The 57,671-nt window shown below is 72.1% G+C and carries 48 protein-coding genes and 2 riboswitches (2 of these 50 running past the window's edge); of the genes, 11 read left to right on the top strand and 37 right to left on the bottom strand.

Annotation, left to right across the window (positions count from 1 at the left end; genetic code table 11):
- The 5 genes from ACZ45Z_RS13880 to gdhA form a co-directional block, all read right to left on the bottom strand.
- On the bottom strand, nt 1–1,621 hold the 5' portion of the coding sequence (locus ACZ45Z_RS13880; protein WP_468361229.1) for a putative bifunctional diguanylate cyclase/phosphodiesterase. 488 nt of this gene lie to the left of the window's left edge; 1,621 of the gene's 2,109 nt are visible here — the first part of the coding sequence; its start codon is at nt 1,619–1,621; its stop codon lies beyond the left edge, outside the window.
- Between the two features lie 156 nt (nt 1,622–1,777).
- Nucleotides 1,778–3,994: an NAD-dependent DNA ligase LigA gene (gene ligA / locus ACZ45Z_RS13875; RefSeq protein WP_468361226.1), complete on the bottom strand. Its 2,217-nt coding sequence runs from the start codon at nt 3,992–3,994 to the stop codon at nt 1,778–1,780.
- Between the two features lie 31 nt (nt 3,995–4,025).
- Nucleotides 4,026–5,039: a methionine synthase gene (locus ACZ45Z_RS13870; protein ID WP_468361223.1), complete on the bottom strand. Its 1,014-nt coding sequence runs from the start codon at nt 5,037–5,039 to the stop codon at nt 4,026–4,028.
- A gap of 249 nt (nt 5,040–5,288) precedes the next feature.
- Nucleotides 5,289–5,978 (bottom strand): SDR family oxidoreductase, encoded by a 690-nt coding sequence (locus tag ACZ45Z_RS13865; protein WP_468361220.1) that lies wholly within the window; start codon nt 5,976–5,978, stop codon nt 5,289–5,291.
- A 65-nt stretch (nt 5,979–6,043) separates the two neighbouring features.
- On the bottom strand, nt 6,044–7,423 hold the full coding sequence (gene gdhA / locus ACZ45Z_RS13860; protein WP_468361217.1) for an NADP-specific glutamate dehydrogenase: 1,380 nt from the start codon (nt 7,421–7,423) through the stop codon (nt 6,044–6,046).
- A 210-nt stretch (nt 7,424–7,633) separates the two neighbouring features.
- Between gdhA and ACZ45Z_RS13855 the strand changes: the two genes are divergently transcribed.
- The gene (locus tag ACZ45Z_RS13855; protein ID WP_468361214.1) at nt 7,634–8,398 is read left to right on the top strand and encodes a hypothetical protein; all 765 of its coding nucleotides are present in this window, start codon (nt 7,634–7,636) and stop codon (nt 8,396–8,398) included.
- Nucleotides 8,399–8,404: 6 nt separating this feature from the next.
- On the opposite strand, the gene ACZ45Z_RS13850 is transcribed toward ACZ45Z_RS13855, so the two are convergent.
- Both ACZ45Z_RS13850 and mnmA read right to left on the bottom strand, forming a co-directional pair.
- Nucleotides 8,405–9,112 (bottom strand): VC0807 family protein, encoded by a 708-nt coding sequence (locus tag ACZ45Z_RS13850; RefSeq protein WP_468361211.1) that lies wholly within the window; start codon nt 9,110–9,112, stop codon nt 8,405–8,407.
- 110 nt (nt 9,113–9,222) lie between these two features.
- On the bottom strand, nt 9,223–10,350 hold the full coding sequence (mnmA, locus tag ACZ45Z_RS13845) for a tRNA 2-thiouridine(34) synthase MnmA (protein ID WP_468361208.1): 1,128 nt from the start codon (nt 10,348–10,350) through the stop codon (nt 9,223–9,225).
- Nucleotides 10,351–10,395: 45 nt separating this feature from the next.
- Here mnmA and ACZ45Z_RS13840 point away from each other — a divergent pair, with 45 nt between their 5' ends.
- Entirely contained in the window at nt 10,396–11,163 is a 768-nt protein-coding gene (locus ACZ45Z_RS13840; RefSeq protein WP_468361205.1) for an N-acetylmuramoyl-L-alanine amidase, read from the top strand.
- Here the strand turns inward: ACZ45Z_RS13840 and ACZ45Z_RS13835 are convergent.
- From ACZ45Z_RS13835 to ACZ45Z_RS13810, 6 genes are all read right to left on the bottom strand, one after another.
- Nucleotides 11,117–12,286, bottom strand: coding sequence for a cysteine desulfurase family protein (locus tag ACZ45Z_RS13835; RefSeq protein WP_468361202.1), 1,170 nt, complete (start codon nt 12,284–12,286; stop codon nt 11,117–11,119). The genes ACZ45Z_RS13840 and ACZ45Z_RS13835 overlap by 47 nt on opposite strands.
- Before the next feature lie 287 nt (nt 12,287–12,573).
- Entirely contained in the window at nt 12,574–17,574 is a 5,001-nt protein-coding gene (locus ACZ45Z_RS13830) for an SAV_2336 N-terminal domain-related protein (protein WP_468361199.1), read from the bottom strand.
- On the bottom strand, nt 17,571–18,584 hold the full coding sequence (locus ACZ45Z_RS13825) for an AAA family ATPase (protein ID WP_468361632.1): 1,014 nt from the start codon (nt 18,582–18,584) through the stop codon (nt 17,571–17,573). The genes ACZ45Z_RS13830 and ACZ45Z_RS13825 overlap by 4 nt, the downstream gene beginning before the upstream one ends.
- Nucleotides 18,585–18,703: 119 nt before the next feature.
- Nucleotides 18,704–20,854: a VMAP-C domain-containing protein gene (locus ACZ45Z_RS13820; RefSeq protein ID WP_468361196.1), complete on the bottom strand. Its 2,151-nt coding sequence runs from the start codon at nt 20,852–20,854 to the stop codon at nt 18,704–18,706.
- Complete coding sequence (locus ACZ45Z_RS13815) at nt 20,851–21,318, bottom strand: CU044_2847 family protein (RefSeq protein WP_468361193.1); 468 nt, start codon at nt 21,316–21,318, stop codon at nt 20,851–20,853. The genes ACZ45Z_RS13820 and ACZ45Z_RS13815 overlap by 4 nt, the downstream gene beginning before the upstream one ends.
- A gap of 58 nt (nt 21,319–21,376) precedes the next feature.
- Nucleotides 21,377–22,225: a thioesterase family protein gene (locus ACZ45Z_RS13810; protein WP_468361190.1), complete on the bottom strand. Its 849-nt coding sequence runs from the start codon at nt 22,223–22,225 to the stop codon at nt 21,377–21,379.
- A 96-nt stretch (nt 22,226–22,321) separates the two neighbouring features.
- Here ACZ45Z_RS13810 and ACZ45Z_RS13805 point away from each other — a divergent pair, with 96 nt between their 5' ends.
- Nucleotides 22,322–22,954, top strand: a complete 633-nt coding sequence (locus ACZ45Z_RS13805) for a trimeric intracellular cation channel family protein (RefSeq protein WP_468361186.1) — start codon at nt 22,322–22,324, stop codon at nt 22,952–22,954.
- Nucleotides 22,955–22,979: 25 nt separating this feature from the next.
- Here the strand turns inward: ACZ45Z_RS13805 and ACZ45Z_RS13800 are convergent, their stop codons facing one another.
- From ACZ45Z_RS13800 to ACZ45Z_RS13760, 9 genes are all read right to left on the bottom strand, one after another.
- Nucleotides 22,980–24,389 carry a M1 family metallopeptidase gene (locus ACZ45Z_RS13800; protein WP_468361183.1) on the bottom strand — a complete coding sequence of 470 codons (1,410 nt, stop codon included), beginning with the start codon at nt 24,387–24,389 and terminating at the stop codon, nt 22,980–22,982.
- 98 nt (nt 24,390–24,487) lie between these two features.
- A complete protein-coding gene (locus ACZ45Z_RS13795) occupies nt 24,488–25,570 on the bottom strand; it encodes an ABC transporter ATP-binding protein (protein WP_468361180.1) in 1,083 nt (360 codons plus the stop codon).
- Nucleotides 25,567–26,652, bottom strand: a complete 1,086-nt coding sequence (locus ACZ45Z_RS13790) for an ABC transporter ATP-binding protein (protein ID WP_468361177.1) — start codon at nt 26,650–26,652, stop codon at nt 25,567–25,569. The genes ACZ45Z_RS13795 and ACZ45Z_RS13790 overlap by 4 nt, the downstream gene beginning before the upstream one ends.
- A complete protein-coding gene (locus ACZ45Z_RS13785; RefSeq protein WP_468361174.1) occupies nt 26,649–27,659 on the bottom strand; it encodes an ABC transporter permease in 1,011 nt (336 codons plus the stop codon). Before ACZ45Z_RS13785 ends, ACZ45Z_RS13790 begins: the two co-directional genes overlap by 4 nt.
- A gap of 78 nt (nt 27,660–27,737) precedes the next feature.
- Nucleotides 27,738–29,489 (bottom strand): ABC transporter substrate-binding protein, encoded by a 1,752-nt coding sequence (locus ACZ45Z_RS13780; RefSeq protein WP_468361171.1) that lies wholly within the window; start codon nt 29,487–29,489, stop codon nt 27,738–27,740.
- A 175-nt stretch (nt 29,490–29,664) separates the two neighbouring features.
- The gene (locus ACZ45Z_RS13775; protein ID WP_468361168.1) at nt 29,665–30,663 is read right to left on the bottom strand and encodes an ABC transporter permease; all 999 of its coding nucleotides are present in this window, start codon (nt 30,661–30,663) and stop codon (nt 29,665–29,667) included.
- Nucleotides 30,664–31,056: 393 nt separating this feature from the next.
- Nucleotides 31,057–31,848 (bottom strand): enhanced serine sensitivity protein SseB C-terminal domain-containing protein, encoded by a 792-nt coding sequence (locus ACZ45Z_RS13770; protein ID WP_468361165.1) that lies wholly within the window; start codon nt 31,846–31,848, stop codon nt 31,057–31,059.
- 60 nt (nt 31,849–31,908) lie between these two features.
- A complete protein-coding gene (locus ACZ45Z_RS13765; RefSeq protein WP_468361162.1) occupies nt 31,909–32,706 on the bottom strand; it encodes an enhanced serine sensitivity protein SseB in 798 nt (265 codons plus the stop codon).
- A 123-nt stretch (nt 32,707–32,829) separates the two neighbouring features.
- On the bottom strand, nt 32,830–33,534 hold the full coding sequence (locus ACZ45Z_RS13760) for an AAA family ATPase (protein WP_468361159.1): 705 nt from the start codon (nt 33,532–33,534) through the stop codon (nt 32,830–32,832).
- 243 nt (nt 33,535–33,777) lie between these two features.
- Nucleotides 33,778–33,873: riboswitch (glycine riboswitch) on the top strand.
- A riboswitch (glycine riboswitch) is annotated at nt 33,874–33,981 on the top strand.
- 35 nt (nt 33,982–34,016) lie between these two features.
- Between ACZ45Z_RS13760 and gcvT the strand changes: the two genes are divergently transcribed.
- The 4 genes from gcvT (at nt 34,017) to ACZ45Z_RS13740 (ending at nt 38,766) form a co-directional block, all read left to right on the top strand.
- Entirely contained in the window at nt 34,017–35,147 is a 1,131-nt protein-coding gene (gcvT, locus tag ACZ45Z_RS13755; protein WP_468361156.1) for a glycine cleavage system aminomethyltransferase GcvT, read from the top strand.
- A 109-nt stretch (nt 35,148–35,256) separates the two neighbouring features.
- A complete protein-coding gene (gcvH, locus tag ACZ45Z_RS13750) occupies nt 35,257–35,634 on the top strand; it encodes a glycine cleavage system protein GcvH (RefSeq protein WP_468361153.1) in 378 nt (125 codons plus the stop codon).
- Between the two features lie 74 nt (nt 35,635–35,708).
- Nucleotides 35,709–36,968: a serine hydroxymethyltransferase gene (gene glyA, locus ACZ45Z_RS13745; RefSeq protein ID WP_468361150.1), complete on the top strand. Its 1,260-nt coding sequence runs from the start codon at nt 35,709–35,711 to the stop codon at nt 36,966–36,968.
- A 415-nt stretch (nt 36,969–37,383) separates the two neighbouring features.
- A complete protein-coding gene (locus ACZ45Z_RS13740; RefSeq protein ID WP_468361147.1) occupies nt 37,384–38,766 on the top strand; it encodes an L-serine ammonia-lyase in 1,383 nt (460 codons plus the stop codon).
- A gap of 835 nt (nt 38,767–39,601) precedes the next feature.
- Here ACZ45Z_RS13740 and ACZ45Z_RS13735 read toward each other — a convergent pair.
- The 6 genes from ACZ45Z_RS13735 to ACZ45Z_RS13710 all read right to left on the bottom strand — a co-directional run bounded on the left by ACZ45Z_RS13735 (nt 39,602) and on the right by ACZ45Z_RS13710 (nt 44,050).
- Entirely contained in the window at nt 39,602–40,231 is a 630-nt protein-coding gene (locus ACZ45Z_RS13735; RefSeq protein ID WP_468361143.1) for a hypothetical protein, read from the bottom strand.
- A complete protein-coding gene (locus ACZ45Z_RS13730) occupies nt 40,228–40,524 on the bottom strand; it encodes a hypothetical protein (RefSeq protein WP_468361140.1) in 297 nt (98 codons plus the stop codon). Before ACZ45Z_RS13730 ends, ACZ45Z_RS13735 begins: the two co-directional genes overlap by 4 nt.
- 358 nt (nt 40,525–40,882) lie before the next feature.
- Nucleotides 40,883–40,945, bottom strand: a complete 63-nt coding sequence (locus ACZ45Z_RS13725) for a hypothetical protein (RefSeq protein WP_468361629.1) — start codon at nt 40,943–40,945, stop codon at nt 40,883–40,885.
- A gap of 293 nt (nt 40,946–41,238) precedes the next feature.
- Nucleotides 41,239–41,505 carry an acyl carrier protein gene (locus tag ACZ45Z_RS13720; protein WP_468361137.1) on the bottom strand — a complete coding sequence of 89 codons (267 nt, stop codon included), beginning with the start codon at nt 41,503–41,505 and terminating at the stop codon, nt 41,239–41,241.
- Between the two features lie 38 nt (nt 41,506–41,543).
- Nucleotides 41,544–42,761, bottom strand: coding sequence for a ketosynthase chain-length factor (locus ACZ45Z_RS13715; protein ID WP_468361134.1), 1,218 nt, complete (start codon nt 42,759–42,761; stop codon nt 41,544–41,546).
- Nucleotides 42,758–44,050, bottom strand: a complete 1,293-nt coding sequence (locus ACZ45Z_RS13710) for a beta-ketoacyl-[acyl-carrier-protein] synthase family protein (protein WP_468361131.1) — start codon at nt 44,048–44,050, stop codon at nt 42,758–42,760. Before ACZ45Z_RS13710 ends, ACZ45Z_RS13715 begins: the two co-directional genes overlap by 4 nt.
- Nucleotides 44,051–44,823: 773 nt before the next feature.
- Between ACZ45Z_RS13710 and ACZ45Z_RS13705 the strand changes: the two genes are divergently transcribed.
- The gene (locus ACZ45Z_RS13705; RefSeq protein ID WP_468361128.1) at nt 44,824–46,881 is read left to right on the top strand and encodes an AfsR/SARP family transcriptional regulator; all 2,058 of its coding nucleotides are present in this window, start codon (nt 44,824–44,826) and stop codon (nt 46,879–46,881) included.
- 109 nt (nt 46,882–46,990) lie between these two features.
- Nucleotides 46,991–47,377, top strand: coding sequence for an antibiotic biosynthesis monooxygenase family protein (locus ACZ45Z_RS13700; RefSeq protein WP_468361125.1), 387 nt, complete (start codon nt 46,991–46,993; stop codon nt 47,375–47,377).
- A gap of 29 nt (nt 47,378–47,406) precedes the next feature.
- On the opposite strand, the gene ACZ45Z_RS13695 is transcribed toward ACZ45Z_RS13700, so the two are convergent.
- Nucleotides 47,407–48,516: a DegT/DnrJ/EryC1/StrS family aminotransferase gene (locus ACZ45Z_RS13695; RefSeq protein WP_468361122.1), complete on the bottom strand. Its 1,110-nt coding sequence runs from the start codon at nt 48,514–48,516 to the stop codon at nt 47,407–47,409.
- Nucleotides 48,517–48,645: 129 nt separating this feature from the next.
- Here ACZ45Z_RS13695 and rfbA point away from each other — a divergent pair, with 129 nt between their 5' ends.
- Nucleotides 48,646–49,527, top strand: coding sequence for a glucose-1-phosphate thymidylyltransferase RfbA (gene rfbA / locus ACZ45Z_RS13690; RefSeq protein ID WP_468361120.1), 882 nt, complete (start codon nt 48,646–48,648; stop codon nt 49,525–49,527).
- Between the two features lie 16 nt (nt 49,528–49,543).
- Here the strand turns inward: rfbA and ACZ45Z_RS13685 are convergent, their stop codons facing one another.
- On the bottom strand, nt 49,544–50,254 hold the full coding sequence (locus ACZ45Z_RS13685; RefSeq protein WP_468361117.1) for a class I SAM-dependent methyltransferase: 711 nt from the start codon (nt 50,252–50,254) through the stop codon (nt 49,544–49,546).
- Nucleotides 50,255–50,357: 103 nt separating this feature from the next.
- Nucleotides 50,358–51,137 (bottom strand): cyclase family protein, encoded by a 780-nt coding sequence (locus ACZ45Z_RS13680; protein WP_468361114.1) that lies wholly within the window; start codon nt 51,135–51,137, stop codon nt 50,358–50,360.
- Nucleotides 51,138–51,314: 177 nt separating this feature from the next.
- Between ACZ45Z_RS13680 and ACZ45Z_RS13675 the strand changes: the two genes are divergently transcribed.
- Nucleotides 51,315–51,752, top strand: a complete 438-nt coding sequence (locus tag ACZ45Z_RS13675; protein ID WP_468361111.1) for a nuclear transport factor 2 family protein — start codon at nt 51,315–51,317, stop codon at nt 51,750–51,752.
- Nucleotides 51,753–51,828: 76 nt separating this feature from the next.
- Here the strand turns inward: ACZ45Z_RS13675 and ACZ45Z_RS13670 are convergent, their stop codons facing one another.
- The 6 genes in view from ACZ45Z_RS13670 to ACZ45Z_RS13645 are tightly spaced (at most 55 nt apart) and all read right to left on the bottom strand, a layout consistent with a single transcriptional unit that may run on beyond the window.
- Nucleotides 51,829–53,094 carry a methyltransferase domain-containing protein gene (locus ACZ45Z_RS13670; protein ID WP_468361108.1) on the bottom strand — a complete coding sequence of 422 codons (1,266 nt, stop codon included), beginning with the start codon at nt 53,092–53,094 and terminating at the stop codon, nt 51,829–51,831.
- On the bottom strand, nt 53,091–54,578 hold the full coding sequence (locus tag ACZ45Z_RS13665; protein ID WP_468361105.1) for an NDP-hexose 2,3-dehydratase family protein: 1,488 nt from the start codon (nt 54,576–54,578) through the stop codon (nt 53,091–53,093). The genes ACZ45Z_RS13670 and ACZ45Z_RS13665 overlap by 4 nt, the downstream gene beginning before the upstream one ends.
- Complete coding sequence (locus ACZ45Z_RS13660; protein WP_468361102.1) at nt 54,575–55,492, bottom strand: NAD-dependent epimerase/dehydratase family protein; 918 nt, start codon at nt 55,490–55,492, stop codon at nt 54,575–54,577. The genes ACZ45Z_RS13665 and ACZ45Z_RS13660 overlap by 4 nt, the downstream gene beginning before the upstream one ends.
- A gap of 26 nt (nt 55,493–55,518) precedes the next feature.
- Entirely contained in the window at nt 55,519–56,133 is a 615-nt protein-coding gene (locus ACZ45Z_RS13655) for a dTDP-4-dehydrorhamnose 3,5-epimerase family protein (protein ID WP_468361099.1), read from the bottom strand.
- 55 nt (nt 56,134–56,188) lie between these two features.
- Nucleotides 56,189–57,400, bottom strand: coding sequence for a methyltransferase domain-containing protein (locus ACZ45Z_RS13650; protein ID WP_468361096.1), 1,212 nt, complete (start codon nt 57,398–57,400; stop codon nt 56,189–56,191).
- Between the two features lie 36 nt (nt 57,401–57,436).
- On the bottom strand, nt 57,437–57,671 hold the end of the coding sequence (locus tag ACZ45Z_RS13645; RefSeq protein ID WP_468361093.1) for a cytochrome P450 family protein. The gene runs 1,268 nt beyond the window's last position; only the last 235 of its 1,503 coding nucleotides appear in the window; its start codon lies beyond the right edge, outside the window — the gene reads right to left on this strand; its stop codon occupies nt 57,437–57,439.

Here is a 57,671-nt window from a genome sequence, read left to right as displayed (position 1 = left end):
CCGGGGGGACGCGGTGCCGGGCCAGCCGCGCGGCGACGGCGCCGGCGAAGCCCGGGGAGTGCACGTCGCGCGGGGAGACGTTGACGGCGACGGGGACCTCCAGGCCCATCGCCCGCCAGCGGGCGACCTGGGCCAGGGCGGTCTCCAGGACGTACTCCGTCAGGCGCGGCATCAGGCCCGAGGACTCGGCGATGGCGATGAACTCGTCCGGTGGCACTCTGCCGCGGTCGGGATGCACCCAGCGGACCAGCGCCTCCAGCCCGGCGACATGTCCGTCGAATCCCACCTTGGGCTGGTAGTGCAACTCCACGTCGCCGGCGTCCAGGGCGCGGCGCAGGTCGCCCAGCAGGCCGAGCCGGTCGGGGGTGTTGCCGTCGCGCTTGGCTTCGTAGAGCTCGACGCCGCTGCGGTCCCGCTTGGCCTGGTACATCGCCACATCGGCGCGGCGCAGCAGCCCTTCGGCGTCGAGGGCGTGGTCGGGGAAGACGGCGACCCCCGCGCTGGCTTCCAGGACGAGGGTCAGGCCGTCGAGGTCCAGGGGGGAGCCCAGGGCGGCGACGAGGTGGCGGGCCACCCGCTGGGAGCTGGTGAGGGAGTCGGTGGTGGGCAGCAGGACGGCGAATTCGTCGCCGCCGAGCCGGGCGGCCTCGGCGCCGCGCGGCAGGGCGTGCCGCAGCCGGTCGGCGATCTGGAGCAGCAGCCGGTCGCCGGCGAGGTGGCCGAGGGTGTCGTTGACGGAACGGAAGCGGTCGAGGTCGATCAGGACGAGCGCGGAGCGGGCGCCGACCCGCTCGGCCTCGTCCAGCGCGGTCCAGGTGCGCTCCAGCAGCCACTGGCGGTTGGGCAGGCCGGTGAGCGGGTCGCGCAGTTGCTCCTCGGCGCGGGCGCGGGCTATCCACAAGGTGGAGTCCAGCGCGATGAGGGGGACGGCGAACAGCGGCAGCAGCAGCGGCGCGTGGACGGCGCAGACGGCGATCAGGGGCGAGATGCCGAGCAGGGCGACGCCGACAAGGGCCTGCCGGGCCAGGGCCGTTCGGGCGATGGTGGGCAGGCCGCCGGTGCGCGGCGCGAGGGAGACCCACAGCAGGGCGCGGCTGACGAGGAGGTAGCCGGCGGCGGCGGTGACGACCTCGGGGAGGACGGAGAGGTCCCAGGTGTCCGGTGCCCACGGGTGGCGGACGCTGGAGTCGACGCCGAACGCGGCGAGGCCGAGGGCGGCGGCGCCGAGGCCGAGGATGTCGACGGCGCCATGCACCACGGCCTGCCGCCAGCGGTGCCGGCGGGCCGCGCCGACCAGGACGACGACGGCGAGGCTGACCAGGACGGCCGGCATCCAGCCGTACAGGAGCAGGACGGCCAGGGCGAGGGCGGCGCCGGAGCCGGTGCCGCCCCACCAGCGGTCGCGGCCGAGGGCGACGAGGTGGCCGACGATGACACCGGTGAGGACCGCCAGCGACCAGCCGACGGTCCGTCCCGGGAACAGCGCCTCACCTTCGCCGAGTGTCCGGAGCACACCGGTGGCGAGCGCGAGGCCCGCCGCGATGATGATGGCCGCGGGCAACGCGGGCATGACGTGCCGGCGGAGCCGCGACGCCGGAGCGGCGCTGTCGGTCGGTTTCATTCCGATCCCTCTCACAGCCGGCTGTGCCCGCGCCACGGCAGGCGCACACCTCAACAGTAGGCCGCGGAACGCCGCCACGGGCAGCGATCGGCAGCGGTTGCCCGAATGCGACCCGACCTCGCGGATCCATCTGGTATGCGCCGATGGGCTGACTCCTCACTCCTCCTCAGGCGGAGTGACAGCTACCGCTCGTGCCGCGTCGGGACCCTCTTCCAGCAGCACCGCGAAGCCGTCATCATCCAGCACGGGGACCTTCAACTGCATGGCTTTGTCGTACTTGGAACCCGGGTTGTCTCCCACCACCACGAAACCGGTCTTCTTCGAAACGGATCCGGTCACCTTCGCTCCGAGCCGCTGGAGGGCCTCTTTCGCGCCATCTCTCGTGTGTGATTGAAGTGTGCCCGTTACGACGACGGTGACGCCTTCGAGAGGGCGCGGGCCTTCCTCGCCCTCTTGTTCCTCCTCCATCCGGACGCCGGCGGCCCGCCAGCGTTCGATGATCTGCTGGTGCCAGTCGACGGCGAACCACTGCTTGAGGGAGGCCGCGATGGTCGGTCCGACGCCGTCGACGGCGGCGAGTTCCTCCTCGCCGGCCTCGCGGATGCGGTCCAGCGAGCGGAACTCCCGGGCCAGCGCCTGCGCCGCGACCGGGCCGACGTGACGGATCGACAGACCGGTGATGATCCTGGCCAGCGGACGCTCCTTGGCGGCCTGGATGTTCTCCAGCATGGCGAGGGCGTTCTTCTTCGGCTCGCCCTTCTGGTTGGCGAAGAAGGTGACGACCTTCTCCTCGCCGGTCTTCGGATCGCGCTTGGGCAGACCGGAGTCGGGGTCCAGGACGTAGGACTTGATGGGCAGGAGCTGCTCGATGGAGAGGCTGAACAGGTCGCCCTCGTCCTTCAGGGGCGGCTCGGCCGGCTCCAGCGGCTGGCTGAGCGCCGTGGCCGCGACATAGCCGAAGTTCTCGATGTCCAGGCACTTGCGGCCGGCGAGGTAGAACAGCCGCTCGCGGATCTGGGCGGGGCAGGACCGGGCGTTGGGACAGCGCAGGTCGATGTCGCCCTCCTTGGCGGGCTGGAGCGCCGCGCCGCACTCGGGGCACTCGGCCGGCATCGCGAACTCCCGTTCGCCGCCGTCCCGCAGGTCGACGACCGGGCCGAGGATCTCGGGGATGACGTCGCCCGCCTTGCGCAGCACGACGGTGTCCCCGATCAACACGCCCTTGGCCTTGACCACGTCCTGGTTGTGCAGGGTGGCGAACTCCACCTCGGACCCGGCGACCGTGACCGGCTCGACCACGGCGTACGGCGTGACCCGGCCCGTGCGGCCGACGCCGACGCGGATGTCCAGCAGCTTGGTGTTGACCTCCTCGGGCGGGTACTTCCAGGCGATGGCCCAGCGCGGTGCGCGGGAGGTGGAGCCCAGACGCCCCTGGAGGGGGATTTCGTCCAGTTTGACGACCACACCGTCGATCTCGTGCTCGACGGCGGTGCGGCGGGTCTCGGCGTCGCCGTAGTGGGCGATGAACTCGCGCACTTCCTTCAGGGAGCCGACGACCTTGTTGTGGGTGGCCGTCGGCAGGCCCCATTCGCGCAGCAGGTCGTACGCCTGGGACTGGCGGTCGATGGCGAAGCCCTCGCGGGCGCCGGTGCCGTGGACGACCATGTGGAGCGGGCGGGAGGCCGTGACCTTGGGGTCCTTCTGGCGCAGCGAACCGGCCGCGGCGTTCCGCGGGTTGGCGAACGGCGGCTTGCCCTCGGCCACCAGGCGGGCGTTGAGTTCGAGGAACTTCTCCATGGGGAAGTAGACCTCCCCGCGGACCTCGACCAGCTCCGGGATCCGCTCGCCCTTCAGGCGGTGCGGGATCTCGGTGATGGTGCGGACGTTGGGGGTGATGTCCTCGCCGGTGCGGCCGTCGCCGCGGGTGGCGGCGCGGGTCAGCCGGCCCCGTTCGTAGGTGAGGTTGACGGCGAGGCCGTCGACCTTCAGCTCGCACAGGAAGTGGTAGCCGGCGCTCTCGGGGTCGCCGCCCAGCTCGGCGGCCAGCCGCTCGGCCCAGGCGGAGAGTTCCTCGTCGTCGAAGGCGTTGTCCAGGGAGAGCATCCGCTCGCGGTGCGCGACCTCGCCGAATTCGGTGGCGTACGCCCCGGCGACCTTCTGGGTCGGGGAGTCGGGCGTACGCAGCTCCGGGTACTCCTCCTCCACGGCCTCAAGGGAGCGCAGCAGCGTGTCGAACTCCGCGTCGCTGATGACCGGGGCGTCCTTCACGTAATAGCGGAAGCGGTGCTCCTCGATCTGCTCAGCGAGCTGCGCGTGCTTCTCCCGCGCCGCTGTGGGCACCTCGGGTACCGCTGCGTGCTGTTCGCCAGCCACTGTGTTGTCCTCCCGTGATCCTTGAGTGCCGTCACTCAGGGTTGTCTGCGAGCGATCTCGCGGCCCGGACGCAGTGGGCGAGGGCAGTGCGGGCATATGCGGGCGAAGCGCCCGCGAGTCCGCACGAGGGCGTGACGACCACGGACTCGGCGAGAGTCCCCGGTGACAGCCCCAGCCTGCGCCACAGCGTCCTGACACCCATGACGCTACCGGCAGGGTCTGACAATGGGCCGTCCACGCCCGGCACCACGCCCGCGAACAGGGCCGTACCGCCCTCGACGGCCTCGCCGATCGCCTCCTCCTCACGCTCGGTGAGCAGAGCGAAATCGAACGAGACGCCCGTGGCACCGGCCCGGCGCAGCAGCGCGAACGGCACCTCGGGCGCGCACGAGTGGACGACGACGGGCCCGCCGTCGGCGACCGCGACGAGATCGCGCAGGGTGCCCTCGACGACGGCCCGGTCCACGGCCCGGTGGGTGCGGTAGCCGCTCGCGGCCTTCACCCGGCCCTGGAGCACCGCGGTCAGCGACGGCTCGTCCAACTGGAGGACGATCTTGGCGCCGGGAACGCGCCGCCGTACGTCGGCGAGATGGCCGCGCAGGCCCTCCGCCAGGGACGCCGCGAGGTCCCGGCAGGCCCCGGGGTCGCTGAGGGCGGCCTCGCCGTTGCGCAGCTCCAGGGAGGCGGCCAGCGTCCACGGGCCGACGGCCGAGATCTTCAGCGGCCCTTCGTAGCCCTGGGTGAACTCCTCCAGGGCGTCGAGGTCCTCGCCCAGCCAGGAGCGGGCGCGCCGGGTGTCGCGCCCGGGCCGGTCGCTGATCCGCCAGCCGCTGGGCTCGACGTGGGCGTAGACCTCGACGAGCATTCCGATGGTCCGGCCGATCATGTCGGCGCCCGGGCCCCGGGCCGGCAGTTCCGGCAGATACGGGAAGGTCTCCAGCGTCCCGGTGACGGTCTTCGCCGCTTCCCGCGCGTCGCCGCCCGGCATCGACCCGATCCCGGTCGCCGCGCCCGCGGCCCACTCCTGCGTGCTGTTCTCGCTCACGTGGGAAGGGTATGCGGCGGGGAAGGGGACAGGGCGCGGTGGGTGGCGGGGGCGGGGTGGGATCGGGGTGGGGTCAGGGCGGGCCGTCCTCGGGCGGGCGACCACCCCGCGGGCCGTCGCCGGTCGGGCCGATTCGGCCCGGATGCCCCGGGTCCCGCCGCCGTCCGGATCAGCCCCGGGTTCCGCCCGGTATCAGCCCTCCGTCGACCACTGAGCCCGGTCCCGGGGCGACCCGGCACGCTCGCGGCGTCAGCGCCCCGGCCGCACCGACACGTCGTTGATCTCGGCGTCCCGCGGCAGGTCGAGGGCGGCCAGGATGGTGGTCGCCACCGACTCCGGGTCGATCCAGCGGGAGGGGTCGTACTCCTTGCCCTCCTGCTGGTGCGTGCTCTCCTGCATGGGGGTGGCCGTACGTCCCGGGTAGACCGAGGTCACCCGGACCCCGTTGGCGTGCTCCTCGGCCCGCAGCGAGTCGGCCAGCGCCTTCAGGCCGTGCTTGCTCGCGGCGTACGCGCTCCACCGGGCGTGCGCGTTGAGGCCCGCACCGGAGTTGACGAAGACGACGTGGCCCCGGGACATCCGCACCAGCGGCAGCAGCAGGCGCGTGATCTCGGCGGGTGCGACCAGGTTGGCGGCGAGCTGCCGCTGCCACGCCTTGGCGGGCAGGTCACCGACCGCGCCCAGTTCGATGACGCCCGCGATGTGCTGGAGCGAGTCCAGGCGGTCCGGCAGCGGCTGCTGGCTGAACGCCCAGGAAAGCCGCTCCGGGTTCGCGAGGTCACCCACGAGGGTGCGGGCGCCGGGGAACGCGGCGGCCAGCTCCTTGGCGCGCCCCGCGTCCCGGGCCAGCAGCCACAGGTCCTCCCCGCGCTCGGCGAGCCGCCGCGCGACCGCCGCCCCGATGCCCGACCCTGCGCCCGTGATCAAGTGCGTACCCATGGCCCCGATCCTAACGAGACGGCGCGGCGCGCCACGGCCCGGTGACCGGACCTGGGTGACAGGGCCTAGATGAGCCCCTGGTCCAGCATCGCGTCCGCGACCCGCTCGAAGCCGGCGATGTTCGCGCCCGCCACGTAGTCGCCGGGCAGGCCGTACCGCTCGGCGGTCTCGAAACAGGTGTCGTGGATGGCGCGCATGATCGTCGCGAGTTCGCCCTGGGTCCGCTCGGCGGCCCAGGATTCGCGCGAGGAGTTCTGCCGCATCTCCAGGGCGCTGGTCGCCACCCCGCCGGCGTTGGCGGCCTTGCCGGGGCCGAACGCCACGCCCGCCTCCTTCAGCAGGGCCACCGCCTCCCGCGTCGTGGGCATGTTCGCGCCCTCACCGACCGCCTTGACGCCGTTGCGGACCAGGATCCGGGCGGCGTCCGCGTCCAGCTCGTTCTGGGTCGCCGACGGCAGCGCCACGTCGCACGCGACATCCCACACCCGCCCACCGGGCACGTACGTGGCGGACCCCCCGCGCCGCTCGGCGTACGTGCCGATCCGGCCGCGTTCGACTTCCTTGACCTGCTTGAGCAGCGGCAGGTCGATGCCCTTCTCGTCGACGACGTAGCCGCCGGAGTCCGAGCAGGTCAGCACGTTGGCGCCGAGTGCCTGTGCCTTCTCGATGGTGTAGATCGCGACGTTGCCGGAGCCGGAGACCACGACCTGCTGGCCGTCCAGCTCCTCGCCGCGCCGCTTGAGCATCTCCTCGGTGAAGAGCACGTTGCCGTAACCGGTCGCTTCCGTACGGCCCTTGGAGCCGCCCCACGCCACGCCCTTGCCGGTCAGCACGCCGGCCTCCCAGCGGTTGGTGATCCGCCGGTACTGCCCGAAGAGGTAGCCGATCTCGCGGCCTCCGACGCCGATGTCCCCGGCGGGCACATCGGTGTGCTCCCCGAGGTGCCGGTGCAGTTCGGTCATGAACGACTGGCAGAACCGCATCACTTCGGAGTCCGACCGGCCGCGCGGGTCGAAGTCGCTGCCGCCCTTGCCGCCGCCGATGTTCAGGCCGGTGAGGGAGTTCTTGAAGATCTGCTCGAAACCGAGGAACTTCACGATGCCGAGGTTCACGGACGGGTGGAAGCGCAGGCCACCCTTGTACGGGCCGAGGGCGCTGTTGAATTCCACCCGGAAACCCCGGTTGAGGTGGATCGCCCCGGAATCGTCCTGCCAGGGCACCCGGAACATGATCTGCCGCTCGGGTTCGCAGAGCCGCTCGAGAACCTTCGCCTCCCGGTATTCGGGTCGGGCGGCCAGGACGGGCGCCAGCGTCTCCAGGACTTCCAGCGCGGCCTGGTGGAATTCCGGTTCCCCGGGATTGCGGCGGACCAGCTCGGCGTGCAGGGATGCCGGCCCGGCCGGCAGAGCCCGGGGCGGCCTGACCTCAGATTGAACAGTCGACATGGCTTCCGTTCCTTTCGTGGCCCAGAAAAAAGCCGCCGACGGCCCGGACAGGTGAAATCGATTAGGCCCAGCGGCTTCTGATGTCCCGTCGTTCATCGACCCTACTTGCCGCCCGCGGACGCCTCGACCACGTACCACCCCCCTGGGTGGCATGTTCATGAAATGGCAGGATGGACGCTCCCGCAATCGATCAGGCAAAGGCCGACCACCGTGAACCACCAGCCACCGCAGCCACCCCCGCCCGGCCGGACGGCGCCGCCCCCGGGCCAGCCTCACTACCCGAGCGCCGGGGTCGCCCCCCATTCCCCGGCCCCCGCTCCGCCCCGGCGCCGCACCGGGCTCCTCGCGGCCCTCGGGGTGCTCCTCGTCGCGCTGCTCGCCGGCGGCGGTTTCCTGGCCTGGTCGATGCTCGGCGGCGACGACGCCGGGAACAAGGGCCGGGACAGGGACGCGAACGCGCCCGGCGCCGGCCCGGGGACCGGTCTGACGACACCTCGGACCGTCGCCTCCTCCCCGGCCGATCTCCACTTCGACGCGGACGCCACCACGCGGATCTACCCGCGGGCGAAGCAGGACCCGTCCAAGTACCCGGAGTTCAAGGGCCTGACGCAGGTCGACTCCGTCTACGCCCCGAAGGGCGATCCCGGCGCCCGGCTCGGCGTGCACACCGGGGCGGGTGCGGTCACCGACCCCGCCCGGCGGATCGCGGCGGCGTTCGCCCCCAACCGGATGGCCGTCGCGCCCAAGGACTTCGGCCTCGGCTCCTCCGGTGGGCGCGGCGGCCTGCTGCGCTGCGGCGTGGTCGCCGGCGACGGCGTGTACCTGGCGATGTGCGTGTGGGCCGACAGCGCCTCGGTCGGCGAGGTGCTGCCGCTGGGCGACGTCCCCGCCTCCGCGAGCGAGGTCGACCTCACGGCGTTCGCGCGGCAGTCCAGGGATCTGTACAAGGCCATGCGCGACGGCTCGGCGGGCTGAGGGGCCTCAGGGCTGCGCGAGCGGCTCGGCCGCCGGCGCGGCGGCCGCCGCCTCCCCTTCTCCGGCGGCGGCCTCGCGTGCCACCTCGGCCCGGACCATCTTCTCCATCGGGTCGGCCGAACTGCCCCCGGCGACGACCATGGCCAGCGTGATCGCCGCCACCAGCAGCACCGTGCCGAGCCAGACCATCGTGTCCACGGGCACGGTGTAGGCGCCGATCACCCGCGCCACGCACTCCGCCAGCAGCGCGCCGCCCCAGATCAGCGAGAACCTCCGCTCGGCCCGGCGAAACCGCTCCGATCCGGCCCTCAGCCGGTCCCAGGCCGCGTCACCGGCCGCGGTCCCCTTCGTCACCCACGGCTTGAGCCCGGCGCTCATCAGCGGCCGCGCCGTGAACGCCGAGACGATCACCGCGATACCGATCACGCTGCTCACCCCGCTGTCCTTGGCCAGCATCAGGCGCGCGTCACCGGTCGTCGTGCTCGCGATCAGCCCCGCCACATTGGCGACGAGGATCAGCACCGCGAGCCCGTTGACCCCGCTCCCCCGGACCAGTCCCCACACCGTCCGCACCGCCGGCAGCACGCTGCTCCACCCCAGGGCCGCTACCGTGCCCATGCCGAACCCGGCGCTGAGCACGTAATACGACGCCACCGGAATCCCGGCGTCCACGATCAGCGGCATCAGACTCCGCACCAGCGGATTGCGCGACATCCCCGACTCCCCCATTTACCACCCGCGGCATGACGTGTGTCAGCCCTCGCCGATGATCATCGCAGCGGCGTGCGGGCGCGGCCGACCGGGGGTGCCGGGCACCGCCCCGGTCACGCCCCCGCCCGCACCCGGCGTTCGGTGGTGGCGATGGTGGCGGAGCCGACGACGCGGGTGCCGTCGTAGAGGACGATCGCCTGCCCGGGGGCCACGCCGCGGACCGGGGTGGTGAAGGAGACGCGGAGTTCGGTGCCGTCGACCAGGTCGGCGGTGACGTCCGTCTCGCCGCCGTGGGCGCGGAGCTGGGCGGTGTAGGGGGCCGGGCCGGCCGCCGGGGGGCGGCCGCACCAGCGGGGGCGGATGGCGGTCAGGCCCGTGACGTCGAGGGATTCGGCGGGGCCGACGGTGACGGTGTTGTCGACCGGGGAGATGTCCAGGACGTAGCGCGGCTTGCCGTCGGGGGCCGGGTGGCCGATCCGCAGGCCCTTGCGCTGGCCGATGGTGAAGCCGTACGCGCCCTCGTGGCTGCCCAGGCGGTTGCCGGACTCGTCGACGATGTCGCCCTCGGCCGTGCCCAGGCGCTTGGCGAGGAAGCCCTGGGTGTCGCCGTCGGCGATGAAGCAGATGTCGTGGCTGTCGGGCTTCTTGGCGACGAAGAGGCCGCGCCGGGCGGCCTCTTCGCGGATCTCGGCCTTGGTGGTGAGGGTGTCGCCCAGCGGGAACATGGCGTGCGCGAGCTGGCGGTCGTCCAGCACGCCGAGGACGTAGGACTGGTCCTTGGCCATGTCGGAGGCGCGGTGCAGCTCGCGGGTGCCGTCCTCGCGCAGGACGACGGTGGCGTAGTGGCCGGTGCAGACGGCGTCGAAGCCCAGGGCGAGGGCCTTGTCGAGCAGCGCGGCGAACTTGATCTTCTCGTTGCAGCGCAGGCAGGGGTTGGGGGTGCGCCCGGCTTCGTACTCCGCGACGAAGTCGTCGACGACGTCTTCCCGGAACCGCTCGGCGAGGTCCCAGACGTAGAAGGGGATGCCGATGACGTCGGCGGCGCGGCGGGCGTCGTGGGAGTCCTCGATCGTGCAGCAGCCGCGGGCGCCGGTCCGGAACGACTTGGGGTTCTCTGAGAGGGCGAGGTGCACGCCGGTCACGTCGTGGCCGGCCTCGGCGGCGCGGGCGGCGGCGACGGCGGAGTCGACACCGCCGGACATGGCGGCGAGCACGCGGAGGCGGCGGGGAGCGTCAGTCATAACTCCACCAGGGTAGACGGAACCACCGGCAGCCCCGAAAGCGTTATGCAGCGCATGGGGAAAAGCGAGGGTTCCGAGGCCCGGCCGGGCGTGAGCCGCAGGCGGGCGCTGTGGCTCGCGGGCGGTGGCGTGGTGGCCGCCGGGGGCGCGGCGGTGGCCGGGCGGGCGGAGCTGGCGCGCTGGTGGTGGCGGCTTCCGGGGCAGGAGAAACCCCGCGAGGAGGGCGTCGTCGACTACCGCGGCGCCCGGTGGGTGGCGGCGTCCCCGGCGAACTTCCGGCGCGCGGACCGGCCCGCCGACTACGCCATAGACCGGGTGGTCGTCCACGTCGTCCAGGGCAGCTACGCGACGGCGCTGGACGTCTTCCAGGACCCCTGGCACGAGGCCGCCGCGCACTACGTCATCCGCCGGGACGGGCGGGTCGCGCAGGCGGTGCGGGAGCTGGACGTGGCCTTCCACGCGGGCGCCCGCGGCTACAACGAGCGCAGCGTCGGGATAGAGCACGAGGGGTACGTCGACCGGCCGGAGTCGTTCACCGACGCCCTGTACGCCTCGTCGGCGCGGCTGACGGCGCGCGTCTGCCACCGGTACGGCTTCCCCGCCGACCGCGAGCACATCGTCGGCCACGTGGAGGTGCCGGGCACGGACCACACCGACCCCGGGCCGCACTGGGACTGGCAGCGGTACATCGGCCTGGTGCGCAAGGAGCTGCGGCTCCTTCCGGCGGGTGCCGCCCAGGCCCTGTCGTCAGGGCCGACGGCGGGGCCTAGCTCAGGCCCGCGCCGCGGGCCCGCTCCACGACCGGGCCGATGACGTCCGCCACCGCCGCCACGTCCGCGGCGGTGGAGGTGTGGCCGAAGGAGAAGCGCAGGGTGCCGCGGGCGAGGTCGTGGGCCATGCCGGTGGCCAGCAGGACGTGGCTGGGCTGGGCGACGCCGGCGGTGCAGGCGGAGCCCGTCGAGCACTCGATGCCCTGGGCGTCCAGGAGCAGGAGCAGGGAGTCGCCCTCGCAGCCGGGGAAGGAGAAGTGGGCGTTGGCGGGGAGCCGGCCGGCCGGGTCCGGGTCGCCGCCGAGGACGGCGTCGGGCGCGGCCGCCCGCACGGCCTTGACCAGGTCGTCGCGCAGCGCGCCGATGTCGCGGGCGAAGTCCTCGCGGTGCAGGGCGGCGTGCCGGCCGGCGGCGGCGAAGGCGACGATGGCGGGGGTGTCGAGGGTGCCGGAGCGGACCTGTCGTTCCTGGCCGCCGCCGTGCAGCACCGGCACCGGGGCGTACTCGCGGCCCAGCAGCAGCGCGCCGATGCCGTACGGGCCGCCGATCTTGTGGCCGGAGACGGTCATCGCGGCCAGTTGGGAGGCGGCGAAGTCGACTTCGAGCTGGCCGAACGCCTGCACCGCGTCGGCGTGCAGAGGAACGTCGAACTCCTTTGCCACGCGGGCGAGTTCGTGGATCGGCTGGATCGTGCCGATCTCGTTGTTGGCCCACATGACGGTGGCGAGCGCGACATCGGCGGGGTCGCGGGCGATGGCCTCGCGCAGCGCCTCGGCGTGCACCCGGCCGTAGCTGTCCACCTCCAGCCATTCGACGCGCGCGCCTTCGTGTTCGGCGAGCCATTCCACGGCGTCGAGGACGGCGTGGTGCTCGACGGGGCTGGCGAGCACGCGGGTCCGGGCCGGGTCGGCGGCGCGGCGGGACCAGTAAAGGCCCTTGACGGCGAGGTTGTCGGCCTCGGTGCCGCCCGCGGTGAAGACGACTTCGCTGGGGCGCGCGCCGAGGGAGGCGGCGAGGGATTCGCGTGCCTCCTCGACGGCGCGCCGGGCTCGCCGGCCGGCGGCGTGCAGGGAGGACGCGTTGCCGGTAACGGCGAGCTGGGCGGTCATCGCCCGCACCGCTTCCGGAAGCATCGGAGTGGTGGCGGCGTGGTCGAGGTAAACCATGGTGGAAACGATTCTACGAGCAGCCGCCGGATGCCCCGGGGGCGCATGTCCGGCGCGCGGGGGCGCCGGACGCCGACGGCACCGGCCGGGCCCCGCCGCCGCCCCTTCCCCGGCACCTCCACGGGGAAGCGCCGGCGGGATGGGTAAGGAGCCACTGGCCTGACACTCGTGACACAGTGGCGTCTGGACCGTGCGTTCCGCGGCCCGCCAGGGCGCACTGCCCTCGGTGCCCGGCTGCGCCCTCACCGAGGGCGCCGGGGCGGTCCTGGCGTGCCGCGGACGCCGGCCTACGTGTCCAGGAGGCGGCGCACCTCCCGTACCGCGTCGGCCGTGGACTCCGGCAGCGTGCCGGCCGACATGACGGTCTCCAGGGCGGTCCGCAGCCGTTCGAGTTCGGCCCGTGGCGCCCGGCCGGGCGGCTGTGCCCGCTCGAAGTCGGCCACCAGCGCGTCGAGTTCGGTTTCGGCCGCCTCCAAGGTGCCCAGGTGGGTGTCCAGGTCGGCGGCCCGCCCCTCGGCGGCGCCCAGCCGGAGGCGGTCGCGCAGGGCGCGGACGGCCGCCGCCAGATCGCGCAGCGTCGTGCCGGCGCTCGCGGTGTCCGCACCCCGCGAGGCGGCCGGTGACGCGGCGGCCCGCTCGCGCAGCAGCGCCCGCGTCGCGCGGGCCTGCGGGGCGCCGAACGCCTCGTAGACGGCGAGCGCCTCCTTCCAGTGCGCCTCGGCGGTCCGCTTGTGGCCCAGCGCCGCCTCGGCGTGCCCCCAGGCGGTCAGCGCGTCGGCGCGCCACCGCTCCCCGCCCGGCACCAGCAGCCGCGTCGCCGCGTCCTGGGCGGCCGCCGCCGCGTCGGCCGGGCGGATCAGGGCGACCATCGCCTCGGCCATCCGGCAGCGGGTACGGCCCGCCCACAGGCGCCGGCGGTCCTCCTCGAACAGGGGCAGCGCCTGGGACAGTTCGCGCAGCGCGTCGGCGGGACGTCCGCTCGCCGCCAGGGCCTCGGCCAGGGCGTACAGCCCGTGTGCCAGGCGCGGGGCGGCGCCACCGGACCGCCGGTACATGCCGACGCTCCGCTCGGCGAAGAGCACCGCCTCGTCGCCGCTGCCGGTCGCCGCCCAGACCCGGGCGAGCGCGGCCAGGACGGCCGCCTCCCCCAGGGTGTCGTCGCGGTCGCGGCAGTGCTCCCAGGCCGCGGTCAGGTGCCGCTCCGCCGCGTCGTACGCGCCTTGGTGGAGGGCGATGATCCCGGACACCAGGGGGGCGCGGAAGGCGGTCAGCGGGTCGTGGCAGGAGGCGGCGAGGGCGGTCGCCCGCCGGGCCTCCGGCTCGGCCTCGGCGAACTTGCCCAGCGCGGCGTACGCCTCGGCGAGCGCGACATGGGCCCGGCCCTCGGCCCGCTCGTCCCGCTCCCGCGCCGCGCGCGTCGCCACCACCCGCGCGGCCGGCTCGAACGCGGCGGCGTGCGCCCCGGATTCGGCCGTCACCTGGACGAGCAGCAGCAGGTCCGCGGCGCGCCGGACGGTCCCCGGCGTACCGATCATGACCTGGCGGACGAGCGCCAGCACGGCCGGCGTCTCCTCGGCCCACTCCGCCAGCGTCCGGCCGCCCTCCTGTGCGGCGGGCGGGGCGGCCGCGGACGGGACGCGGACCAGGTGCCGCAGCATCCGGTCCCCCGGGCAGCGGCTCTCGTGCACCCGCCGCCCGAGGGCGACGAAGAAGGTCAGCAGCCGGGACAGCGCCTCGTCGCGCCGCGCGGCCGGCAGCTCGCGGTCGGCGCTCTCGCGCGCGAGGTGGCGCAGGCCGCCGGCGAAGCGGTAGCGGCCTGGGGACGACTCCCGCAGGACACCGGCCGCCATCAACTCGCCCAGTTGCGCCCGGGCCCGCTCCGCCGTCACCTCCAACAGCGCGGCCGCCGCGCCGGCCGAGATCTCCTTGACGTCCGGCACGCCGAGCAGCCGGAAGGCCCGTCGCGCGGGCGGTTCCAGATGCGCGTCGACCCACTCGGCGGCGGAGCCGGACGTGCCGTGCGCGGGGAAGAGGGAATCCGGGCGGTCCCGGAGCCAGGCGTCGAGCGGGCGCCCGGAGAGGGCGATGTGGGCCGCCGCGGCGCACAGCGCCGACGGCAGTCCGGCCGCCGCGGCCACCACCTCGCGCGCGGCGGCGGGTTCGGCCGCCACCCGCTCGGCGCCGACCAGTCGGGAGAGCAGTTCCAGCCCCTCGGCCGGCTCCAGCCCCGGCAGCAGCAGGGCGCGGGTGATCAGATGGACCGGCGGCCGGCGGCGGCCGGTGATCAGGACGGCGCTGCCGGCGGACACCGGGAACAGCGCGCGCAGCGCCCGCTGGTCGTGCGGTGCGGCGTCCAGCACGACGAGGACCCGGCGCTCGGCCAGCAGCGCGCGGTAGCGGACGGCACGCTCGACGGCCCCGGCGGGCAGCTCCTCGCGCGGGACGCCGAGCTGCCGCAGGAGAACCGCCAGGGCTTCCTCCGCGCCCAGCCACTCCTCGGGCCCGCCGGGCCCGTCGGCCCGCAGGTCCACGAACAGCCGGCCGTCCGGGAAGCGGGGCGCCACCTCGTGCGCGACCCGCAGGGCGAGCGCCGTCTTGCCGACGCCGGCCGGGCCGTGCACGACCCAGCAGGGCGGCAGGTGGTCGCCGCCGCCGGTCAGCCCGGCGACCAGCCGGTCGATCTCCCGGGACCGCCCGACGAAGTGCTCGGGGCCGGCGGGCAGGGCGGACGGGACCGCGACGGCCGGGGCCGTCGGGTCGGGCGCGGGCCCGGACGCCGCCCGCGGGGTGGGCTCCGGTTCGAGGGTGAAGGGGCCGTACACCTCGGCGAGGAGGTCCGCGCGCCACCGCGCCAGCCGCTTGCGCTGCGCCCGGGCGAACGGGCCGGGAAGCCCGGCCAGCGCCTCGCCGTCCCACAACGCCAGTGCGGCGTCGCACTGTTGGCGGGCCGCCACCGGGTCGTCACTGTCGCGCGCCCGCGCGACGAGCCGCTCGGCCTCGTCCAGATCGAGGGCGGGGGCGGCGCCGTCGCGGGCCCGGAGCGCGTATCCCGCCTCGTCGGCGAGGAGTTCGACGTCGGGGGGGTCGATGGCGTCGGTGGCGTGTGGGGGGGCGTGGGCGTGCGTGGGACCGGTGGCGTGCGTGGGGCCGGTGGCGTCCGGTGCCTGGGATGCGGGTGCGCCGGTCAGCCGGCGCAGTCCCGTCAGGTAGGTGTCCAGCTCCGCCCGCGCGGTGGGGGGCGGCGCGGTGCCCCACAGGCCGGCGATCAGTTCGGACGCGGTGGCGGGGCGGCCCCGGCGCATCAGGAGGGCCGCGAGCAGGGCGCGTTGGCGCGGCGGGCCGGTTTCCACCGGGGTCTGTCCGCGCCAGGCCCGTACGGGGCCGAGCACCGCGAAACGCGTCGGCCCGGGCGGCGCGGGGCGGGGGTCCTGGCCCGGTGCGCGGGGGGTGTCCGCGGCCACCGGTGGCAGCGTCGGGGGCCCCGCGGTCGTCGGCACGGACGCGACGGAGGAGGCGGACGCGACGGACGCCATCGGCGCCGCCGCGCCGCCCATCCGCTCCAGCACCGGACTCGCCAGCACCGCGAACGCCCGGGCCGACGCGTGCAGCCTCAGCTCCCCGGCCGCGTCGCCCATCAGGACGGGGAAGTCGGGCAGCCGGCCCATGTACGGCTCCAGCGACCGGCCGACGGCCTCGACGACCTCCACGGCCGCTTCGGCGCCGAGCCCGGCGAACAGCAACTCCCTTACTCCCGGCCGGAAGTCGTAGACGGGCTGGGCCGCCGCCGCGCCCGCCACCGGCGGGCTCAGGGCGCGGTCCAGGGCCCGGGCGGCGGCCGCGTGCGGATCGGTCTCGGCGCGTTCCAGCAGCCCACCCAGCAGGATCTCGGCGACATGGGTGGGCCCGGTGTCGCGCATCGTCGCGGCGCGTACCAACTGCATCAGCGGCGTGGTCAGCGGCTTGATGGCGGAGAGGCGTACTGCGAGCCGGTACGCCTCGGGCGAGAAGGCGCCCCGGAAGTGCGTCACCAGTTCCTGCGCGCTGCCGTGCGGACGGGGTGGTTCCGCCTCGGGGGCGGCCTCGTCCAGCAGGGCCGTCTCGACCAGGCGCGGGGTACCGGGACGGGTGACCAGCGCGGCCCACTGCTCGACGGCGGAGGCCGTCGGGTGCAGGACGGGCAGCGCGAGCCGGCCGTCCGCCTCCGCGTCCGGCTCACCGCTCAGCGCGTCGCGGACGAGCAGCCGTCCGACCGGTTCGAACTCGCCGGGCGCGGCCAGCAGGCGGGGGCGCGCGTCGAGGGCGGTACCGCGCCACAGGCGGCGCGGCAGCGGGTTGAGCACGGCCACCGGGCCGCCGCGGCCCCACTGGGACACCGTCCGCACGGTGCACGGCCGGCGCCACCCGGGGCTGGTGCCGTCGGTGAGCACGAGGGTCACCGCGGCGGCGGTCGGCCGGCGCCGCGCCGGACCGTCCGGGTCCCGGGGGTCGAACGCGCGGACCTCGACCGCCCGGAAGACGGCGCTGCGCTCCAGGACGGCCCGCAGCTCGGCGGCGAGCGAACCCCACACCTGCATGGACGGCGAGGAGTCCACCAGCAGCAGCGCCGACCAGCGCCGTTCCTGGTCCGGGCGGCAGACCACGTCGAGGAAGCCGGTCTCGGCCGCGTGCCGGACGGTGGCCTCGATGTCGGTGACGGTGCGGTGCGGGTGGTCGCGGGAGCGGCGCAACGGGCGCAGCGCACGGCCCAGTTGCTGGGCGTCGGGCAGGGCGCGCCTGCCGGGGACCCGGGCGGTACGGGCGCGTTCGCCGCCCGGTCCGGCGTGCTGGCTGCCCATGGCGTACAGCGCGCGGCGCGGCGGCCGGTGGTCGCCCGTGCCGCCCGTCTCCGCCTCGCGACCGGCGCCGTCCCCGCCTTCGGCGGGTGTCCGGGCCGCAGGGGGTGCGCAGCCGTCGGCGCCCTCGTCCGGCCGCTCCGGCCGCCCGGACGCATGGCCACCGTCGAGCGCGGCCCCGGGCCGGGTCGCCTCGGACTCGCCCCCGCCGGACTGGCTCTCGCCGGATTGCTCCCCGCCGGACGCGTCCGCACCAGACTCCCCCGGCCCGTCACCGGCGAGCGCGTCCCCGACCGCCTCCTCCCCGACCGCCTCCTCCCCCACAGGCTTCTCGCCCGCCGGCGCGTCCTGCGCCCGCCCTTCGATCACCCGGGTCAGCCACAGCACATCGAGCAGTTCCGTGGCCCCGAGGTCGTAGCCCGCGTCCGCCATCGCCTCCCGCAGCCGGTCGATCATGGCGCCATGGGCTCGTCGAGGCGGTGCAGGACGGCGGCGAGCAGTTCCTCGCGGGACAGGTCCGCGCCGCTGATCCGCAGGTGGACGGCGGCCAGGAGCTGGTCCGTGGCCAGCGTCTGGGTCTTCGCCCGCTGGTGGAAGACCTCGATGAGGTCCTCGGCGGCCGCGAGCGCCTCCGGGCCGAGGTTGTGTTCGATGATCTTCCGCAGCCGGTCGCCGGTGGGTTCGGGCAGGTCCAGGCGTACGCAGCGGCGCATGAAGGCGGGTGGGAAGTCCCGTTCGCCGTTACTGGTCATGATCACGATGGGGAAGTGCGTGCAGCGCACCACGCCCCGGTGGACGCCGACGCGTTCCCTGCTCCCGCTCAGCAGGACCTGCACGTCCTGCTGGTGCTCGGGCAGCCGGGCCAGTTCCGGGATCTCGAACTCGCCCTCCTCCAGGACCACCAGCAGGTCGTTGGGCAGGTCGATGTCGGCCTTGTCGAGCTCGTCGACGAGCAGGACCCGGGGCCGGTCGGCCGCCAGCGCGCTGCCCAGCGGTCCCAGGCGCAGGTACTGGCCGATGTCGCTGCCCGGTGCGGCCCGCCGGCCGCCGGGCCGGCGCCGCGTGCCGCGCAGTTCCTCGCGCTCGCGGCGCAGGGAGTTCTCCCGCAGCCTGCCCACCGCGTCATAGCGGTAGAGCGCGTCCTGAAGGGTGGAGCGGCTGTTGACCGACCAACGCAGGACCTCGCCCAGCCCCAGTTCGCCGGCGACGGCCCGGGCCAGCGAGCTCTTGCCGGCGCCGGGGCGGCCGGTGACCAGCAGCGGCCGGTGCAGGTGGAGGGCGGCGTTGACGACCGAGATCTCGTTGCGTTCCAGGAGATAGGGCGTGGGGGCCACCGCGCCGCCCCGGGTGGCGGGAAAGCGTCGCCAGGGCGGCGGGGGCGGCAGCGGCGCCGGGCCGCGGAAGACCCACCAGTCCTCCGGTGCCGGCCCGGGGCCTCCCTGAGGGCCTGCCGCGTGGGTGTCCACTGCGTGGCTGTCCGCTGCCTGGATATCTGCTGCGCTCTGTCCGGTCACCGCGCGTTCTCCTCCTGCTTTCCGTGTGCCTCCCCCGCCTCCCGCTTCCCGCCCGGCCCGGGCGATGTCCGTCACGGTTGCGTCAACACCCATGCGTCCGGGGCGAGTTGGGGCGGGCGGTGGTCGGGCGCGTCGTACAGCAGGGACAGCCGGCGGCCGCGGTGCGTGGTGCGCTCGGGCTCGGCCATGGCCTTGGCCCGCTCCAGGCGCACCACCTCGGGCACCTGTGCGGGGTCGGTGCCGTCCACGAGGGCCAGCAGGTCCCGGGCGAGGTCCTCGCCGTGTTCGGCGCGGTGCCACAGGACGGTGTGGACGCCCGCCTGGACACACTGGCGCAGCAGCGTGCCGTGGTGCTGGGGTTCGCACGCCACGACGACCGTCCCCGCCTCCGGATGGACCTCCAGCCGGGCGCGGGCGACCTTGCGGTCGGTGTGCCGGTGGTCGAGGAGCAGATGGTCGGCGTACGGCAGGGCGGCGGTGCGCTGTTTCCAGCCGGCGTAGCTCTCCCGGGACCGCTCGGTGGTGCGGACCACCACCCGCCGGGTGATGCCCGGCGCGAACGGTCCGTCCTCGTCGCTGTCGCACGACTCCCAGGCGTCCACGTCCAGGCCGAGCCAGGCGGCCGGCAGGAAGAACTCCACGAGGGCGGTCTCGGGGTCCTCGCGCACTTTGGTGCGCAGCACCCGCCGGATGTCGTCGACCACCTGCTCGCTGCCCGCCTCGGTGTCCCTGACCAGGGCGAGACGGTGCGGCTGGCGGTCCGACCGGGCCCAGATCTGGTAGGTGAAGCGCCGCCCGGTGGGCGCGGGCAGCAGTTCCACCTGGACGCGGGGGGCGCACGCCGAGGCGTTCGGGGCGTCGGCGGCGGCCGGCCCGGCGGGGCGGGCGGCGGGCTCGGTGGCGGCCAGGTCCGCGCGGAACTGCCGGATCGCCGCCCCGTCCACGCCCGAGCGGGCGGCGACCCGCTCGACCCACGCGTCGAGGTCCTCGGCCGGGTAGCTGCCGGCGGCCCGTTCGTCGGCGCTGATGCGCACCACCCCTTGCAGCAGGGGCGGCACCAGCGCTCCGGCGGCGCAGTCGAAGCCCTCCAGGACGTCGACGGCGTCGGCCAGGCCGGTGACGGCGGGGAGTTCGGGCGCGTGCGGCAGGACGCATTCGATCAGGGCGCGCGGGTCGGTGCGGGTGCAGTGGGCCAGCAGGCCGGAGAGGTCACGGCGCTGGCGGGTGGTCAGGTACTCGCCGGGGCGTACCGTGCGCGCGGCCCGTCGCAGGCGCCCGGCGGCGGCGTCGTACGGATCGTCGGGGCCGCCGGCCGATTCGTATTCGCCTACCAGGTCCAGGAGTTCGGGGATGCCGCGGCGGACGCTGACCGCGAGGGCGACGAGGCGTTCGAGGTCGGCCGCCGGGCCCGCGGAGGGCCGGCCGAGCCGCGCGGCGAGCCTCTCCTCGCATCCCAGGACGGCGTCCCGGCCCCTCAGGACGCCCTCCAGCGCGACGAGTAACTGCTGGACCCCGCGCCGCGCGGTGGGCACGGCCGAGGGCGGGAGGCCGGGGAGTTCGGATTCGATGGCGGGCACGCTGATGGCGTACATCGTCGCCGGGCCGGCGCCGCCGGTGGCCGCCTCCGCGGGCCGGTGCACGGCCGCGACCAGGCCGACCACCGCCTGGCGTTCGCGGTCCCACAGCGGCCCGCCGCTGAAGCCCTCGGTGACCTGGGCGCCGCCCAGGACGTCCAGCGCGATCCAGGGCGGCGCGGAGACCCGGGGCACGGCGCGCAGCGTGGGCAGCGGATTGCCGCTCGCCCATAACGCGATGACCTCGTCGGCGTAGCCGTGCTGGAGGAACGGCGCCGGTTCGGCTCCTTCGGGCGGCCCGTCCGTCAGCTCCAGGACGGCGAGGTCGCCGTGGTAGGGCAGCCGTCCGGGCACCGCCGGTTCGCGCCCGGCCGCCGTGGCCCGCGGCGGTACCCACATCTCGCGGACGACCCGCGCGGTCAGGTCCCGGCCGGGGGCGACGTGGGGCATCCGGAGGGTGACGGTCTCGCCGCCGCCGGGGGTCTCCTGGGAGAAACGGTCCGCGCCCAGGGCGCTGTTGACGACATGCGCGCAGGTCAGGACGAGGCGTTCGGCGACCAGTACGCCCGCGCCCACCGGCTGCCGGTCGTCGCGTACGCAGACGAAGGAGTGGTGCAGCGGGGTGTCGGGGCCGGCGCCGGGGATCACGTCGGTGTCCCGCCGGCCTCACCCGCGCCACGGCCGAGGTTCCAGGTCGCGGAGACGGTGAAGCTCGCCTCGCCGTTGCCGGAGAAGACCCCGAGGCTCAGGTCGGAGCCGAGCGTGACGCCGAACTGGACGGTGACCTCGTCCGGGCGGTGGCTGCCGCTCGCCAGGGAGCGGTGGATCTGGCCGAGGACGCCGCCGAGCGGGCGCAGCGCCTCTTCGAGGACCTCGCCGCCGCGGGTCAGCGCGCGGGCCGCGCGGCTGTCCACGCTGACCGGCTGGGCGGAGCCGAAGCCCCCGGGGAGTTCCAGTTCCCCGTCGTCGTCGGGGTGTTGGCGGCTGTCCGGCTCCGGATCACGCCGCTTGGCGGGCCCGGTGCCGACGGGCTCGGCCCGCAGCCATACGACCGTCTCGTCATCGATTCTCAGCGCCACGTCCCCCATGGCGATCAGTCTGACACGCGGCACCCGGTCACCGCCCGCGCTTTCGCGTCACTCCTTGCCCGGGCGCCGCACCCGGCGGCCCTCAGCGTCCGAGCGGGGAGCGCGCCAGTTGCCGGGACTGGGCGACGAGGCGGTCCTGGGAGTCCCAGACCTCGGCGTCCTCCTCCAGGAAGCCGCCGGCCATGTTGCGGGTGGCGATGGCGACGCGGAGCGGGCCGGGGGCCGGCCGGCAGCGGATGTGGGTGGTCAGTTCGACGGTGGGCACCCAGCCGGACAGGCCCAGATCGAAGGCGGTGGGCGGCAGCCCGTCGACGGCCAGCAGCAGGGAGAGCGGGTCGTGCTCCCGGCCGTCGGCGAGACCGAACCAGGCGCGCATCTCGCCCTTGCCGGACGGTGCGCCGACGGCCCAGCCGGCGGTCGCCGGGTCCAGCCGGAGGTCGAGCCGGGCCGCGATGGCCGTGCTGCCGGGGATGGCGGGCCGCCCGCCGGGGGCGCTGTCGGCGCCCAGGCAGTGTTCGTAGGGCGGGATGGCGGGCGGTTTGGCGGTCGTGCGGACGTCGTCGGGCAGGGCGCCGAGGTCGCCGTACGCGGCGAGCACCCGCAGCCGCTCGACCTCGTTGCCGTCCTCGTCGAACTGCACGAGGCTCGCGGTGCCGGTGGACATCGTGCGGCCGGTGCGGACCGTCTCGGTGCGGATGACGGCGGGGCCGGGCACGGAGGCGGTCAGGTAGTGCGCGGTGACCGAGAAGGGGTCGGGGTGCGGGAGGGCGTCGCCCAGCGCGCGGCCCATCAGGGCGAGGAGGTAGCCGCCGTTGACGGCCTGAATGATCGTCCAGCCCGCGGAGAGGTGCGCGTCGTAGACGCCGGGGGCGCGACGCGTGACCGCCGTGTCGCGGTCGAACTCACTGTTACCTATGGTCACCAATGCCATGGCATGCACGCTACACCGAATAGTTACCGACCGGTAGTGTCAGTTTTGACGACCGCCGGGGAAAGTCGGCGCCGGCGGGCCTGAGACCATGGCGCCATGCTTCACGTGCTCTACCTGGTCGGCATCGCGGCCTTCGCCGCGAGCGGCGTCCTGGCCGCCTACCGCGCCAACATGGATCCGTTCGGCGGGCTGGTCCTCGCCTTCGCCGCCTCCATCTCCGGCGGGACGCTGCGCGACCTCGTCCTCGACCGGCAGCCGCTGTACTGGACGCACGACTGGGTGCTGCTGACGGTGATCATCTGCGTCGGCGTCGGCACCATCATCTACCTGCGGTTCTGGTCGCTGCCGCATAAATCGCTGCTGGTCGTCGACGCGGTCGGACTGGCCGTGGTCACCGTGATCGGGGCGCGCGCCGCCATCGCGGCGGGCGCCACCCCGCTCGCCGTGATCATCCTCGCCGTGCTGACGGGAGTGGCCGGCGAGGTCATCCGCGACGTGCTGTGCGGGGAGTTCCCGCCGCTGCTGCTGCGCGAGGACGTGTACGCCATCGCCGCCCTGGCCGGCGGCTGCTGCTACCTGGGCCTGCACCACCTGGGCACCGGCGCCACCCCCGCCGCCGCGATCTCGGCGGGGGTGGTCTTCGCCCTGCGGATGGCGGCGGTCTACCTCGGGCTGCACCTGCCCCGGCCGCAGCAGCTCGGCGGCCGGGGCCCGCGCGACGCCGCCTGACGCCCGGCCGCCGGCGGGGTCGGCGCTACTTCGCCGGCAGCGCCGGCTTGGTGTCGGTGTTCAGCCAGGTGTCGAAGAGATCGTCCAACTGCTGCCCGGAGATCTTCTCGGCGAGCGCGACGAACTGCGCGGTCTCCGCGGTGCCGTAGCGGTGCTGCGAGGTCCAGGCCGGCAGCAGTTGGAAGAACGCCTTGTCGCCGATCCGCTCGCGCAGCACCTGGAGAGTCATCGCACCCCGCTGGTAGACGGCGGAGGAGAACATCGTGTCGCGCTGCGGGTCGCCGATCCTGACCTTCCAGAAGTCGGAGACGCCCGGGCGGGCGATGTAGCTCGCGAGGAAGGAGTCGTGCGCGCTGCGCTCGCCCTTGTGCTCGCTCCACAGCCACTGCGCGTAGGTGGCGAAGCCCTCGTTGAGCCAGATGTTCTTCCACCGCTTGACCGAGACCGAGTCACCGAACCACTGGTGGGCCAGCTCGTGGACGATGGTGCTCTCGTTGCGGACCGCGGAGTAGACCGGCTTGGACTGCACCTCCAGCGAGAAGCCCGCCTGCGGCATGTCGTCGACGATGGCGCCGGTCTCTTCGAACGGGTAGGGGCCGAAGACCTTCGACCAGTAGTCGGTGGCCTCGGCGGTGATGCCGTAGACGTCGACCTGGCCGGTGGGCAGGGTCGGGTCGGTGGCGACGTAGATGGGCGTGCCGCCGGGCGTGGTGCCGGTACGGACGTCGAACTTGCCGATGGTGGCGGTGGCCAGGTACGTCGCCATCGGGCGCCGCTCGCGCCAGTGGGCGTAGGAGCGGCCGTGCGCCTCGCCGGAGGCCACCAGCCGGCCGTTGGAGACGCCGGTCAGGCCCTTGGGGGCGTCGATGCGGATGTCGTAGGTCGCCTTGTCGCTGGGGTGGTCGCTGGAGGGGAACCACGTCGAGGCGGCGTTCGGCTCGCAGGCGACGAAGACGCCGTCCTTGGTCTTCATCCAGCCGTAGTCGGAGCCGAAGACGATCGGGCCGCTCAGCGCCTTGGGGACGCCGCCGTAGACGACGGTGGCGGTGAACTTGTGGCCGCGGCGCAGGCGGGAGCCGGGCGTGACGGTGATCTCGTCGCCGTCCCTGGTGAACCGCGCGGGCCGGCCGTTCACGCGTATCGAGTCGACCTTGAGCTGCTGGAGGTCGAGGTCGAAGGAGGAGAGGTTCTCGGTGGCCCTCGCGGTCAGCGTCGTCCGGCCGTCCAGGCGGCCGGAGCCGGGGTGGTAGCTGACGCCGAGGTCGTAGTGCAGGGCGTCGAAGCCGCCGTTGCCGAGCCGGGGGAAATACGTGTCGCCGACCCCGGGGGCGCCGGCGGAGGACCCGGGCCCGGCGGCGATGGTGGCGGCCGAGGCCACCGCCGTGGCCAGGGCGAGCCAGCGGGTGGTACGACGCCCGGAACGGGAGAGTGCCATGAGCCGTCCTTTCGAACACACGGATAAAATCGAACAACCGCGCTGACTCTGCACTCTCCCGCCCCGTCTCACCCGGGACTTTGCCAACTCGTCATGTGCTACGCGCCCGTTGGCTCCTCGCTCCCGCCGCCGGTCTCCCCGGGCGCGTTCTCCGGGTGGTGGCAGGCCACCTGATGGCCGGTCCTGAGCGCGACCAGCGGCGGCTCGGTGGTGGCGCACACGTCGGTCGCCTTCCAGCAGCGGGTGCGGAACCGGCAGCCGGAGGGCGGGTTGATCGGCGACGGCACATCGCCCGTGAGCAGGATCCTGTCGCGGTCGGTGCGCCGCTTGGGGTCGGGCACCGGCACCGCGGACAGCAGCGCCTTGGTGTACGGGTGCATCGGCGAGTCGTAGAGCGACCTGCGGTCGGCGAGCTCCACGATCTTGCCGAGGTACATGACGGCGATACGGTCCGACACATGCCGGATGACCGAGAGGTCGTGGGCGATGATGACGTACGTCAGGCCCAGCTCCTCCTGGAGGTCGTCCATGAGGTTGACGACCTGCGCCTGGATGGAGACGTCCAGCGCGGAGACCGGCTCGTCGGCGACCACCAGCTTCGGCTTGAGCGCCAGCGCCCGTGCGATGCCGATGCGCTGGCGCTGGCCGCCGGAGAACTCGTGCGGATAGCGGTTGTAGTGCTCCGGGCTCAGGCCCACCAGATCCAGCAGCCGCTGCACCTCCTTCTTCACCCCGCCCTCGGGCTCGACGCCCTGGAGGCGGAAGGGGGTGGAGACGATCCCGCCGATGGTGTGCCGCGGGTTCAGCGAACCGTACGGGTCCTGGAAGATCATCTGGACGTCGCGGCGCATCGGCCGCAGTCGGCCCGCCGACAGGTGGGTGATGTCCTTGCCCTCGAACTCGATGGAACCGCCGGTGGGTTCGTCGAGCCGGGTGATCAGCCGGCCCATCGTCGACTTGCCGCAGCCGGACTCGCCGACCACGCCGAGGGTCTCCCCCGGCAGGACGTCGAAGTCGATGCCGTCGACCGCCTGCACCGCCCCGACCTGCCGCTTGAGCAGGCCCTTGGTGATCGGGAAGTGCCGGACCAGACCGCGGACCCTCAGCAGCGGTTCCGCGTCTGGGGAGCTCTCCGCCTTCTGGAGCGGGATCTTCTTCTGGGCGTCAGTCGTCTCGGTCACAGCTTCGGCGCAATCTCTTGGGTCCAGATACGCTCGCGCTCCTCCGGCGACATGTGGCAGGCGGAGGAGTGCCCGCCCGCCACCTGGCGCAGCTCGGGGCGCACCGTGCGGGTGACGTCGTCCTTGGGCACGTCCGCGTACGGGCAGCGGGGGTTGAAGGCACAGCCGGACGGCACGTTGATCAGGCTGGGCGGCGAGCCCTTGACGGGGATCAGCCGGTCGGTCTGGTCGCGGTCGATGCGCGGCATGGAGCCGAGCAGGCCCCAGGTGTAGGGGTGCTGGGGGGCGGAGAAGACCTTCTCCGCCGGGCCGCGCTCCACACACCGGCCGCCGTACATCACCAGCAGGTCGTCGGCCAGTTCGGCGACCACGCCCAGGTCGTGGGTGATGATGACGACCGCCGAGCCGAACTCCTTCTGCAGATCGCGGATCAGGTCCAGGATCTGCGCCTGGACGGTGACGTCCAGCGCGGTGGTCGGCTCGTCCGCGATCAGCAGTTCGGGGTTGTTGACCAGCGCCATCGCGATCATCGCGCGCTGGCGCATGCCGCCGGAGAACTGGTGCGGATGGTCGTCGACCCGCTTGTCGGGCTGCGGGATGCCGACCCGGTCGAGCATCTCGATCGCCCGCTTGCGCGCGGTCTTCTTGTCGACGTCGTTGTGGACGCGGTACGCCTCCACGATCTGCTGGCCGACGGTGTAGAAGGGGTGCAGGGCGGAGAGCGGGTCCTGGAAGATCATCGCCATCTCGCGGCCGCGCAGCTTGCGGACCTCGTCCGGATCGGCGGACACCAGCTCCCTGCCGTCCAGCCAGATCTCGCCGGACATGCGGACGTTCGCGCGCTGGCGGCGCGAGGCGCGGTGCAGGCCCATGACGGCGAGCGAGGTCACGGACTTGCCGGAGCCGGATTCGCCGACGATGCCGAGCGTCTTGCCCTTCTCCAGGGTGAAGGAGAGGCCGTCGACGGACTTCACCAGGCCGTCGTCGGTGGGGAAGTGCACTTTGAGGTCGCGCACGTCGAGGAAGGCGGCGGGGCCGGCGTCGGCGGCCGGCTCGGTCTTGTCCTCGGAGGAGTCGGTCACGAGAGCCTCACCCGCGGGTCGACGGCGGCGTACAGAACGTCCACCACCAGGTTGCATATGACGATGAAGAACGCGGCGAGCAGGGTGACGCCGAGAATGTTCGGAAGGTCGTTGGCGTTGATCGCCTCGACGGCGAAGGCGCCGACTCCCTTGAGCGAGAAGACCTGTTCGGTGATCAGCGCACCGCCCAGCAGCAGGCCCAGGTCCATGCCGAAGACGGTGATGATCGGGGTGAGCGCGGCCCGCAGGCCGTGCCGTACGACGACCTCGCGCTCGCGCAGTCCCTTGGCGCGGGCGGTGCGGATGTAGTCCTCGCTCAGCGTCTCCAGCATGCCGGCCCGGGTGAGCCGGGCGTAGAGCGCGGAGTAGAGGAAGGCCAGCGTCACCCAGGGCAGGACCAGGGTCCGGGCCCAGAGGAAGGGATCCTCCAGCAGCGGCACGTAGTCGCTGCGTTCGAAGATCGGCCACTGGTAGGTGAACAGGGCCAGCGCCAGGGCGCCGGTGAAGAACATCGGGAGGGAGACACCGGCCAGGGCGACGCCCATGGCCAGCCGGTCGAAGAGGGAGCCGGGGCGCAGCGCGGAGAGCACACCGGTGGCGACACCGGAGACGACCCACAACACGGCGGCACCGGCGGCCAGCGACAGCGTCACCGGGAGCCGGGACTGGATCTCCGGCCACACCTCGATGTGCGTCTTGAAGGAGTAACCGAAGCACGGCACATGGCACTTGGCCGCTTCCGGACCGAATGAGTAGTCGACGCCGACGAAAATGCCCTTGAGGAAATCCCAGTACTGCTCGTACACGGGCTTGTCCAGGCCGAGGTTCTTCTTGACCGCGGCGATGTCCGCGGGCGTGGGGGCCTTTCCGATGTACTGCTGGGCAAGCTGGTCGGTGGTCTGCCCGGCGAGCTTCGGCAGCAGGAAGAAGATGCCGAAGGTGACCGCGCTGACGATCAGCAGCAGGAGCACTGCGCTGATCAACCTGCGGATGATGTACGAGAACACGGGGATGCGGCCTCGGCGCCGCGGGCCGGTGGCTACCGGCCCGCGGACACCAATGCCTTCACCTGCCTTCCAGGGCTGCTACTTCTTGACGCCGATGTTGAGGTAGTCGTACTGACCGCTGAAGGCCGAGGTGGACACCAGGTTGGTGGCCTTGGGCGAGCGGTACATCAGGACCTTGAAGTAGGTGAGCGGGACGATCACGGCCTGCTCCATCGTCTTCTTGTCGATCTCGGCGTACGCCTTCTCGCGCGCGGCCTTGTCGGTGTTGGCGATGGCGGTGTCGAGCAGTTGGTTGATCTCCGGGTCGTCCAGCTCCGACAGGTTGGTGTTACCGGACTGGCTGATCGCCTTGCCGTTGAGGATCTGCTGGAGGTAGCCGTAGCCGGTGGGGAAGTCCGAGCCCCACTGCATCATCATCAGGCCGACGTTGTTCTTCTTGTTGAACTTCGGGACGCCCGCGTAGTCCGAGAAGTACTTGCTCGACGGGTAGCTCTGGATCTTGGCGTTGACGCCGATCTTCTTCAGCGAGTCGACGACCGTGGTGGCGGCGTCCACCTCGTCCTGGCGGTCGTTGCGCGCCAGGATGGTGGTGTCGGTCTTGCCCGCGCCGCACTTGTCCCAGTGCTTCTTGGCCTCGCTCAGGTCCAGCTTGTCGCCCTGGTACTTCTGCGGGTACAGGTCGTACTTCTGGTAGCCGTCGATGTCGGTGGGCAGGACCGTGGAGGCCACGTCACCGCGTATCGGGCCGCCGAGCGAGGTCTGCACGGCCTTCTTGTCGATGGCGTACTGGACGGCCTTGCGGCACTCGGGGTTGTCGAACGGCTTGATCTTGGTGTTGATCGCCGTGTAGATCAGGCGCTGACCGAGGGTGTTGTCGGTGTTGGCCTTCGCCTTGGAGTCGGTCAGCAACTGGGCCTGCGTCTGGCCGTCCACACCGCGCCCGGCCAGGTCCACCATGGTGTTGCCGGACTGGAGGTCCTTGTCGATGGTGGACTGGGCCACCTTCAGCTTCAGGACGATCTTGTCGGGCAGTTGCTTGCGCAGCGGGTCGTTCTTGGCCGACCAGTTCTCGTTGCGCACGAGGGTGAGCTGCTTGCCCTCCTCGTAGCTCTCGAACTTGTAGGAACCGGAGGAGACGACGGACTTGGTGTAGTCCGCGCCCTTGTCCTTCGCCTGCGGTACGGGCGCGGTCTGCGGGGCGCTCACCAGGTAGTCGAACTCGGCGAACGGCTTCTTGAGGTGGAAGACGACCGTCCGCTCGTCCGGGGTCTCGATGGACTTCAGGCCGTCCTTGCTCTTGTCCTTGTAGGGACCCTTGTAGCCGCCGTCGTTGTCCTTGAGGAACTGCTGGAAGTAGTTCGGGCCCAGCGAGAGGGTGTCGCGCGCGAAGTTGCTGCGCTCGACGGCGTACTTCACGTCCTGGGACGTGATGGCCGAGCCGTCCTCGTACTTCAGGCCCTCGCGCAGCTTGTACGTCCAGGTCTTGCCGCCGTCGCTGGGCTTGCCCATCGACTCGGCGAGGTCGGGGACCAGCTCGTTGCCCTTCGGGCCGGGGCCCGGCTTGAAGGTGGTGAGCGGGCGCGCGTAGAGCCGGCTGAAGTTGTAGACGAAGGCGTAGTACGTGTTGCCCGGGTCGAACGATTCGGGGGCGTCGCTCAGCGCGTAGCTGAGGGTGCCGCCCTTCTCGTCCGAGGCGTTCACGACACCCTTCGTCGCCGCGTTCGCCCCGGCCGATTCGCCACCGGAATCCTTACCTCCGCTACAGCCGGACAGCACGAGTCCCGCGCTGGTGAGGGCCGCGATTGCCGCGACCGGAACTGACCTTCGCATGGTGGTGGGGTCCCCTTCGGTTGGTCGGGAAAGCTCTGGAATCTGACGAGAGACGGAGCCCTTGATCGAGGCTGTGAGGCTGCGGGGTGTCGAGACGGTGGGGGCTGTCGAGACGGTGAGCTGGTGGGAACTCTTGGGACGGTGCGGAGTTCTGAGGTCGGCGGGCCCGGCGGCGTCAGCGGCTGCGCGGGTCCAGGGCGTCCCTCAGGCCGTCGCCGAGCAGGTTGAACGCCAGCACGGTGACGAAGATCGCGAGGCCGGGGACGACCATGTACTGGGGGTCGACCTCGTAGTACTTGACCGCCTGGTTGAGCATGCCGCCCCAGGACGCCTGGGGTGGCTGGATGCCGACGCCCAGGAAGCTCAGCGCCGCCTCGAAGAGGATGTTGGAGGGGATCAGCAGCGTCGAGTAGACGATGATCGGACCCACCAGGTTGGGCAGCAGCTCGCGGAAGAGGATGAACGGCCCGCGCGCACCCATGCCGCGGGCGGCGTCCACGAACTCCCGCTCGCGCAGCGACAGGGTCTGCGCCCGCACGATCCGGCCCATGTACGGCCAGTTGAAGAACCCGATCACGAAGATCAGGACGGAGATGTGCAGCGGCAGCCCCTCCAGCCCGAACGCGCCGCCCTGGAGGGAGGCGGAGATCGCGATGGCGAACAGCAGCAGCGGGAAGGCCAGGAAGACGTCCATCATCCGGCTGATGACCGCGTCCACCCGCCCGCGGTAGAAGCCGGCGACGACACCGAACACGGTGCCGATGGCCACCGACAGCAGGGTCGCGCCGAAGGCCACGATCAGCGACACCCAGGACCCCTCCAGGATCCGGGCGAGCAGGTCGCGGCCGAACTTGGGGTCGACGCCCAGCGGGTGGTCCGCGCTCATGCCGCCCAGGTCGCCCTTGGGCAGCGTCGTGTTGGGATCGATCAGCGACTGGTTGGGGCTGTTGGGGTCCAGGCCGAGCAGGGACTGGATCGGGCGGGAGAGCGCGGCGAGGGCGATCAGCAGGACGACGACGAGGGCGCCGGCCACCGCGACCTTGTCGCGCCGAAAACGCAACAGGGCGATCTGGCCGAGCGAGCGTCCCTCGATCCGCTTGCTCTCCACGCCTTTCAGCACCGCTTCCGGCTGCGCCTCGGCAGCCGCCCCGGTGGTCTCGATCGGTGCGGTCACGGTGCCCTTGACCCCTCTCGGCCGACGGTGGCCGGCCCATGCCCGCCGCTGTAGCGGCCTGATTCACATCACTGGTGCACGCATCGGCGGGGCCTCACGCTCGTTCCCGTTGGGGAGAGTTCGGAGGTTCGCGCGGACGCCGGTCTGAACGACGCTCGTACAAAGAGCCGGAGCTCTCTGCAGCCGGAGTCTTCATCCGATTCGCGATCACTCACCAGCCCCAGAGGTGAATGGATGCGTAACTGTGATGTGGTCAGCGGGCTTCCGTTATACGGACAGCGGTGGCGCCTGAGCGGAGCGCGCCAGGGTGCAAAAGGGACTCAACCGGCGGCCACAAGAGGCGAATTCAGGCCAAGAACGGCGCGTTAGGGTCTCGTCCGGTGGCGGCCGTGGTCAGTACGGACGCGGGTATCCGTAACCGTAGGAGGGCGCGGCGGCGGGCGCCTGGCCGTAGCCGTCGCGGTCGAAGAAGGGGCGGGCCGAGGCGCGCATCCACATCCCGACGGGGTCGTACTCGTCGTTCATCGCGACGGTCGAGACCGGCAGCCCGTCCGGCACCGCGCCGATCGACTGCTGGATCATCAACCGGGCGGATTCCACCGCGAGTTGGCCGGTGTCGTACAGATCCAGGCCGATCGCCAGATAAGGGGCGCCCAGGGCGGGCTGCACCCAGGCCCGGCGCAGCGAGCGGACCGCGGGCGTGCGGTGGGCGTTCTGCGCCAGGAGGGCGTAGAACTGCGGGATCTCGATGACCGGTTCGCTGATCCGCAGCGGCCCGGCGGGCAGGCGGTCCAGGCCGCCCGCGATACGGCGCAGGTCCAGCCACGGGATGCCGACACCGCCGCCGGGAGCGTGCGGATTCAGCCACAGGCCCCAGCGGTCGGGGAAGAGGGCGGCGGCGATCTCGGGGCCGGTGACGAGTTCGTGGTCGCGGTTCCAGCCGGAGGCGGCGAGTTCGGGGGCCGAGGTCACACACGGGGCGTAGCCGAGGCCGTCGACCTCCATGTTTCCGTACTGCGCGTCGGGCATACCGGCCCGGCCGTGCCAGAGCAGCATCCAGACCTGACCCGCGGCGAGCGCGTGCAGCAGTGCCTCATAGGTGTCGTAGCGACCGGGCGAGACCTGCCGCAGCATCTGCTCGACCTGTCCGGCCGCCGCCGCTCCCTGATGCGCACCCGCGCTCACGTGGTCCGTCCCTTCTGTCAGCAGGGCACGTGGGGTGCGCCCGCCCGTCATCCAACCAGCTTACGAGGGGTCGCGAGAGTAGAAGGGCCGCACGCGCTCCAGCAGCCAGTCGGCGACCGGGTCGCCCTGGGCGAGGTCCAGCATGACCAGTTGTACGGGCCAGGGCACCGGAACGGCGCCGAGCGCACGTCCCAGGGCCGTCAGGGCCGCCTCGCGGGCGGTGCCGTCCTGGAGCGCGGCGGGCGTCGTGGCGACCTGAACTCCGACGAACAGCGCGGGCGTGTCGCCCTCGACACTGGCCAGGGCACGCCGGGCAGTCAGGACAAATCCGGCACCGGAGAACTCCAGTCCGGCCGCGGCCAGGAAGTCCACCGGCTCGTCCTGCCAGTCGGGCTCGAACAACCGCACCCGGCCGCCGCTCGCCGGGCCGTCCGCCTCGCCGCGCCCCACCCGGCACAGTTCCGCCACCGCCGCCGGGGGCAGCGGGACACCGATCGTGCCCTCGGGATTGACCGCGATGCCGATCCGCGGCGGCAGGCCGCGGGCGAACTCCCGAGCGGGTGCGACCGTGAAGGACAGGTGCGAGCCGACGACCCGCGCGAACTCCTGCTCGGAGCTGAAGACCGGGACGTAGACCTCCCCGCCGATCTCGACGGTGGGCAGGTCCAGGCCGCCGGCGCCCGGCCCCGCGCTCTGGGGGCCGCCGCCGTTGGGCAGGGGCACCCACACCAGGCTGCGGCCCAGGACCTCGACGATCCGGCCACCGGCGCCGGGGTGGCCGACGGCGGCGGCCAGCACCTCTTCGAGCTCGTTCGCAGGCCACGCCAACTGCGGTATCCCCATGTCAGGAATGCTCATGTCCACCCACCCGTTCCGAACCGCGCTATCTGGCCAAAGACCCTAGCGGCACCGGAGGCGGCGGTCGAAGGCGGCGGCGGGTGGCGGTCGGGAGCGGCCGGCCGGCGGGCCCGGCCCGGCCCGTCAGCCGAAGGCGACCGCCTCCAGCGCGCTCGCCGCCGGCCGGTCCAGCAGCGTCACGGACGCGAACCCGGCCGGCAGCCCGGCGCTCTCCGCGCCGCCGACCAGCCGGCCCACCGCCCGGCGGTGCCGCGCGAAGGCGTACCCCGACACCCCGCGTCCTCGGGACGCCTGCCCCGACAGCGCCACCGCGGGCGGCACGTCGAGCAGCACCAGATGCAGGCCGCGGCCGCCGCGCCGGGCCGACCGGGCGAGCCAGCGGCGCACCCACGCGAGCGTCCCGCAGTCGTGCACCACCACGCTCTCCCCCGACCGCAGGGCGCGGCGCAGGCCGAGGTAGTGGGCGGCGCGGACCAGCGGGCGGTAGAGGCCGTAGGGCAGGCGGCGCAGGCGGCCGCTCTCGAAGCGGGCGCGGACGTCCTGCGAATCGATGCGGTGCACCGCCGCGCCCCGCCCGTCCAGCGGCGGCACGACGCGGTGCATCAGGGTGCTCTTGCCGCTGCCCGGCAGGCCGGAGACGACCACCAGGTCGCCGGCCGGAAAGCACATGGTGGCCGCGGGGCGGCCGGTGCCCGCTCCCCTGAGGTCCAGGACCTCGGCGCCGCGTCCCGGGCGGACTACGGCCGGTGACGGGCGGCGGCGCCCGGGCACCGCGGCGGTGTGCCCCGCCCGGGCGGTGTGCGGGGGCGTGGCTCCCGCGGTGGTCACGCCTGCGGCTTCGCTGTGCACCGTGATCGACCTCCCGGTCCTGTGCTGGGTCCGGCTCGCGACCGTCCCCTCCCCGCAGAGTGTCAAGGAAAGGTAATGGCCATCAAGGCGATTGCCCGATCCGTCCGGCCCGTGAACGGGTGGGCGCCCGGGACTGCTGCATCCGGCGACGTCGTGCAATGATGTCGGCGCCACGTGCACACTCGCGCTCAGCCGTGCACAGCCAACTCCATACCGGCCGCTTGAATCCGCGCGGGAGAGTCCCCGGCCGCCACGGCGGGGCGCCGAAGGAGCAAGTCCTCCCTTGAATCTCTCAGGCCCCTATACCGCGCGGGCGAGGCAGATCTGAAAAGCGAGCCGCAGCGGTGCGGTTCCACCCAAGGTGCAAACCGGCCCGTTCGCGGGATCCCGGTGAACCTCTCAGGTTCCGATGACAGATGGGGAGACTTCGTCTTGTCACCCATGTCTGGGAGCCCGGAACCATGACTGATGCCCCCCGCCGTACCGCACTGGATGCCACGCACCGTGCGCTCGGCGCGACCATGACCGACTTCGCCGGCTGGGACATGCCGCTGCGCTACGCCAGCGAGCGCGACGAACATGTCGCCGTCCGCACCCGCGCCGGCCTGTTCGACCTCTCCCACATGGGCGAGATCACCGTCACCGGCCCGCAGGCCGGCGACCTCCTCGACCACGCCCTGGTGGGCAACATCGGCGGCGTCAAGACCGGCCGCGCCCGCTACACCATGATCTGCGACGCCGCCGGCGGCATCCTGGACGACCTGATCGTCTACCGCCTCGAAGAGGCCGAGTACATGGTCGTCGCCAACGCCTCCAACGCCCAGGTGGTGCTGGACGCGCTGACCGAGCGGGCGGCCGGCTTCGACGCCGAGGTCCGCGACGACCGGGACGCCTACGCGCTGATCGCGGTCCAGGGGCCGCAGTCGCCGGGCATCCTCAAGGCGGTGACCGACGCCGACCTGGACGGCCTGAAGTACTACGCGGGCCTGCCCGGCACCGTCGCCGGCGTGCCCGCGCTGATCGCCCGTACGGGATACACCGGCGAGGACGGCTTCGAGCTGTTCGTCCGGCCCGCGGACGCGGTCGCCCTGTGGGAGGCGCTGACCGAGGCCGGCCGGGACGCCGGGCTCGTGCCCTGTGGCCTGTCCTGCCGCGACACGCTGCGCCTGGAGGCGGGCATGCCGCTGTACGGGCACGAGCTGACGACGGCGACCACGCCGTTCGACGCGGGCCTGGGCCGGGTCGTGAAGTTCGACAAGACCTCCAACGGCGGTGACTTCGTGGGCCGCGCCGCGCTGGAGGCGGCCGCCGCGCGCGCCGAGGCCAGCCCGCCGCGCAAGCTCGTCGGCCTGATCGCCCAGGGCCGCCGCGTCCCGCGCGCCGGCTACCCGGTCGTCGCGGCCGCCGACGGCACGGTCATCGGCGAGGTCACCTCCGGCGCGCCCTCCCCCACCCTGGGCAAGCCGCTCGCCATCGCCTATGTCGACGCGGCGTACGCCACCCCGGGCACCGAGGGTGTCGCGGTGGACATCCGTGGAAGCCATGAGCCGTACGAGGTCGTCGCGCTGCCCTTCTACAAGCGGCAGAAGTAGCACCCGTACCGCACCGCGCACCGCGGTCGTGCCACCGGCGCGCCCGGCGCGTCTCACTGTGCAAGACCCCGTTTCACGATCACACCCTCGCGTACAGGAGAATCGAGCCATGAGCAACCCCCAGCAGCTCCGCTACAGCAAGGAGCACGAGTGGCTGTCGGACGCCGAGAACGGCGTCTCGACGGTCGGCATCACCGAGCACGCGGCCAACGCGCTCGGCGACGTCGTCTACGTGCAGCTTCCTGAGGTCGGCACCACGGTCACGGCGGGCGAGACCTGCGGTGAACTGGAGTCGACCAAGTCGGTCAGCGATCTCTACTCACCGGTCGACGGCGAGATCACGGAGATCAACGAAGACGTCGTCAGCGACCCCTCGCTGGTGAACTCCGCCCCGTTCGAGGGTGGTTGGCTGTTCAAGGTGAAGAGCTCCGGCGAGCCGGGCGACCTGCTCTCGGCCGACGAGTACACCGCCTTCTCCGGCGGCTGAGCCTCCCGGCCCTCCTCACCGCCACCGCCCACGCGGAAGCGCTTCGCGCCGCCTGACCCCTCCAGGAAGACCTCATGTCGCTCCTCAACAGCTCCCTCCATGAGCTCGACCCCGACGTCGCCGCCGCCGTCGACGCCGAACTCCACCGCCAGCAGTCCACCCTCGAAATGATCGCGTCGGAGAACTTCGCTCCCGTCGCCGTCATGGAGGCCCAGGGCTCGGTCCTCACCAACAAGTACGCCGAGGGCTACCCCGGCCGCCGCTACTACGGCGGCTGCGAGCACGTCGACGTCGTCGAGCAGATCGCCATCGACCGGATCAAGGCGCTCTTCGGTGCCGAGGCCGCCAACGTGCAGCCGCACTCCGGCGCGCAGGCCAACGCCGCCGCCATGTTCGCCCTCATCAAGCCGGGCGACACCATCCTGGGCCTGAACCTCGCCCACGGCGGGCACCTCACGCACGGCATGAAGATCAACTTCTCCGGCAAGCTCTACAACGTCGTGCCTTACCACGTCGACGACAAGACCAACCTGGTCGACATGGAAGAGGTCGAGCGCCTCGCCAAGGAGCACCGCCCCAAGCTGATCGTCGCCGGCTGGTCCGCCTACCCGCGCCAGCTCGACTTCGCCGCGTTCCGCCGCATCGCCGACGAGGTCGGCGCGTACCTCATGGTCGACATGGCGCACTTCGCCGGCCTGGTCGCCGCCGGACTGCACCCCAACCCGGTGCCGCACGCCCACGTCGTCACCACCACCACCCACAAGACCCTCGGTGGCCCGCGCGGCGGCGTGATCCTGTCCACGCAGGAGCTCGCCAAGAAGATCAACTCCGCGGTCTTCCCCGGTCAGCAGGGCGGTCCGCTGGAGCACGTCATCGCCGCGAAGGCCGTCTCCTTCAAGGTCGCCGCGTCCGAGGAGTTCAAGGAGCGCCAGCAGCGCACCCTGGACGGCGCCCGCATCCTCGCCGAGCGCCTCGTCCAGCCGGACGTCACCGAGGTCGGCGTCTCGGTCCTGTCCGGCGGCACCGACGTCCACCTCGTACTGGTCGACCTGCGCGACTCCGAGCTGGACGGCCAGCAGGCCGAGGACCGCCTCCACGAGGTGGGCATCACGGTCAACCGCAACGCCATCCCCAACGACCCCCGTCCCCCGATGGTCACCTCCGGCCTGCGCATCGGCACGCCGGCGCTGGCCACCCGCGGTTTCCAGGCCGACGACTTCCGTGAGGTCGCCGACATCATCGCCGAGGCCCTCAAGCCGTCGTACGACACCGAGGCCCTCAAGGCCCGCGTCACCGCGCTCGCCGACAAGCACCCCCTCTACCCGTCGCTGTGACGCCTCCGCGTCACCGTGGTGGCGCCCACGTCGCCGAGGCGGTGCGGGCGTCGCCGTGACGCCTCGCGTCCGGTGCGGCGCGGCCGGTGACACCCGGCCGCCTGTGACGCGATTCACCAGGTGCGGACGGTCCGGTCCCCGGCACACGACCGGCGGACCGGGCCGCGCGGGAACGCACCGGTGGCCCGGGGCCTTGTCCCGGGCCACCGGCCCCCGTCAGCGCCTCCCCTCCCCCACCGCTGTCTTCCGCCGTTCCGCCCGGCGCCGCCCGCCCGACGCTTCCCGTCCGGCGGCACCGCGCCGCGTCCGCGTTACGCTCGACAGCCGGTGCGGAAACGTACCTCCTGCCCCATTGCCGCACCTCCTGCCCCATTGCTCCACCGTCCACCACGAGCAGACAAGGGAGTCCGCCACCGTGGCCATCTCCGTCTTCGACCTCTTCTCCATCGGCATCGGCCCCTCCAGTTCCCACACCGTGGGCCCGATGCGCGCCGCCCGGATGTTCGCCGGACGCCTCAAGAAGGACGGACTCCTGGCCCAGACGGTCTCCGTACGCGCCGAACTCTTCGGCTCCCTGGGCGCCACCGGCCACGGCCACGGCACCCCCAAGGCCGTCCTGCTCGGCCTTGAGGGCCACTCCCCCCGGACCGTCGACGTCGAGACCGCGGACGCGGAGGTCGAGCGGATCCGCGCCACCAAGCGGCTGCGGCTGATGGGGGCCGAGATAGGCGACGCCCACGAGATCGACTTCGACGAGTCGACCGAGCTGATCCTGCACCGGCGGCGCTCCCTGCCGTACCACGCCAACGGCATGACTCTCTTCGCCTACGACAGCACCGGCGCGCCGCTGCTGGAGAAGACGTACTACTCGGTCGGCGGCGGTTTCGTCGTCGACGAGGACGCCGTCGGCGAGGACCGCATCAAGCTGGACGACACCCCCCTGACCCACCCCTTCCGCACCGGCGACGAGCTCCTGCGCCTCTCCCAGGAGACCGGCCTGTCCATCGCCGGCCTGATGCTGGAGAACGAGAAGGCGTGGCGCACCGAGGACGAGATCCGCGCCGGCCTCCTGGAGATCTGGCGGGTCATGCAGGCGTGCGTCACCCGCGGCATGTCCCGCGAGGGCATCCTGCCCGGCGGCCTGAAGGTCCGCCGCCGCGCCGCCAACTCCGCGCGCCAGCTCCGCTCGGACGGCGACCCGCTGGCCCACGCCATGGAGTGGGTCACCCTCTACGCGATGGCCGTCAACGAGGAGAACGCCGCCGGCGGCCGGGTCGTGACCGCCCCCACCAACGGCGCGGCCGGCATCATCCCCGCGGTCCTGCACTACTACATCAACTTCGTGCCCGGCGCCGACGAGGAGGGCGTCGTCCGCTTCCTCCTGGCCGCCGGCGCGATCGGCATGCTCTTCAAGGAGAACGCCTCGATCTCCGGCGCCGAGGTCGGCTGCCAGGGCGAGGTCGGCTCCGCCTGCTCGATGGCCGCCGGCGGCCTCGCCGAGGTCCTGGGCGGCAGCCCCGAACAGGTCGAGAACGCCGCCGAGATCGGCATGGAGCACAACCTCGGCCTCACCTGCGACCCCGTCGGCGGCCTCGTGCAGATCCCCTGCATCGAGCGCAACGGCATGGCCGCCGTCAAGGCCATCACCGCCGCCCGCATGGCCCTGCGCGGCGACGGCCGCCACCACGTCTCCCTCGACAAGGTCATCAAGACCATGAAGGAAACCGGCGCCGACATGAGCGTCAAGTACAAGGAGACGGCGCGGGGCGGGCTCGCGGTGAACATCATCGAGTGCTGAGGTGGTAGGCCCTGACCAGCGCGTTCGCTTCTTTCAGCGCTGTCAGGGCCTTCCCTGCTTACCCGGCGGAAAGTCCCCGAAAAGCCCCGGGACATCCCACGGGATGGGCGCCTGGCCTGGGGGCTCGTGGCACCCTCGGTCACTGTTCCGATCCGCCCTGACCGTCAGCCGCTGCCAGGATGTATCAAATCGATCCTCCAAGATCGCTGGAGGACTGTCATTCGATACCTGAGTGCTGCGGAAAACTCGCGCTTGGAGCAGCGGCTGGCCGACCTCTCCCCCACGTTCGCGACGGCGCAGGCGCGTCAAGCCCTGCTCCCCCCCCCCGCGGATCTGGCGTACTCGGCCACGGAAGGGGAGACAGACGAACTGTCCCGTGGGGTGTACCGGCGGGGCAGACGCCCCAGAGACGGCGCACGCAGATCTGCTGGCCGTATGCGCACAGGCCCCTCGCGCCGTCGTGTGCGGTGAGTCCGCCCCTCACCACGGCACTGACCACCACCGCCACACACCGCGGCATCACCCCTGAAACCTCTCAGCGCCACCATCACCGACCTCGGCCCGCGTCGCCAGACCTCCTACGCCGCCGGGCGCCGCCGACAAGGCCCCGCCCCAACCAGCTACCCCGAACGCTTCACCGACGTCGTCCGGTAGGTCACCGCCTTCGCAGACGCGCTTCTCAACGGCGACGCCGTCACCCTCACATGGAATGCAGCGGCCCTCACATACTCATGAACCAGACCTGGTCGACCGACCAAGTCTTCGGGATTCGCACCCGAGACCTACGCATTACGAGACCGTGAGCGTTCGTGCTGCTGAGTGACGTTCTGCCTGATCAGAACATTTGCGGCTGGTTGGCCGGTGCTGCCTTGTAATTGCGTCGTCCAAACGCGTCCGGCCACCGGCTGGCCGCCGGGCTAGGAGTAACTGGTGAAAGACGACCGGGATGCCGAGGGTTGAGGTGGTGGCCTTGGTGTGGAAGGACGAGGCCAGGGCGCCCCGCGGCCCGCAGCAGGTTGTGGACTGTCGCCCACAGGATCAGCCACGCGGCATTCGCGTTGAACTTTCCGGAAGGCAGGTGGGCCAGGGGCCCGGCTCTGCCGTCGGCGATGACCTGCTCGATGACCGCGTGGTGGCGGTGCTGCCGCTCGGCCTGGAGGGTCTCGAAAGGGCTGTTGGTGAAGAACGGGTGGTGGCGCCAGGCCGGGAACAACTCGCCCTGTTCGCTGACTGTGGCGGGTTTGGCCAGGCCCCGGACCCGCCGCACGATCAGGAGGGCGGTGACCTGCTCGGCCTTCTTGCGGCCGGTGAAGGCGGTGCAGGCAGGTATCTCGGCGACCTCGGCGTCCGAGATCAGCTCGCCGGTGTCGGGATCGACAACCGCCCTCGGGTAGCGGATCGGTGTCCACGCGCCCTCCGGTATGGCGGCGATGGCCCGCTTGATCGAGGGGTTCATCCCCGTCATGTGGAGAAGTGGGTGCTGGCCCGACGGCAGGCGGCTACCACGTCGGCGTTGTAGAACTGGCTGTCCGCACGCAGGACACGGATGCCGGTGCAGCCGGCTTCGGCCGCGGTGGTCAGGGCCTCGGTCATGAACCGTTCGGCGCCGCGGGAGTCGGCCGACTTGCCCTGACGCAGCCGGACCGCGGCGATGACTGGCTGGGCGGTCGGGGTACAGATCGTGGCCAGCAGCGGGTGCAGGGTGCGGAAGCCTTTGAACCGGCCGACCTGGGCGCCCTGCTTGGCGGGACCGAACACGCGCCGCTCCATGCCGCAGCGCGTCATCGATGCTGTCGGCCCCGGCGCACATCGCCGCGACCAGCGGCATCACCTTCGCTGCCGCGTTCGCACCGCCACCGTTGTCCGCACTGTTGATGCGTACGGTCTCGCGGACCAGTTCCGACAGCCGCCCCGCTCGGCCAAGCGCATCACCGGGCCAGGCCGGCGTCCGCGACCAGGTTGGAATCATCAAAGGCTGCGGACACCGCACGTGGCGGCATGGAAGAACGCATCCCCGAGATGCACCTCCGGACTCGTCGAGTAGAAGCCTAGAGAACTCCTATTCTCACAAGTCAGAGCGCATCTCCACTTTCACATCCGGACACTGGACCAACCGTCACCCGGTGGATCGAGGCTTAGCTTCCGTCATCGCCTCCTCTCCCCATGGCCACCAATCCACCGGATTGGAGGCGTGCTGAGTAGGTAGGACGACTGCTCGCTAGCCAGTCGATTCATACCGGCATCGTCGCACGGCCGGGGCCAGTGCGGGTCGCTTCTTCCTCCACGTCGGCCGGGTCCGGTGAAGCGTGGCGCCCCCCACCCCTCGTCAGGGAGCTAGCATCGGGCCTTGTCAGCCCAACGGCCTCAGCCGGCCGGAGGCCCGCGGAGTACATGCTGGCGAACATGGTGATGAATCTGGACCGGTTCGACCGCTCTCGAGGCCGGTGTCCCGGCCGGCCGGGACACCGGCCGTCAGACGGTCTCGGTCAGGATACGGTTGACCACGGTGGTGAGCTCGGCCGGGGTCACGGCACCGGCGAACTCCTCCTCGTCGATGGCCACGCCGAACTCCCGCTCCAGCCTGCTCAATGTCTCCAGCATGGCCAGGGAGTCGTAGCCAAGCGAGGCGAACTCGACGTCCTCGGGGCGGCGGTCGGTCTCCATCGCGTCACCGTCACCGGCGCACTCGCGCATGATCTCCATGAGCCTGTCGGTCGTCAGCCGGTCCATGATCTCCATGTCTCCTGTCAGGGGGCGGGGGTGTGGGGCGGGTGGGGTCAGCGCGGGCCCGTCACGACCAGGGCCGAGTTGAACCCCCCTTGTCCCCGGGCGAGGATCAGCGCCGTGGCGAGCCGGGCCCGGCGCGGGGTTGTCACGAGGTCGAGGGTGTGGTCCGGCAGCGGTCGTGAGACGTGGACGGTCGGGGGGATGACGCCCTCGCGCAGCGCCAGGAGGGCCGTGGCCACGTCGACGGCGGGGCCTCCGGCGCTCAGCCGGCCGGTCATGGTCTTGGGCGCGGTGACCGGGACCCCGTGGGGGCCGAAGAGGGTGCGCAGCGTGTCGGCCTCGACGGCGTCCTCCTCCGGGGTGCCCGCCGCGTCCGCGAAGACCACGTCGATCTTCTCGGGTCTGAGCTCTGCGTCGTCGAGGGCGGCCCGGACGGCCCGTACGAGGTTCGCGGGGCGTCCCGAGCCGGGCGGCGGGTCGAAGGTGGCCGCGTAGCCCGCCATCCGTCCGTACCGACGGCGTGCGCCGCGCGCCCGTGCGGCCTCCTCGCTCTCCAGGACGAGCAGGGCGCCACCCTCCCCGGGCACGTAACCGGCGGCCTCGGCGTCGAAGGGCCGGTAGGCGAGGGCGGGATCGGACTCCCGGCTCATCCTGGCGGTGCTGAGCTGGGCCACCCAGCCCCACGGGCAGGGGGATCCGTCGACGGCTCCGGCGAGCACCATCGGCTGCCCCCGGCGGAGCTGCCGGCGGGCCTGCCCGAGAGCGTCGAGGCCGCCTGCCTGTTCGGTGACCAGGGCTCCGGCGGGGCCGCGCAGTCCGTGCCGGATGGAGACCTGGCCGGTGTTGACGGCATAGAACCAGGCGAAGGACTGGTAGGCGCTAACGTACTCGGGTCCTCGGTCCCACAGGTTCTGCAGCTCCCGGTGGCCGAACTCGAAGCCGCCCGCCGAGGCGGCGGTGACGACGCCCACCCCGTACTCCGGGAGCAGGGCTGGGTCGAACTCGGCGTCGGCGAGGGCCCAGTCGGAGGCCACAAGGGCCATCCGGGTCATGTGGTCGGTCTGGGGCAGGAGCCGGCTGGGCAGGTGCTCCTCCGGGACGAAGTCCGCGACCTCGCCGGCGAGTCGGCTGGGGTAGGGCTCGGCGTCGAACCGGGTGACAGGGCCGATCGCCGAGGCGCCGCTCAGGATGTTCTTCCAGTGCTCGTCATGGCCCAGGCCGGTGGGGGCCAGCACCCCCATCCCGGTGATGACCGTGTCCGCGTTCACGCCGCCCCCCGGCCCCGTGCGTCGGGTCCGGACAGCACCATGGCGCTCTGGAAGCCGCCGAATCCGCTGCCGACCGTGAGGACGTTGTCGACCGGCAGGGAACGGGCCTCCAGAGGTACGTAGTCCAGGTCGCACTCGGGATCGGGCACGCGCAGATTGGCGGTGGGCGGGACCGCATCATGGCGGATGGCGAGGGCGCAGGTGGCGATTTCCAGGGAGCCGATGGCGCCCAGCGAGTGGCCGATCATCGACTTGATGCTGCTGACGGGGGTCCGGTACGCGTGCTCCCCGAGGCTCGCCTTGAAGGCCGCGGTCTCGTGGCGGTCGTTCTGCTTGGTGCCCGAGCCATGGGCGTTGACGTAGTCGATCGTGGACGGCTCCGTGCGGGCGGTGGCGAGCGCGACCCTGATCGCCTCCGCCATCTCCCGTCCGTCGGGCCGCAGACCGGTCATGTGGAAGGCGTTGCAGCGGGAGGCGAATCCGGTGATCTCGGCGTACACCTCGGCGCCCCGGCGGCGGGCGTGCTCCCGCTCCTCCAGGACGAAGACGGCGGCTCCCTCGCCGAGGACGAAGCCCCGGCGGGTGCGGTCGAAGGGACGGGAGGCCTCGCCCGGCCGGTCGTTGTCGGGGCTCGTGGCCTTGATCGCGTCGAAACAGGCCACGGTGATGGGCGAGATGGGCGCCTCGGTGGCCCCTGCCACCATCACGTCGGCCGTGCCCTCCGCGATCAGATCGGCGGCGCGGCCCACCGCGTCGAGGCCCGAGGTGCACCCCGTCGACACCAGTGAGACCGGCCCTTCCGCCGCGATGCGGTCGTGGGCCACCTCGGCGGCGATGGAACTGGGCACAAAGTAGTCGAAGAGGTGCGGGACGGCGTAGGCGTGGTCGACGAGCCATCGGCTGCCGCTGTCGCTGACGACGGCGTACTCGTTCTCCAGGCTCGTGGTGCAGCCGACCGCGCTGCCGATGACCACCCCGATCCGGGAGCCGTCCAGGGCCTCGCGGTCGATCCCACTGTCCTCGATTCCCTCTCGCGCAGCGACCACCGCGAATTGCGTGGCCCGGTCCATTCGGCGAATCTGGCGGGGTGTGAGCCCCTCCGCCGAGGCGTCGAAGTCGCATTCCGCGGCTATTCGGGAACGATAGGGTTCGGGATCGAAAGCCGTTATGGCGCGGGTGGCGGTGCGACCCGCCGTCAGAAGGTCCCAGAACGGCTTCACACCGATGGCACCGGGAGCCACGATTCCGATTCCCGTGATGACTACACAGCGATTCGTCGCTGTATTCATCAGCGTCCCCCTTTACCGGTGCCCGTAGCCCTGTCCATTGCGACGCAGAGCCCTGTGTCGACCACATCGGAAATGTCCACGGAGTGAGCGTGCGCGGAATAGCTCGCATTCGACTCAATGGCGATTGGAGGAGCGGAGAGAGTTGACACGGGCGGCGGAAGCGTGTCGGACGACCCGGCCGGGAACGCCGCGGAGCGGTCCCTCCGTTGGAGTCCCGCTGGAGGAACACTGGAGCCGGGACGTTGGGCGCGGTGCCGGACGGGGCGCGGATCGGCCGATCCCCCTGAATCGTCCGTACGACTGAGGGGCGTCCGGCGGCACCGGGGGGCGCTCCGGAGGGCGATGAACCCGCCGAGTTTGACGGGAAAAGGTGCCTCATGCATTAGGTTCCCGGTATAAGCCGCAAGCAGCAACCCACCAGTTGACGCCTGTCGAATACCGGCCCAGCGGGCGGCCGTGGCGGGATCGAATCTCCGCCATTCCTCGATGGGACGCGGCTTTACGGGAACCTTTCCCGGACCGCGAGTCAAGATCCGACAGATTGGACATTCTGTCTTTTCTTCAGCGATCCATCGGGGCCCCTTCGGTCCCCCGCCCCAACATTGACCAGTCGTTTTCAAGGATCTACCGTGAAGTCGAGGTGATCGGCCGACGTAGAGGGCGCGCACGGCGTGGCGATGACAGGCCGTGCGCGACTCAGTTGAAACGGGGGAAACATCTTGGAGTTCCGGCTTTTAGGTCCCGTCCAAATCATCTCGGGGGGTCGAAACATCATGCCGACCGCGCCCAAGCCGCGTCAGCTCATATCCCTGCTCATGCTGCGGCACAACACCGTGGTGCAGTCGTCCGAGCTGATCGACGAGTTATGGCCCGAGCTCCCGCCCCCGAGCGCGGTGACCACCCTTCAGACGTACATTTACAAGTTCCGCAAGCTCCTTCTGAAACAGGGACACGGGAACCTGCTCCAGACCCAGCCGGGTGGATACAGCCTCACCATTCCGTCGTCGAGTCTGGACGTAAGCCTGTTCGAGAGGAAAGCGGAGGAAGGCCAGGAACTGCTCCAACGGGGCGATTCTGCAGCGGCTTTGGCATGCTTCGAGCAGGCCCTGGCCCTGTGGCGCGGACCCGCGCTCGCCGACGTCGAGACAGGGGGACGGCTCCTCTCGTACGTGACCGGGCTGGAGGAGCTGCGCTTCCGCATCCTCGAACTGCGGATCGAGGCCGACCTGGAGAACGGCCGGCACCGCGAACTCATCAGCGAGCTCAAGGCGTTGGTGCTGGCCCACCCGTTGCACGAACACCTCCACGGACTCCTGATGGTGGCCCTGCACAGGTCCGGCCGGCGGCACGAGGCGCTGGAGGTCTACCAGGCTCTGCGGCAGAAGATGATCGACGAACTCGGCCTCGAACCCGGCAAGGAACTCGCCCGTCTTCAGCACACCCTGCTGTCCGACTCGCCCGCCGAACCCCAGGAGCCCGCGCGACGGCCGAGGACCAGTTCCGCCGCGCCGCTAGGCCCTGCCGCTGCCCCGGCCACCCCGGCCCTCGCGCACACGGACGCCCCGGCGGGTGGAGCCCCCGCACCCCTCGCTCCCCCGCTACCGCCGGAGCTTCCGCTCGCGCCCGTCCCCGCGCCGAGGCCCGTACTCCCGCCCTCGCCCGTCTCCATGACCCCGGCACTGCCCGGACCACACCTTCCTGTGCCCAGTGCCGGTGCCGGTGACGCTCAGGTCCCCGCCCAACTGCCCTCGCCGGTCGCCGTGCGGGAGTCGATCGGGGCACCAGCCCAACTGCCAGCCGGGCTTGCAGGGTTCGTTGGCCGTGACGACGTCCTCAGGGAACTGGAGGCGGCGCTGCGCGAGCCCGGCGGATCGGCAGCCGACGGCACGGCGGCTCATATAGGGGTCGTGACCGGCCCCCCGGGCATCGGCAAGAGCGCGTTGGCCGTCCGCCTGGCGCACACGCTCCGCCCGCACTTCCCCGACGGGCAGCTCTACGCGGACCTGCGAGGCTCCGCCGCCGAGCCGCGTGACCCCTCCGAGGTGCTCCGCGGCTTCCTGCGGGCCCTGGAGGTCCCGACCTCGCGCATCCCGGAGGGCCTGGAGGAGTGCGGGGCGCTGTTCCGGTCCCGTACGGCGGGGCGCCGCGTGCTGGTGCTCCTGGACGACGTGGCGTCCTCGGCCCAGATCCGGCACCTGCTGCCCGCAGACCCGCGCTGCGCGCTGCTCGTGACCGGCCGCCGGCGGATGACCGCCCTGGTGGAGGCCGAGCGGGTCGAGCTGGGCGCGCCCTCCCCGAAGGAGGCCCTGGAGATCCTCGCGGTCCTGGCGGGCCGGCAGCGGGTGGACCGGGAACCGGAGGCCGCGCACCGGACCGTCGAGCTGCTCGGCCGGCATCCCTTGGCCCTACGGTGCGTGGGCGGTCGACTCGCTGCCGGGCCAGGGCTCTCACTGTCGGCGCTCGCCGACCGGCTTGAGGCCACGCCCCGGATCCTCGACGTGGCTCGGCTCGGCGAGCTGGACGTGCGCTCCCGGTTCGCCGCGAGCTACGCGGGCCTCAGCCACCAGGAGCAGGGGGTCTTCCGGCTGCTCAGCATGCTGGGCGAGACGCCCTTCACCGCGTCGCAGGCGGCCGAGCTGCTGAGCCAGCCGGTGCGGGAGCTGGAGTCCGTCCTGGAGGTCCTCGCCGACAACCACCTGCTGGCCACCGACCGTTGCGCCGACGGCATCGGACGCTACGTCTTCGAACGGCTGACCCGGGCCTACGCCAAGGAGCGCCTGGAGGAGACGCTCCCCGCGCCGCCCGTGGCCGAGAAGGTGGGGGTCGGGTGAGCGGAGTTCCGCGCCGGTGGTCAGCCGGTGTCGAGACGTCCTCCACGGGCCGCTGCCAGGCTCCCCGGCACGCGTCCGCGGATGTCGGACGGAGACGACGAACAGAGGGGTGGACCAGCCCATGTCGAGCGGCGAGCAGCAGGAGTCAAACGTTGTCAGCGAGGCCGGTCCGGCCAGCCGCGGTCCCGAGGTGACCTTCGTCAACCGGTTCACCGTCCACGGGACGGCGGAGGAGTTCGAGGAGGTGTTCGCCCGGACGTCCGCCTTCATGGCGCGCCAGCCCGGATTCGTCCGACACAGCCTGCTGCGGGAGGTGGACGACCCGGCCGGCTACGTGAACCTCGCCGTGTGGACCGACCGGGCCTCGTTCCAGCGGGCGGTGCGGCAGCCCGGGTTCGCGCCGCACGCCGCGGCCCTGCGGGAGCTGAGCCGGAGCGAGAACGGGCTCTTCACCGCCCGTCTGTCAGTGACGGCAGCCGAGGCCCGGCAGGTCTGAGCCGCCGCCACGCAGGGCGAAGAAGCCGTTCAGGACAGGGTCTTGAGGACCTCTCGGAGAGCCTCGACGACCCTGTCCTGCGCTTCCGGGGCCAATGAGGGGTACATGGGCAGCGAGAAGATCTCGCGGGCCAACCGCTCGGTGACGGGCAGGGAGCCCTCCCGGTAGCCGAGGTGCGCGAAGCCGGTCATGGTGTGGATCGGCCAGGGGTAGCTGATGTTCAGCTCGATGTCCCGCTCCCGCAGCGCCTCGATGATCTCGTCCCGGCGCGGGTGGCGCACCACGTACACGTAGTGGACGTGGTCGTTGCCCGGGGCGGTCTCGGGGAGGACGAGTTCGGTGTCGCCGAGCCCTTCGGCGTACCGCCGGGCGATTTCCCGACGGGCCGTCATATAGTCGTCGAGCCGACGGAGTTTGCGGCGCAGGATCTCGGCCTGGACCTCGTCGAGGCGGCTGTTGTGGGCCGGCAGGTCGGTGACGTAGTAGCGCTCCTCCATGCCGTAGTAGCGCAGCCGGCGCAGCCTGCGGTCCACCTCCTGGTCGGAGGTGAGGACCGCGCCGCCGTCGCCGTACGCACCGAGGACCTTCGTCGGGTAGAAGGAGAAGGCAGCGGCGGTGCCCATGGTCCCGGCCGTCCGGTCGTGGTGACGGGCACCGTGGGCCTGGGCGCAGTCCTCGAGGACGGCAAGTCCGTGCCGTGCGGCCAGCTCCTCCAAGGGGGCCATGTCGACGCACTGGCCGTAGAGGTGGACCGGGAGGAGGCAGCGGGTGCGCGGGGTGATGGCGGCCTCGACCTGGGAGACGTCCATGAGGTAGTCCTCGCGCACGTCGACGAAGACCGGGGTGGCGCCGGTGCCGACGATGGCGACGACGGTCGGGGCGGCGGTGTTGGAGACGGTGATCACCTCGTCTCCGGGCCCCACCCCGAGGGCCTCTAGGCCGAGTTTGACGGCGTTGGTGCCGTTGTCCACGCCGACGCAGTGCCGGGCTCCGTGCCGGGCGGCGAACTCCTCCTCGAACGACCGGACGCTGTCGGCGAGGACCAGCTGACCGGAGCCGAAGACGGTGTCCACCGCGTCGAGAATGTCCTCCCGTTCTGCCGCGTACTCGTCCAGATATCCCCATACACGAATGGTCACAGGTATTCTCCATTTCCGCTCGGATGGGCACCGAGTTCAGCGGATCGGACTCGCATCCAGCTCGATTTCAACTCGACCCCGGATTCTCTTCCTTGTGCCTGCCGATATCGCGTGGATAACATCGCGTCCATGAAAGGAATCATTCTGGCAGGAGGCACGGGAAGTCGTTTGTATCCGATCACGCTGGCCGTTTCCAAACAGCTCTTGCCGGTCGGCGACAAACCGATGATCTACTATCCGCTCTCGGTGCTGATGCTAGCGGACATCAGGGACATCCTCATCATCACCACCCCTCACGATCTGCCGCAGTTCCGGCGCCTCCTCGGTGACGGCAGCCATCTGGGGCTGCGCATCGACTACGCGGAGCAGCCCAAGCCGAACGGGATCGCGGAGGCCTTCGTCATCGGCGCCGACCACATCGGGGACGATTCCGTGGCCCTAGTGCTGGGCGACAACATATTCCACGGACATTCCTTCTCCGAAGTGCTCAGGAAAGAGCGGGAGAAGCTGGACGGGTGCCTTCTGTTCGGTTACGAGGTGCACGATCCCGAGCGGTACGGGGTCGGCGAGACCGACGGGGAAGGAATTCTGATATCCATCGAGGAGAAACCGGAGAGGCCCCGTTCGAACCGTGCGATCACGGGTCTCTACTTCTACGACAACGACGTGGTGGGGCGGGCCGCGGCCCTGCGCCCCTCGGCACGCGGCGAGCTGGAGATCACCGATCTGAACCGCATGTACATGGAGCGCGGGCGGGCCCGGCTGCGGGAGCTCGGCCGGGGCTTCGCCTGGCTGGACACCGGGACCCCCGAGTCGCTCCTCCAGGCGGCCCAGTACGTACGGACCCTGGAGGAGCGGCAGGGGGTGCGGATCGCCTGTGTCGAGGAGGTGGCGCTCCGTAGGGGCTTCATCGGTCCTGACGAGTGCCACCGGCTGGGTGCACGGCTCGGGAACTCGGGCTATGGCCGCTACGTGATGGCCATCGCCGGCGAGCACCCCTCCTCCGTGTGAGGGTTCCCCGGGTGTCTCAGGGACGGCGCGCGACGAACAGTCCCCGCGCCGTCCACTCCGGCCGGATGTACTCGGCCGGGCACCCGGCGTCGGAGAAGGCGGACAGGTACTCGTCCAGGGTGAAAAGGGTGAGGAGGTCGACCTCGGTGAACTCCCGGATGCCACCGGCCTCGCCGATCACGAACCGCACCTCCATCCGTGTCGTCCGGCCCTCGCGGGTGGAGTGCGAGATCCGGGCGACCGTCCGGTGCTCGTCGCTCGCCAGGTCGCCGGCCACGTAACCGTCGAGGAACCGTTCGGGGAACCACCAGGGTTCGACGACGAGCACCCCGCCTGGCCGCAGGTGGCGGGCCATGGCGGCGACCGCCGTCCGCATGTCAGTCACCGTCCTCAGATAGCCGATCGCGGTGAACAGGCACACCACGGCGTCGTAGGTGCGCCCGAGGCCGAAGGCGCGCATGTCGCCCTGATGCAGCGGCACTCCGGGGAGCCTGGCGGCGGCGCGCTCCAGCATGGCCGGAGAGAGTTCGAGGCCCTCGGTGTGGGCGAAAAGGCCGTCGAAGGCCTCCAGATGGGCGCCGGTGCCGCAGGCCACGTCCAGCAGTGAGTCGGCAGCGGGCAGCTGGTTCCTGATCAGGCGGGTGGTCTCGGCGGCCTCGGCGGCCCAGTCCTTGCCGCGGGCGCGATAGACCAGCTCGTAGACGTCCGCCAGGTCGTGGCCGAACATCGGCCTCCTTCGGGTAGGGGCCCGGGACCGGGCACGGGTGGGCTGGGCACGGGTGGGCTGGGTGCGGGTGGGCTGGGTGCGGGTGGGCTGGGTGCAGGACGGCTCATTCGTCGACGAGGGCGACCGCGCGGGTCCAGCCCGCACCGGCGCCGGCGATCTTCACAGGGAAGCAGGAGACCTGGAAGCCGTACGGTCCGGGCAGCGCCTCCAAATTGGCCAGGCGTTCGATCTGGCAGTACTCGCGGTCCCTGCCGATCATGTGCGCGGGCCACAGCACGTCACGGTCCCCGGTGGCCCGGTAGCGGGCGATGATGTCTCCGAAGGGGGCGTCCAGGCTGAACGCGTCCGTGCCGATAACCCGGACGCCGAGGTCGAGGAGGAGATGGACGGCGGGACCGTCGAGCCCCGCGAACTCGGTGAAGTACCGCTCGGTCCCCCGGTGGCGCTGTGCCCCGGTGCGCAGCAGGACGATGTCCTTCGGGCTCGGGGTGCGGCCGATGCGGGCGAACTCCTTCTCCAGCCGCTCCGCGCCGATGACGCCGGTGGGCGCGTCGGTCAGGTCCAGCACCATGCCGGGGCGCAGGAACCAGTCCAGCGGCATCTGGTCGATGTGCCGGGGCACGCCGTCGCCGTAGCCCGCCCGGGAGCCGTAGTGAGAGGGCGCGTCCACGTGGGTGCCGGTGTGGGTGGTGAGCGTGACGCGGTCCAGGGACAGGAACTCGCCGTGGGGCAGCTCCTCGGGGTCGAAGGAGATGCCGAAGTGGGTACGCATCTCCTCGCTCATGTGCAGGGCGCCCTCGCGAGGCGTGAGGACGTGGTGCTCCACGGGGTCGGGTTCCCAGAGCGCCGCGTCCACCGCCGAGGACAGATCGATGAGCCTCACGGCGCACCTCCATGGGGTCGGAGCCGGGTTCAGGGTCGGCATCCTCCCGGCCGGGGCCGGAGCAACGGTCGAGCCGGGCTGGAGGCCGGGGCCCCGTCGGGGCACGAGTTCGGTTCCAAGGGCGCGCGCGAGCATCGGCGGCAGCGGCCCGCGACCGGCGGGCGAGGAGGGAGATCCGTGAGCGAGACCGTCAGCCCGCCGTATGCGTCGCTGTGCGCCGACATCCAGCGGTTCCACGCCCGGCAGATGCAGCTGCTGGACTCGGGCGACGCCGAGGCGTGGGCCGCCACCTTCACCGAGGACGGCCTGTTCGCGCCGCCGTCGCTGCCCGAGCCGGTCCGCGGGCGTGCCGCCCTGGCGGAGGGGGTCCGATCGGCGCACGCGGAGCTCGCCGCCGAGGGCGAGGTGCGTCGGCACCTGCTGACCACGGCCGCGGTGGAGGACCCCGGAGCGGACGGCTCGGTGCGGGTGCGGTCGTACGTGCAGGTGGTGGCGACCCGACGGGACGAGGCGCCCCGTCTGCTGCTGATGTGCGTGTGCGACGACGTCCTGGTCGCCGAGGGCGGGGAGTGGCGGGTGCGCGAGCGGTACGTGACCCGCGACGACCGGCCCTGAGGGGAACGGCGCGAGGCCCGGTGGGACGTCGCGGTGACCTCCCACCGGGCCTCGCGCGTGGTACGGGTCCGCGTCGTCAGCGGACCGTGTCGGCGGAGACGACCGCGGGTTTGGGGAACGGCAGGATGAACCGGCCTCCGGAACGCAGGAATTCCGCCTCCTTGCGGAGGATCTCGTCGGCGTAGTTCCACGCGAGCATCAGGTAGACGTCGGGCGGGACGCTCCGTGCGTGGCCGGGGCTGCGGACCGGGATGTGCGTGCCGGGCAGCACCTTGTCCTGCTTGAGCGAGGTGGTGTCGATGCAGTAGGCCACCTCGTCGGCCCCGAGGCCGCAGATGTTGAGGATCGTGGTGCCCTTGGCCGAGGCCCCGTAGCCGGCGACCCGCTTGCCCTCCGCGAGGAGGGAGCGGACCAGCACGGGCAGCTCTTCGCGGACGACCCGGACGCCCCGGGCGAACTCCCGGTAGGCGGCGTCGGAACCGAGCTCGGCCCGCTCCTCCGCCGCGATCAGCTCGCCGACCGTGCCGGTGACGGGGCGCCGGGCCTCGGGACGGCCGACGAGGACCAGCAGGGAGCCGCCGTGGACCGGGAGCCGCTCCACGTCGAAGAGCTTCAGTCCGTGCCGGGTGAAGAGGGTGTCCAGGGTGCGCACGAGGAAGTACGACAGGTGCTCGTGGTAGATGGTGTCGAACGCATACTTCTCCAGTAGGTCGACCGCGTAGGGGACTTCGATGGCGAAGACCCCGTCGGGGGCGAGCAGCGCGCGCACCCCGGCGAGCACCCCGGCGAGGTCGTCGATGTGGGCGAAGACGTGGCGGCCGAGGATGAGGCGCGCGGAGCCGTGAGAGCGGTGCACGGTCCCGGCGGCGGTCTCGGTGAAGTACTCGGGCAGGGTGCGTATGCCGTGCTCGTTGGCGACGGCCGCCAGGTTGCGGGCGGGGTCCACGCCGAGCACCCGGGCGCCGTTGCGGGCGAAGGCGGCCAGCTGCTGGCCGGTGTTGCTGCCCAGCTCCACCACCAGGTCCCCGGCGGCGAGCCCGGCGCGCTCCCGGCAGGTGGTCGCGACGAACTCCATGTGGCGGGTGATGGTCTCCGAGTCGGAGGTGACGTAGCTGTACGTCCGGTACATCACCTCGGGGTCGACGACGTGGGTGACGCTCATCAGCCGGCAGGAGCGGCAGGAGATCACGCCCAGCGGGTAGGCGGGCTCGTCCTCGTAGGAGTCGGCGGGCTCCAGGAACGCGTTGGCCAGCGGCACGTCTCCGAAGGAGACCACGTCCTGCCAGTCCGACGCGCCGCACACCCGGCAGCTGGTGACGGGCCGTAGGTTCTCCGTGGTCATAACCGGATCTTCCTCTCCGCGGTCGGCGCCGGCTCCCCCGGCATCAGCAGGCTCTGCAGGCAGGCCACCAGGCTGCGGGCCTGGATGTTGAGGTAGTGGCTGTGCCGCAGCAGCTCGACGAGCTGGTGGACGGTCATCCACCGGTAGTTGGGATCGTCGGGCGGGACGTCGAGGTCGGTGTCGACGATCAGGTAGCGGTTGCGCGCGTGGTGGAAGCGTCCGCCCTCCTCCGAGAGGACGGAGCGGAAGCGGACCCGCGCGGGATCCGCGCCCTCCACCGCGTCGAGGTAGCGCGGCCGCGCGCTCCTCGGCAGGTGCTCGTAGGAGGCGGGGGTGCACTGGACCGTGGGGGCCAGCTCCACCACGTCCATGTAGCCCGCCTCGACCCGGGCGTTCATCAGCACGTGGAGCACCCCGTCGATGGACCGGGTGAGGAACGCGACGACGCCGGTGCCGTGCGGTTCGATCATCGGCTGGGACCAGCGGGCGACCTCCCGGCCGCCGGCCTCCACGCGGACGCCGATGACGTCGAAGAAGGCCCCGGAGGCGTGCGAGATCCGCTCCGGGGTGCGGTGCCAGTCGTTCAGCCGGGCCAGCGGAACGCGGCGGGCCTGGACCTCGGTGCGGGTGCGGGCCTCGGTGATCCAGCTGAGGACGGCGCCCAGCGCGTGCCGGGCCTCGGCCGAGGGGTCGCAGGAGCGGAAGAGGGCCTCCCGGAAGGGGTCGGCGGGCGCCCCGAGCTCCCGGGCGAGTTCCGCGTGGGCGAAGGGGAGGCAGGACAGGACCGTACGGGCGTCCATGTTGACCACGTCGTCCTCGGCGAGGAGCCGGTGGAGCTGGCCGAGGGTCAGCCAGTGGAAGCCCTCGTGGACCTCCACCTCCCCATCGGCCTCGACGACCATGTTCCGGTTCCGTTTGTGGTGGAAGGCGGAGCCCTGTTCCGACTGCCGGACGTCGACGAGGGAACCCCGGGAGCCGGGGTCGCGGAACCGCTCCAGGTACGGCACGGGGCGGCCGCCGTGGACCCCGGTGTAGTTGCTGCGGGTCGCCTGGACGGTCGGGGAAATCTGCACGCCGTTGGCGTTGCCGGGTTCGACCTTGGCCTGCATCAGGCAGTGCAGGACGCCGTCGAACTCCTTGACCAGGATGCCCAGGACTCCGACCTCGGGCTGGTTGATGATGGGCTGGCTCCAGGCCGGGACCGGCCCGGCGGGCATCCGCACCTCCAGGCCCTCCACGGTGAAGAAGCCGCCGGTTTGGTGGCGCAGGTTGCCGGTGCCGGGCTCGGTCTCCCAGCCGGTGAGCTCGTCGAGCGGGACCCGTTCGACCCGGGTGAAGGTACGGGCGGCGGCCTCGGCGTACCAGTCTTGGAACGCCGAGTGCGAGGTGCGCCGGCCCTCGCGGGCCCGCGCGGACGCGGCGACGCGCAGCGGGGTCGCGGCGCCGCGCGGGCGGCTCGCGGTGCGTGTGAGGGATTCGGTCATGACTGCTCCACAGGGTGGTCCGCGCGGGACGCGTCCCACATGTCCTTGATCGATTCGGACAGTTCGACGGTCGGGCGCCATCCCAGCGACCGGGCCGCGCGGCCGATGTCGACCCGGGTCCAGTCGCCGCCCCGCGAGTCGACGGGCGCGGCCCGGAGCCGGACGGCACCCGGGGGCGGTCCGGCGGCGGCGACGAGCAGGTCGAGCAGGTACGCCACCGGTACGGCCTCGCCGCGGCCCACGTTGATCACCTGCCCGGCGACAGGGGCGGTCGCGGCGGCGAGGACGGCGGCGGCCAGGTCCCGTACGTCCAGGAAGTCCCGGTGGGCGTCGGCGACGGTCAGCTCGGCCGGCTGTTCGGGGATGGCGGTACGCAGCCGGCGGACGGCGGCGCCGAGGAACCCGACCTCCGCCGCCTCCGGACCGCAGAGGTTGACGACGCGGAGCACCACGCCGTCCACGAGGCCCGCCCGGGTGGCACGGAGGACGGCCTCTGCTCCGGCGAGTTTGCTGCGCCCGTAGGCGGAGACGGGGCGGGCCGGACGGGTCTCCTCGGCGGCGGTACCGGCGGGCAGCGGACCGTACTCGTGGACGGATCCGATCTGCACGAGGCGGGTCCTGCCCGGCGCCAGGGCGAGCGCGGCGAGCAGATTCTCCACGAGGTGGACATGGACGCGCTCGTTCTCCTCCTCGCCGGTGACCCAGCCGCCGGTCGCGTTGACCACGGTGTCCACGCGGGCCGCGGCCAGCAGACCGGCGAGTTCGCCCTGGTCAGCGGCGGCCGCGTCCAGGGCGAGGAAACGGTTGCCGTTCGCGTACGGGGGCCGGTGTCGCGCCACTTCGAGGACCGGCCGACCCGCGCGGACGAACGCGGCGGTCACCGCGCGGCCCACGCAGCCCGTCGCGCCGAACACGGCAACGGCGGGCTCCCGGCCGGCGGTCATCGGGCCGTGCCGCCGCACAGCGCCCGTTCGATCTCCAGGCACCGGCGGTAGTCCGGGAGGGTGCCGGACTTCTCCGCCGTCTCCAGGGTGGGCGCTGCCAGGTCCCGCTCCGACATGACCGGCTCGAAGTCCGTCGGCAGGGGCAGTTCGAGGACCGGGTCGAAGATGGAGAGCGCCAGCTCGTTCTCGGGCACGTACTCCCCGGAGAGCATGTACGACATCACCGTCCGGTCCTCCAGCGCCACGAAGGCGTGGGCCACGCCGACGGGGAAGTAGACGGCTCGGAAGTCCTCCTGGTCGAGCAGGACGGTCTCCGACCGGCCGTAGGTGGGCGAGCCGACCCGGACGTCGATGACGATGTCCAGGGCCCTGCCCCGCGCGCAGTACACGTACTTGGCGATGCCCGGGGGCGTGAGGGTGTAGTGGGCACCCCGGATCGTTCCGCACCGGGAGAGACTGTGATTCGTCTGGGCCACGGGGAACAGCGGGTGCCCCAGGGCCTGTCGAGCGGGCGTATCCTGGAACGGGGAGACGAAGAGCCCCCGTTCGTCGGAGAAGATCTTCGGCCGGAACTCGAACGCGCCGTCCACGGCGAGCTGTCGCGACTGCATGACACCGTCCTCGGTTGCTTGTGGTGGTGCCGGCCTGGCCGGCGGCGTTCCGCGGTCAGAGGACGCGGACCTCGGGCACGTACACGATCCAGCGCCCCCCGGACTCCCGGAACAGCCGCTCCTTCGCCATGATTTCCTCGGCGTGGTTCCAGGCGAACAGCACCGCGTAGTCCGGGTAGGGGTGGGTCAGGGCTTCGGTAGGGCGGACCGGGATGTGCGAACCGGGCATGAGCTTCCCGTGCTTGGCCGGGGTCACGTCGCACACCCAGTCGATCGACTCGGGGCCGATGCCGCAGAAGTTGGTCACGGTGGCGCTCTTCGCCGTGGCGCCGTAACCGACGATCGCCTTGCCGTCTGCGCGCAACTCCCTCAGGAGTGAAGTCAGTTCGGTGCGGACGCGTTCGACCCCAGCGGCGAAGGTGTCGAAGACCTCGGGGGTGCCGATCCCCCTGAGGTCCTCCTCGGCGATCAACTCGGCCACGGCCGGGCTCGGCGTGCCCCGGCCCGCCCGCTTCAGGGTGTAGCGGAGCTCGCCCCCGTGCACCGGCAGCCGTTCGACGTCGACGACCTCGAAGCCGAAGCGGGCGGCGGCGGTGCTCACCGAGCGCACGGTGAAGAAGTAGAAGTGCTCGTCGTAGATCTGATCGAAGGAAGTGCGCTCCAGGATGTCGCCGAGATAGGGGTCCTCGAAGACGAAGGCGCCGTCCGGTGCGAGCAACGTGTCGAGCCCCCGGAAGACGGAGTCCAGGTAGGGGATGTGGCAGATGGTGTTCGCCGAGTAGACCAGGTCGGCCGGGCGGTCGGCGGCCACGATCCCGGCCGCCGTCGCCTCCTCGAAGAACTCGCTGAGGACCCGGACCCCCTGCTGACGGGCGAGTTCGGCGACACCGCCGCAGGGCTCGACGCCCAGGTGCCGGATGCCCTCCTTGGCCAGGGCCCGCAGCATCACCCCGTCGTTGCAGCCGATCTCCACCACGAAGGGGTCGGGGCCGCGCAGGTGTTCACGGGAGAGCCGTCCGGCGGTCTGCTCGAAATGGCGTCGCATGTGGACCGAGCCGGACGAGTGGTAGGGGTATTCCTCATGGAACATCCGGTCCCGGGCGACCTCGTCTAGGAGCTGGGTCATGCCGCAGGACTCGCATCTGCCCACGGCGAGCCGGTAGAAGTACTCGTCGTCGACGCGGTCGGGGTCCAGGAACGCGTCGGAGAGTGGCTGGCGCCCGAAGTCAAAGAACTGACGGACGGGTCCTCCACAGACACGGCACATGGGGCCTTCCTCGGGTTCATAAGGTCCGGGGCGGAACTACCGCCGGACGTTTCCTTGGCGAGCGGCGGGGAAGCGGATCATGCCGCCGGTGATCGGGGAACGGAGGCGGCGCAAGACCTCGTCGGTCCTGGTCAGGCCGGGCAGCTCCGCGGCGATGCCCCGGAGGGCGGCCTCGGCGGCCAGGCGCGCCGCCGGACCGACGAGGCCGTCGGCGTTGCCCTCCTCGGGGAGCGGGTGCCGTTCGTGGGCGGGCCGGTGGACGTCGAACCGG

The sequence above is a fragment of the Streptomyces sp. NPDC031210 genome (genome assembly GCF_055570395.1).
This window is presented reverse-complemented; position numbering and strand designations above follow the sequence as displayed.

What these genes read in the sequence shown, in the direction of transcription:
- ACZ45Z_RS13865 (WP_468361220.1), bottom strand. Translation starts at nt 5,978, where the DNA reads ATGGGTACGCACTTGATCACGGGCGCAGGGTCGGGCATCGGGGCGGCG.
- gdhA (WP_468361217.1), bottom strand. Translation starts at nt 7,423, where the DNA reads ATGTCGACTGTTCAATCTGAGGTCAGGCCGCCCCGGGCTCTGCCGGCC.
- ACZ45Z_RS13850 (WP_468361211.1), bottom strand. Translation starts at nt 9,112, where the DNA reads ATGTCGCGCAATCCGCTGGTGCGGAGTCTGATGCCGCTGATCGTGGAC.
- mnmA (WP_468361208.1), bottom strand. Translation starts at nt 10,350, where the DNA reads ATGACTGACGCTCCCCGCCGCCTCCGCGTGCTCGCCGCCATGTCCGGC.
- ACZ45Z_RS13840 (WP_468361205.1), top strand. Translation starts at nt 10,396, where the DNA reads ATGCAGCGCATGGGGAAAAGCGAGGGTTCCGAGGCCCGGCCGGGCGTG.
- ACZ45Z_RS13835 (WP_468361202.1), bottom strand. Translation starts at nt 12,286, where the DNA reads ATGGTTTACCTCGACCACGCCGCCACCACTCCGATGCTTCCGGAAGCG.
- ACZ45Z_RS13830 (WP_468361199.1), bottom strand. Translation starts at nt 17,574, where the DNA reads ATGATCGACCGGCTGCGGGAGGCGATGGCGGACGCGGGCTACGACCTC.
- ACZ45Z_RS13810 (WP_468361190.1), bottom strand. Translation starts at nt 22,225, where the DNA reads ATGGCATTGGTGACCATAGGTAACAGTGAGTTCGACCGCGACACGGCG.
- ACZ45Z_RS13805 (WP_468361186.1), top strand. Translation starts at nt 22,322, where the DNA reads ATGCTTCACGTGCTCTACCTGGTCGGCATCGCGGCCTTCGCCGCGAGC.
- ACZ45Z_RS13800 (WP_468361183.1), bottom strand. Translation starts at nt 24,389, where the DNA reads ATGGCACTCTCCCGTTCCGGGCGTCGTACCACCCGCTGGCTCGCCCTG.
- ACZ45Z_RS13780 (WP_468361171.1), bottom strand. Translation starts at nt 29,489, where the DNA reads ATGCGAAGGTCAGTTCCGGTCGCGGCAATCGCGGCCCTCACCAGCGCG.
- ACZ45Z_RS13765 (WP_468361162.1), bottom strand. Translation starts at nt 32,706, where the DNA reads ATGAGCATTCCTGACATGGGGATACCGCAGTTGGCGTGGCCTGCGAAC.
- gcvT (WP_468361156.1), top strand. Translation starts at nt 34,017, where the DNA reads ATGACTGATGCCCCCCGCCGTACCGCACTGGATGCCACGCACCGTGCG.
- gcvH (WP_468361153.1), top strand. Translation starts at nt 35,257, where the DNA reads ATGAGCAACCCCCAGCAGCTCCGCTACAGCAAGGAGCACGAGTGGCTG.
- glyA (WP_468361150.1), top strand. Translation starts at nt 35,709, where the DNA reads ATGTCGCTCCTCAACAGCTCCCTCCATGAGCTCGACCCCGACGTCGCC.
- ACZ45Z_RS13735 (WP_468361143.1), bottom strand. Translation starts at nt 40,231, where the DNA reads ATGACGGGGATGAACCCCTCGATCAAGCGGGCCATCGCCGCCATACCG.
- ACZ45Z_RS13720 (WP_468361137.1), bottom strand. Translation starts at nt 41,505, where the DNA reads ATGGAGATCATGGACCGGCTGACGACCGACAGGCTCATGGAGATCATG.
- ACZ45Z_RS13710 (WP_468361131.1), bottom strand. Translation starts at nt 44,050, where the DNA reads ATGAATACAGCGACGAATCGCTGTGTAGTCATCACGGGAATCGGAATC.
- ACZ45Z_RS13705 (WP_468361128.1), top strand. Translation starts at nt 44,824, where the DNA reads ATGCCGACCGCGCCCAAGCCGCGTCAGCTCATATCCCTGCTCATGCTG.
- rfbA (WP_468361120.1), top strand. Translation starts at nt 48,646, where the DNA reads ATGAAAGGAATCATTCTGGCAGGAGGCACGGGAAGTCGTTTGTATCCG.
- ACZ45Z_RS13685 (WP_468361117.1), bottom strand. Translation starts at nt 50,254, where the DNA reads ATGTTCGGCCACGACCTGGCGGACGTCTACGAGCTGGTCTATCGCGCC.
- ACZ45Z_RS13670 (WP_468361108.1), bottom strand. Translation starts at nt 53,094, where the DNA reads ATGACCACGGAGAACCTACGGCCCGTCACCAGCTGCCGGGTGTGCGGC.
- ACZ45Z_RS13665 (WP_468361105.1), bottom strand. Translation starts at nt 54,578, where the DNA reads ATGACCGAATCCCTCACACGCACCGCGAGCCGCCCGCGCGGCGCCGCG.
- ACZ45Z_RS13655 (WP_468361099.1), bottom strand. Translation starts at nt 56,133, where the DNA reads ATGCAGTCGCGACAGCTCGCCGTGGACGGCGCGTTCGAGTTCCGGCCG.
- ACZ45Z_RS13650 (WP_468361096.1), bottom strand. Translation starts at nt 57,400, where the DNA reads ATGTGCCGTGTCTGTGGAGGACCCGTCCGTCAGTTCTTTGACTTCGGG.